Origin of the sequence: Priestia sp. BR_2 (assembly GCF_041954005.1) — a bacterium.
GTDB classification, from domain to species: domain Bacteria; phylum Bacillota; class Bacilli; order Paenibacillales; family Paenibacillaceae; genus Paenibacillus_AQ; species Paenibacillus_AQ lautus_A.
Genome location: NZ_JAVFHM010000165.1, coordinates 1 through 49,599 on the forward strand (window position 1 = coordinate 1; position 49,599 = coordinate 49,599).

The 49,599-nt window shown below is 52.2% G+C and carries 42 protein-coding genes, 2 tRNA genes, 2 pseudogenes and 1 riboswitch; of the genes and pseudogenes, 42 read left to right on the plus strand and 4 right to left on the minus strand.

Translation table 11 applies throughout. The annotated features are described in order from the left end of the window. From RB298_RS07175 to RB298_RS07235, 13 genes and pseudogenes are all read left to right on the plus strand, one after another. A pseudogene (locus RB298_RS07175) lies at nt 1–511 on the plus strand (hypothetical protein); the annotation flags it as partial. A 514-nt stretch (nt 512–1,025) separates the two neighbouring features. Then, nucleotides 1,026–2,102, plus strand: coding sequence for a 3-isopropylmalate dehydrogenase (gene leuB / locus RB298_RS07180; protein WP_486046584.1), 1,077 nt, complete (start codon nt 1,026–1,028; stop codon nt 2,100–2,102). Nucleotides 2,103–2,275: 173 nt separating this feature from the next. Further along, complete coding sequence (locus tag RB298_RS07185) at nt 2,276–2,815, plus strand: peroxiredoxin (RefSeq protein ID WP_009593058.1); 540 nt, start codon at nt 2,276–2,278, stop codon at nt 2,813–2,815. Between the two features lie 276 nt (nt 2,816–3,091). Further along, nucleotides 3,092–3,499 carry a hypothetical protein gene (locus RB298_RS07190; protein WP_015737147.1) on the plus strand — a complete coding sequence of 136 codons (408 nt, stop codon included), beginning with the start codon at nt 3,092–3,094 and terminating at the stop codon, nt 3,497–3,499. Between the two features lie 326 nt (nt 3,500–3,825). Beyond that, nucleotides 3,826–4,950, plus strand: coding sequence for an ATP-binding protein (locus RB298_RS07195; protein WP_192570746.1), 1,125 nt, complete (start codon nt 3,826–3,828; stop codon nt 4,948–4,950). 78 nt (nt 4,951–5,028) lie between these two features. Further along, complete coding sequence (locus tag RB298_RS07200) at nt 5,029–6,546, plus strand: leucyl aminopeptidase (protein ID WP_486046586.1); 1,518 nt, start codon at nt 5,029–5,031, stop codon at nt 6,544–6,546. A 78-nt stretch (nt 6,547–6,624) separates the two neighbouring features. Continuing rightward, entirely contained in the window at nt 6,625–7,590 is a 966-nt protein-coding gene (locus RB298_RS07205) for an aldolase catalytic domain-containing protein (RefSeq protein ID WP_486046588.1), read from the plus strand. A gap of 181 nt (nt 7,591–7,771) precedes the next feature. Continuing rightward, nucleotides 7,772–7,845: transfer RNA gene (locus RB298_RS07210), tRNA-Pro, on the plus strand. Between the two features lie 78 nt (nt 7,846–7,923). Continuing rightward, nucleotides 7,924–7,994: transfer RNA gene (locus tag RB298_RS07215), tRNA-Gly, on the plus strand. 604 nt (nt 7,995–8,598) lie between these two features. Beyond that, nucleotides 8,599–10,467 (plus strand): ribosomal protection-like ABC-F family protein, encoded by a 1,869-nt coding sequence (gene abc-f, locus RB298_RS07220; RefSeq protein WP_486046590.1) that lies wholly within the window; start codon nt 8,599–8,601, stop codon nt 10,465–10,467. 451 nt (nt 10,468–10,918) lie between these two features. Continuing rightward, complete coding sequence (gene pheS / locus RB298_RS07225; protein ID WP_009593059.1) at nt 10,919–11,953, plus strand: phenylalanine--tRNA ligase subunit alpha; 1,035 nt, start codon at nt 10,919–10,921, stop codon at nt 11,951–11,953. Nucleotides 11,954–11,982: 29 nt separating this feature from the next. Continuing rightward, nucleotides 11,983–14,433: a phenylalanine--tRNA ligase subunit beta gene (gene pheT, locus RB298_RS07230; protein ID WP_486046592.1), complete on the plus strand. Its 2,451-nt coding sequence runs from the start codon at nt 11,983–11,985 to the stop codon at nt 14,431–14,433. A gap of 259 nt (nt 14,434–14,692) precedes the next feature. After that, the gene (locus RB298_RS07235) at nt 14,693–16,723 is read left to right on the plus strand and encodes a cell division protein ZapA (protein ID WP_486046594.1); all 2,031 of its coding nucleotides are present in this window, start codon (nt 14,693–14,695) and stop codon (nt 16,721–16,723) included. Between the two features lie 93 nt (nt 16,724–16,816). Here RB298_RS07235 and RB298_RS07240 read toward each other — a convergent pair whose 3' ends face one another. Together RB298_RS07240 and RB298_RS07245 are read right to left on the minus strand one after the other, a co-directional pair. Further along, on the minus strand, nt 16,817–17,203 hold the full coding sequence (locus tag RB298_RS07240; RefSeq protein WP_009593061.1) for a cupredoxin domain-containing protein: 387 nt from the start codon (nt 17,201–17,203) through the stop codon (nt 16,817–16,819). 320 nt (nt 17,204–17,523) lie between these two features. Further along, a complete protein-coding gene (locus RB298_RS07245) occupies nt 17,524–17,883 on the minus strand; it encodes a phage holin family protein (RefSeq protein WP_015737141.1) in 360 nt (119 codons plus the stop codon). A 156-nt stretch (nt 17,884–18,039) separates the two neighbouring features. Here RB298_RS07245 and RB298_RS07250 point away from each other — a divergent pair, with 156 nt between their 5' ends. From RB298_RS07250 to RB298_RS07265, 4 genes are all read left to right on the plus strand, one after another. Continuing rightward, on the plus strand, nt 18,040–20,409 hold the full coding sequence (locus RB298_RS07250) for an endonuclease MutS2 (protein WP_096776424.1): 2,370 nt from the start codon (nt 18,040–18,042) through the stop codon (nt 20,407–20,409). Nucleotides 20,410–20,519: 110 nt separating this feature from the next. Next, complete coding sequence (locus RB298_RS07255) at nt 20,520–20,939, plus strand: DUF350 domain-containing protein (protein WP_009590305.1); 420 nt, start codon at nt 20,520–20,522, stop codon at nt 20,937–20,939. Between the two features lie 161 nt (nt 20,940–21,100). Further along, complete coding sequence (locus tag RB298_RS07260) at nt 21,101–21,658, plus strand: hypothetical protein (protein WP_096776423.1); 558 nt, start codon at nt 21,101–21,103, stop codon at nt 21,656–21,658. Between the two features lie 138 nt (nt 21,659–21,796). Continuing rightward, nucleotides 21,797–23,005 (plus strand): MFS transporter, encoded by a 1,209-nt coding sequence (locus RB298_RS07265; protein WP_347177563.1) that lies wholly within the window; start codon nt 21,797–21,799, stop codon nt 23,003–23,005. Nucleotides 23,006–23,175: 170 nt separating this feature from the next. On the opposite strand, the gene RB298_RS07270 is transcribed toward RB298_RS07265, so the two are convergent. Then, nucleotides 23,176–24,402: an NAD(P)/FAD-dependent oxidoreductase gene (locus tag RB298_RS07270; RefSeq protein WP_486046598.1), complete on the minus strand. Its 1,227-nt coding sequence runs from the start codon at nt 24,400–24,402 to the stop codon at nt 23,176–23,178. Nucleotides 24,403–24,541: 139 nt separating this feature from the next. Here RB298_RS07270 and RB298_RS07275 point away from each other — a divergent pair, with 139 nt between their 5' ends. The 13 genes and pseudogenes from RB298_RS07275 to RB298_RS07335 all read left to right on the plus strand — a co-directional run bounded on the left by RB298_RS07275 (nt 24,542) and on the right by RB298_RS07335 (nt 33,720). Continuing rightward, entirely contained in the window at nt 24,542–24,778 is a 237-nt protein-coding gene (locus RB298_RS07275) for a hypothetical protein (protein WP_009590298.1), read from the plus strand. Nucleotides 24,779–24,818: 40 nt separating this feature from the next. Next, entirely contained in the window at nt 24,819–25,205 is a 387-nt protein-coding gene (locus RB298_RS07280; RefSeq protein ID WP_015737135.1) for a spore coat protein, read from the plus strand. 190 nt (nt 25,206–25,395) lie between these two features. Continuing rightward, nucleotides 25,396–25,896, plus strand: coding sequence for an Lrp/AsnC family transcriptional regulator (locus RB298_RS07285; protein WP_009590307.1), 501 nt, complete (start codon nt 25,396–25,398; stop codon nt 25,894–25,896). Nucleotides 25,897–25,910: 14 nt separating this feature from the next. Further along, the gene (locus RB298_RS07290) at nt 25,911–27,116 is read left to right on the plus strand and encodes an aminotransferase class I/II-fold pyridoxal phosphate-dependent enzyme (RefSeq protein WP_015737134.1); all 1,206 of its coding nucleotides are present in this window, start codon (nt 25,911–25,913) and stop codon (nt 27,114–27,116) included. A 118-nt stretch (nt 27,117–27,234) separates the two neighbouring features. Further along, complete coding sequence (locus RB298_RS07295) at nt 27,235–27,498, plus strand: aspartyl-phosphate phosphatase Spo0E family protein (RefSeq protein WP_009590300.1); 264 nt, start codon at nt 27,235–27,237, stop codon at nt 27,496–27,498. Between the two features lie 224 nt (nt 27,499–27,722). Continuing rightward, nucleotides 27,723–28,283, plus strand: coding sequence for a cob(I)yrinic acid a,c-diamide adenosyltransferase (locus RB298_RS07300; RefSeq protein WP_036659974.1), 561 nt, complete (start codon nt 27,723–27,725; stop codon nt 28,281–28,283). Nucleotides 28,284–28,286: 3 nt separating this feature from the next. Continuing rightward, nucleotides 28,287–29,351, plus strand: a complete 1,065-nt coding sequence (locus RB298_RS07305; RefSeq protein ID WP_486046603.1) for an RluA family pseudouridine synthase — start codon at nt 28,287–28,289, stop codon at nt 29,349–29,351. Beyond that, nucleotides 29,348–29,710 (plus strand): arsenate reductase family protein, encoded by a 363-nt coding sequence (locus tag RB298_RS07310; protein ID WP_015737131.1) that lies wholly within the window; start codon nt 29,348–29,350, stop codon nt 29,708–29,710. Before RB298_RS07305 ends, RB298_RS07310 begins: the two co-directional genes overlap by 4 nt. Nucleotides 29,711–30,007: 297 nt before the next feature. After that, nucleotides 30,008–30,904 carry a 5'-3' exonuclease gene (locus RB298_RS07315; protein ID WP_015737130.1) on the plus strand — a complete coding sequence of 299 codons (897 nt, stop codon included), beginning with the start codon at nt 30,008–30,010 and terminating at the stop codon, nt 30,902–30,904. A gap of 15 nt (nt 30,905–30,919) precedes the next feature. Beyond that, entirely contained in the window at nt 30,920–31,318 is a 399-nt protein-coding gene (locus tag RB298_RS07320) for a hypothetical protein (protein WP_486046606.1), read from the plus strand. Further along, nucleotides 31,294–31,435: pseudogene (locus tag RB298_RS07325) on the plus strand (molybdate ABC transporter permease subunit); the annotation flags it as partial. The gene RB298_RS07320 and the pseudogene RB298_RS07325, both read left to right, overlap by 25 nt. A 177-nt stretch (nt 31,436–31,612) precedes the next feature. After that, entirely contained in the window at nt 31,613–32,509 is an 897-nt protein-coding gene (locus tag RB298_RS07330) for an ROK family protein (protein ID WP_096776417.1), read from the plus strand. Between the two features lie 185 nt (nt 32,510–32,694). Next, nucleotides 32,695–33,720 (plus strand): HRDC domain-containing protein, encoded by a 1,026-nt coding sequence (locus RB298_RS07335; RefSeq protein ID WP_486046608.1) that lies wholly within the window; start codon nt 32,695–32,697, stop codon nt 33,718–33,720. A 151-nt stretch (nt 33,721–33,871) separates the two neighbouring features. On the opposite strand, the gene corA is transcribed toward RB298_RS07335, so the two are convergent. Beyond that, nucleotides 33,872–34,807: a magnesium/cobalt transporter CorA gene (gene corA, locus RB298_RS07340; protein WP_009594304.1), complete on the minus strand. Its 936-nt coding sequence runs from the start codon at nt 34,805–34,807 to the stop codon at nt 33,872–33,874. Between the two features lie 442 nt (nt 34,808–35,249). After that, nucleotides 35,250–35,378: riboswitch (SAM riboswitch) on the plus strand. Between the two features lie 131 nt (nt 35,379–35,509). On the opposite strand from corA, the gene metA reads away from it, so the two are divergent. The 12 genes from metA to RB298_RS07400 all read left to right on the plus strand — a co-directional run. Next, nucleotides 35,510–36,427 carry a homoserine O-acetyltransferase MetA gene (gene metA / locus RB298_RS07345; RefSeq protein ID WP_015737127.1) on the plus strand — a complete coding sequence of 306 codons (918 nt, stop codon included), beginning with the start codon at nt 35,510–35,512 and terminating at the stop codon, nt 36,425–36,427. A 24-nt stretch (nt 36,428–36,451) separates the two neighbouring features. Next, nucleotides 36,452–37,636, plus strand: coding sequence for a PLP-dependent transferase (locus tag RB298_RS07350; RefSeq protein ID WP_486046611.1), 1,185 nt, complete (start codon nt 36,452–36,454; stop codon nt 37,634–37,636). Beyond that, nucleotides 37,633–38,853 (plus strand): aminotransferase class V-fold PLP-dependent enzyme, encoded by a 1,221-nt coding sequence (locus tag RB298_RS07355; RefSeq protein WP_486046613.1) that lies wholly within the window; start codon nt 37,633–37,635, stop codon nt 38,851–38,853. The genes RB298_RS07350 and RB298_RS07355 overlap by 4 nt, the downstream gene beginning before the upstream one ends. Nucleotides 38,854–39,018: 165 nt before the next feature. Next, the gene (gene mqnC, locus RB298_RS07360; protein WP_486046615.1) at nt 39,019–40,152 is read left to right on the plus strand and encodes a cyclic dehypoxanthinyl futalosine synthase; all 1,134 of its coding nucleotides are present in this window, start codon (nt 39,019–39,021) and stop codon (nt 40,150–40,152) included. A 264-nt stretch (nt 40,153–40,416) separates the two neighbouring features. Then, entirely contained in the window at nt 40,417–41,322 is a 906-nt protein-coding gene (locus RB298_RS07365; protein ID WP_096776413.1) for a putative sporulation protein YtxC, read from the plus strand. Nucleotides 41,323–41,785: 463 nt separating this feature from the next. Further along, nucleotides 41,786–43,723: a threonine--tRNA ligase gene (thrS, locus tag RB298_RS07370; RefSeq protein WP_036659961.1), complete on the plus strand. Its 1,938-nt coding sequence runs from the start codon at nt 41,786–41,788 to the stop codon at nt 43,721–43,723. Between the two features lie 105 nt (nt 43,724–43,828). Next, nucleotides 43,829–44,575, plus strand: coding sequence for a 3D domain-containing protein (locus RB298_RS07375; RefSeq protein ID WP_486046617.1), 747 nt, complete (start codon nt 43,829–43,831; stop codon nt 44,573–44,575). Between the two features lie 132 nt (nt 44,576–44,707). Next, nucleotides 44,708–44,908 (plus strand): hypothetical protein, encoded by a 201-nt coding sequence (locus tag RB298_RS07380; RefSeq protein WP_486046618.1) that lies wholly within the window; start codon nt 44,708–44,710, stop codon nt 44,906–44,908. Nucleotides 44,909–45,107: 199 nt separating this feature from the next. Beyond that, nucleotides 45,108–46,214 (plus strand): cell wall-active antibiotics response protein LiaF, encoded by a 1,107-nt coding sequence (gene liaF, locus RB298_RS07385; RefSeq protein ID WP_486046620.1) that lies wholly within the window; start codon nt 45,108–45,110, stop codon nt 46,212–46,214. A 5-nt stretch (nt 46,215–46,219) separates the two neighbouring features. Continuing rightward, the gene (locus RB298_RS07390) at nt 46,220–47,302 is read left to right on the plus strand and encodes a sensor histidine kinase (protein WP_009594296.1); all 1,083 of its coding nucleotides are present in this window, start codon (nt 46,220–46,222) and stop codon (nt 47,300–47,302) included. A gap of 19 nt (nt 47,303–47,321) precedes the next feature. Further along, entirely contained in the window at nt 47,322–47,975 is a 654-nt protein-coding gene (locus RB298_RS07395) for a response regulator (protein WP_009594299.1), read from the plus strand. Between the two features lie 162 nt (nt 47,976–48,137). Continuing rightward, the coding region (locus RB298_RS07400) for a S1C family serine protease (protein ID WP_486046623.1) at nt 48,138–49,599 on the plus strand (1,462 nt) is incomplete at its 3' end.

Here is a 49,599-nt window from a genome sequence, read left to right on the forward strand (position 1 = left end):
TCAGCAGTCGTATCTGTGGCTCAGAAACTGGGATGGTGATGAGTATGAAGTGACAGAAGAGGGTGTTGGGAACTACGAAGTAATAAGCGAAGGTAGGAGGATGCAGCAGGAAGCGAAAAAGGCGAAGCATGAAGAAGACGAAGAAGAAGGAAGAAGAAGGAAGAGGACGAAAGGAGAGAAGAAGCGGAAGCAGAAAGAGAAAGCAAAAAGCAGAAGCAAGAAGCAAGAAGCAGAAGCCGAAGCAAGAAGCAGAAGCAGAAGCAGAAGCAAGAAGCAGAAGCAGAAGCAAGAAGCAGAAGCAGAAGCAGAAGCAGAAGCAGAAGCAGGGAGCCGAAGCAAGAAGCCGAAGCAAGAAGCAAAAAGCGCAAGACCAGGAACAACCAAGAATCTCTTCAAGTCGTTACATTCAAGTGTTATCTACAAAAGCAAGAGCCGCCCTATTTTTATGCATAGGGCGGCTCTTCATCTCCCATCACCCTTGTGGTCAGGGAGATGTGCTCTTCTCCGGTGACCTGGCAATTCATTAGCATCGAAGCAGCGGAGAGGACGAATCGATTCCGGAAAAGCGGAGCGGTCGCCTTTGGAGCCGAATTTCATCCCCTGACATACAATCCAGAAATTCGGCGACAACAGCGATTGGAGGAACGACACGTACTCGGAGCTTCCCACATTAACTCTTCGAAGCCCTCGCATAAACTGCTCTCGCATAAACTGCTCTCGCATGAACTGCTCTCGCATAAAACTGCTCTCGCTAAAGCCGCTCCAGTACAAGTAGCCCACGCATAAAGCGCCCACGATTAAGCTTTACTCGCCTTGTGCATTAAGTCGCCCTCGCGAAATTAGCTCTTCGAGCTTCTGCACAACTTCTTTGACGCCGTCTCCCTGATCACATTCCCCCTACTTATAGGCAAAACGAATTAAGTTCATAGTTTCTATATCTTGGTCAATCGAGGGGGAAGTATGTTACAACAGTAACTAGATGATTAAATACGACCAGTGTATATATAAATAAGGAGTGACGAAGGATGGCAGAAACGAAAAAAATCGCGGTAATCGCGGGAGACGGCATCGGTCCTGAGGTAGTGGCGGAAGCGGAGAAAATCATTAAACGTACCGAAGAGGTATTCGGACTTTCATTCACGACGGAACATGCGTTGTTTGGCGGCATTGCGATCGACGAGAAAGGAACGCCGCTCCCGGAAGAAACGCTGAGCGTATGCAAAAGCGCCGATGCGGTATTGCTTGGTGCGGTAGGCGGACCGAAATGGGACAACAACGCGAAGGAGCTTCGCCCGGAAACCGGATTGCTCGGCATCCGCAAAGAGCTTGGCCTGTTCTCGAACCTGCGTCCGGCCGTCATTTTTGACTGCTTGAAGGATGCATCCACACTGAAGCCCGAGGTTCTGGAAGGAACCGACTTGATGGTTGTTCGTGAACTGACGGGAGGCATATACTTCGGCGAGAAGTTCAGACGCGAAGGTGCAGGCGGAGAAGAAGCGGTAGATACCTGCGTATACAATACCGCCGAGGTAGAGCGCATCGTGCATCAAGCCTTCGAGATTGCACAGAAGCGCCGGAAGAAGCTGGCTTCCGTCGATAAAGCGAACGTGCTGGAAACGTCCCGCTTGTGGCGCGAAACCGTAAACCGCATCGCCCCTGAATACCCGGACGTCGAGCTGGAGCACGTGCTGGTAGACAACTGCGCGATGCAGCTTCTGCGCCGCCCGTCCAGCTTTGATGTCATCGTAACCGAGAATATGTTCGGTGACATTCTGAGCGACGAAGCAGCCATGCTGACAGGATCCATCGGCATGCTGGCATCCGCATCCATGGGCGAAGGAGCTTTCGGTCTGTACGAGCCGGTACACGGTTCGGCTCCGGACATTGCCGGCCAAGGCTTGGCGAACCCGATCGCAACGATTCTTTCCGTAGCGCTTATGTATCGCCTCACGTTCGGATACCAGGATGCGGCTGACGCCATTGAACGCGCAGTTGCCGAGGTGCTTGATGCCGGACACCGGACGGCAGACATTGCCGTTGATAAGAGCAAGGCGCTCAGCACCACGGAGATGGGCGATTTGATTGCCGCGGCTATCCGTTAATAGAAGAAGCGTACGTTCAAGAAAACTTCTTATTTATAATAATTATAATAAAGTAACGTCTACAATCTTGACTTTGATTAGCCTCGATGATAACATTTCTATTAAATGTTCATAGAACATACCATGTAGAAAATACACGTATTTTCTTACATATGTTAAGGAGGAATTCAATCATGGCAGAACGTTTGGTTGGTAAAGCGGCTCCTGATTTCACAATGGAAACTGTATCAGGTGACGGTAAAGATTTTGGCAAAGTCAGCCTGTCCGACTACCGCGGCAAATGGCTCGTATTCTTCTTCTATCCGCTGGATTTCACTTTTGTATGCCCAACTGAAATCACGGCTCTCAGCGATGCTTACGATCAATTCAAAGCATTGGATACGGAAATCCTGGGTGTGAGCGTTGACTCGATTCACAGCCACAAAGCTTGGATCAACACAGCTAAAGAAGCTAACGGTCTGGGAGCATTGAACTTCCCGCTGGCTTCCGACATCACCAAGAACGTAGCTAGAGACTACGGCGTTCTGATCGAAGAAGAAGGCGTTGCTCTGCGCGGCCTGTACATCATCGATCCAGAAGGCGAATTGAAATATCAAGTTGTTAACCATAACGACGTTGGCCGCAGCGTAGAAGAAACGCTTCGCGTTCTTCAAGCACTGCAATCCGGCGGATTGTGCGCAATGAACTGGAAGCCAGGCGATAGCAACCTGTAATTCCATTTCATGAATAGCAACCCTCATTACCTGACGTTACGTCCAGGTAATGGGGGTTTTTTCACTCTTGATTTTATTGGATGAAATAGGGGAAGACTTTTGTTTAGGAAACCGCGCTTGCGTTAATATATAATTAAATAAATAGGTTGGCCGGCTTATGATTAGGAAATCATGCCAAAATTTTAAATCAAGGTTTTTTTCATGAAGGAATTAGCCTGCCTGAAAGCGAATACAATATTGAAACGATTGAGAATCCACACAAGGAGGGTGAACGATATGAGTTTTTGCTGTGGGGCTAGTATGATGGGTACAAAGGGTACACTGAAGCATTATCGCACTCAAGTACATAATGTTCCCCTACTGTCTTGTCCGGTCTGCCATCGCGTCGAGGTTCATCATCGGGTTGAGAATGAGTATGAGATATTGGCTGAATATGCCCATGGTGACGGTGCATCCCAGGTGGATTTTCAGGATTACGTGATGGAAGATGAGGATGCCATTTTTGAGAATGTGGTCAATCGGGAGTCGGAGGATCCGCTCACGGTTGTTCAGAGTCAGATTGATATGTCGCTGGATCTCCTGGTGGTTGCCAAATGGATGGAGGACGAGAAGTGGCAGGGCGAACTGAAAAGACGGCTTGCCGTGATGAGCCAGCGCAGGCTCCGACTCCAGAAGCAGCCTTAATTAGGGATTAATAAAGCCTCGTGAATGCCCGGGGCTTTTTTAATGTTTCAAATCAAGCGGGTTTGGGTAATCATTTGCATTAGCTGTGCAATGACGGGTGTCATATCAATTACATAAACCCCAATACATAAGTAATGACAATGGTATTTTTATGCAATTATCCATTTTTCGACAGGATTTCTGATTGACGTTTCTTTGTTTCGATGACTATCATGGAAGGAAGCAGATTCGGGCTGCTTCTGATTCAGAGGCGGACAAGCTCATTTTTTTCGCATGTTTTTTGTCGGTTTGGTGAGTTCAACTTTTCAAGAAAAGGGGGAGCCATCTTGTTGAGTCAAATCCGTGAATCTGAGCTGCAGGCAATTCGTTCATTTCATTCCAGTCAGCTTATTAGAAACAAGTATGAGAACATACTGGAGAATCTCGACAGCGGGATTATCCTCTTTGATAGTGATGGAGTGTTGGCATTTGTTAACGTGCAGATGGCAAAACTGTTAGGCGTATCCCGTAAATCGCTGACAGGCTGTACGCTGACCCAGCTATTGCGTCATCCCCAGCTCTCCAGATTCAAGAAGAAAAAAATACTTCGCATTTTTCGGGAAACGGTATTCCATCGCCGAAGATTCCATGAATTGGTTGATGAATTCGGCAGATCGTGGCTGATTACGATGACGTATGGGGACCAAATGGAAGGCGACTTCCTGATCAGCGTGAAGGATGTATCGGATTTCAAACGAATTGAGCAAACCGCTTATCAGAACGATAAACTGGCCATGCTGGGAAAAATCTCGGCTTCCATTGCCCATGAAATCCGAAACCCGCTGACATCCATTCGAGGCTTTATCCAGCTGCTGCGTCCGCATCTCGTAAGTTTGGGAAAGGACGAGTATGCCAGAATCATACTAACGGAGATCGATCGCGCAAACGATATTATATACGAATTTCTCAATTCCTCCAAACCCTCGGCTCCAGAGACCAAGATTGTATCCGTATCCTCATTATTGAAGGAAGTTGTTCTATTAACAGAGAGCGAAGCCTTGATGAAGGGATGCCAGATCAATCTGCATACCGATAAGACCCCACCTGCGTTTATTTCCGTTGATGTCAAGCAGATCAAACAGGTGATTCTGAATATTATTAAAAATGCCCTCGACGCCATAAATGAGCATCATGACGAGAACATTACCGGGATGATTGATATTTCAGCCCGTGACACGGGGAAACATATTAACATTTGCATTTCGGATAACGGGGGCGGCATGGATCAGAATACGCTGAACCACCTCTTTAATCCCTTTTTTACAACGAAAGAGAGCGGGACGGGACTTGGTTTGTCCGTGAGCTACAGCATCATCCGAAACCATGGCGGCACCATTGCCGTGGATAGCCAGATTGGGGCCGGGACCGAGTTTGTGATCACGTTTCCCAAGCTGGACGTGTCGGAAGTCTAAGAGGATATGCAACCGATTTGAATACAAGAGCAGCTGTTCCAATGGAATGGCTTTTTCTTTTTTAGGAGGAGAAGAGACATGAAATGGACATTTGAAAGCAATTTAACAGCCGGGCAAGTACAAGCGGATGCCATCATCGTTCCCGTTACTAAAAAACAAGCGAAGGAGGGCGGCATTTCCGCGGCCTGGGACCCGTTATTAAAGCAGTTAGCGGAGAACCGGCTGTTCGACGGCACCGCCAACCGGTCATTCGTATGGCCGGAGAGCATTTCGAGCGGATCGCGCCTGTTAATGTGGGTAGGCCGTCCCGAAGGTATCCTGACATCCGAGCAGCTGCGTTTGGTTGCAGCTCAAGCGGCGAAGGCGGCCGTAAAATCGGGAATACGCAGCGCGGCCATTCAAATTCCGCGTACGATGGTCAGCTTCACCGCCGAACAGACGCCCCGCGACGCGGCTCAGGCTTTAACCGAAGGTTTTATCCTGGGAAGCTACCGGAAACCGCATTATAAACGAGATGCTTCCGAACATACGGATTTAGAAGAAATCCTCTATTATATAGAAGGAAATGCGGAAGCGGAATTTGAAGCCGCGTGGAAGGAAGGCATGTCGCTGGGCCAAGCGATTGGAGAAGCAACCTGCCTGGCACGAGATTTGACGAACCTTCCCGGCAATAAACTGTTACCGGAAGACTTGGCCCAGAAGGCGCTTCAGCTGGCGAAGCGGTACGGCTTCGAAGCACAGGTCCTGGATGAGGAAGCCATGGTCGAGAAAGGAATGGGCGGTCTCTTGGCCGTAGGGAAAGGCAGCATACATCCGCCGCGCATGATTACGATCCGTTATCAGGGACGGGAGACATGGGACGATGTGATCGGCCTGGTCGGCAAGGGAATCACGTTTGATACCGGCGGCGTTTCGCTGAAGAGGGCAGCCGGGATGGAGGATATGATCAGCGATATGGGCGGGGCGGCTACAGTGCTGGGCGTTATGGAGGCTCTCGGACGTATTCGTCCCAAGGCAAATGTCGTGATGGTGATCCCGTCTGCGGAGAACGTGATGAGCGGCGGCGCCTTTAAACCAGGCGATATCGTGACGACGCTGAGCGGCCGTACCGTCGAAGTGCTGAACACGGATGCCGAGGGCCGCATCGTGCTCGCGGATGGAGTAACCCATGCCAAACAGCTCGGCGCTTCGCGCCTGATTGATGTGGCCACGTTGACCGGGGCCGTCGTTTCGGCGCTTGGGGATATCGCCACCGGGGCCGTAACCAATGACGAAACCTTTTTGCAGGAGCTTATCGCTTCTTCCCGTAGGGCCGGCGAAAAAATATGGCCGCTCCCATCCTATCCGGAGTTTTGGGATAAATTGAAGAGCGAGGTGGCGGATTTGCGAAATCAAACCGGGCGAGAAGGCGGGACGATCACGGGCGGTCTTTTTGTGGGCACGTTTGCTGACGGGCTGCCTTGGGTTCATTTCGACATTGCAGGTACGGCTTACTTGCCCAAGGAGCGGGGCGTGGATCCCAGAGGGGCAACCGGCGTGCTCGTCCGAACCATCAGCGACTGGATACTCCGAGAGGCCGAGGCCGTCAAGGATTGATGCACATGTTATGCTTTACTTTTCAACCGGCATTCAAGTATGATGAAGAGAAAATTGCCGAGAGGAGTTTAGCTTAGAATGATTAAGAGTAGTCAGACAAAGATTGTAGACTGTACCATTCGCGATGGCGGACTGGTGAACAACTGGGATTTTAGCGTAGAATTCGTGCAAAATTTATATGCAGGCCTGAATGAGGCTGGCGTGGACTATATGGAAATCGGTTATAAAAATTCGCCTAAGCTGCTAAAAGGCGCTGATCAAGCCGGCCCTTGGCGTTTTTTGGATGATGAATTCCTTCGAGAAATTATTCCCCATAAAGGTAAAACCAAACTGTCCGCACTGGTCGATATCGGCCGGGTGGATGAGGATGATATTTTGCCGCGCGAGGAGAGCCTGCTGGATCTCATCCGCGTTGCATGTTACATCAAAGACGTGGATAAGGCGCTTGCGCTGGTTCAGACCTTCCATGATCGCGGTTACGAGACGACGCTGAACATTATGGCCCTCTCCAACGTGATGGAGAATGAGCTGCTGGAAGCCTTTGAGATGATCAGGGAGAGCGTCGTGGATGTGGTATACATCGTCGATTCTTACGGAAGCCTGGATCATAAAGACATGGAATACCTGGTAAATAAGTTCAAGACGCATCTGCCGAACAAACGTCTTGGCGTTCATACCCATAACAATATGCAGCTGGCGTTCTCCAACACGCTGGTAGCCGCCGACCTCGGCGTTGAGCTTCTGGATGCGTCCGTGTACGGCATGGGCCGCGCGGCCGGCAACTGTCCGACCGAGCTTTTGGTTACCCACTTGAAAGGCACGAAGTACGAGCTGCGCCCGGTACTGGACATTATTGAGCGCTTCATGATCCCTCTTCGCGAAAAAGAGGAGTGGGGTTACATCATGCCCTACATGATTACAGGCACCCTGGACGAACATCCGCGCTCCGCAATGGCACTTCGCGCTTCGGACGATAAAGACAAAATAGTGGATTTTTACGATAAATTGACGACGCCGGAAGTGACGTTCGACAAAAAGAAGTAAGGATGGCTAGGGCGTCCTTGCATCTTATATCAGTGTATGAAAGAGCAGCATCTTTCCCCATTCGGAAGGGTGCTGCTTGCTTTCTAGTGCCTATGATACATTTTCCATAAAATACATGTTGAAATTGCGTGTCACGCATGGTATATTTATTTTTGTCTTCAAAAGACAATATGTTGATTATCGGGACGTAGCTCAGCTTGGTAGAGCACCTGGTTTGGGACCAGGGGGTCGCATGTTCAAATCGTGTCGTCCCGATTCGCTTATGATTTAGGACCTCGCAAATAGTAATCGGCATATGCTCCAAAGCATAGCGTCACTTTTGTAGGTGGATATGCGGGTGTAGTTCAATGGTAGAACTCCAGCCTTCCAAGCTGGTAGCGTGGGTTCGATTCCCATCACCCGCTTATAGTTAGACGGGAACCCTTGGTACCAAGGGTTTTTTTGTTGCTTCATTGCATAACTGGCTGCAGAAGCTGCTTGTTATCTTAGACGGGGCAAAGTAGTAAATCCTTGAGATATCAAGGATCTCTGGCTGTTATAGGATGCAGGCTCCGCAGATAGTCCTTTTACATTTTAGAAATATCTGTTATAATGGCCATAATTTCATTCCAAGAATGCGAGGTAACCTAGTCCAATGAAGTAAGACACCCTTTTCTCTAAAACAACTGCATGTAGTTTTGCAGGCGTTTCTCTACGGCGGTAGAGGGAGAGATTTGGCGTGTCTGAACAATGTGACTGGGGTGCCTCTTTTTGTTATGTCTGAAACGGTACTCTGAACCAATACCAATCACATATACGGAACGGATTGCTGCTTTTGTTGACGGGCGAAGGTAAGGACCTTTCATCTCAATACCCGTCAGGGCTGGCCTGGAATGAACAGCCGAAGAATTGAGCAGTGGCGCGCATTCGTCCCGTTATTCAGATCCAAGCGAATCCTCTCTCATAACAACCGCCGCAGGCCATCGCCTGCGGTTTTTGATGTTTTTCACAGAGAGAGGATGAGGCGATATGACAATGATTCTAAAAGCGAAGGATATAAGCATGGAACTTCAAGGAAAGCCGCTGTTTGAAGGCATTCAGCTGGAAGTGGCCGAAGGAGAGCGGATCGCGCTGTATGGGCGTAACGGTACCGGCAAAACAACGCTCCTCTCCATCCTGGCCGGTGAGCTTGAACCGACCTCCGGCGTTGTGGAGGCGATCCTTCCAAGAGAGCGCTGGGGCTGGTTGAGACAGCAGGATGAACCGGAGGAGGGCGATATGAGTGCGATCGATACGGTGCGCAGCCGCAGTCATCCAACGTTATGGGAGCTGAAGCTTCGGCTTGCGGGAGTCGAGCAGCGGATGAACGGCGCCAGCGCTGCGGAAATGGAGCAGCTGCTTGAGTTATATGGCAATCTGCTGGAGCATTATGAATCCCGGAACGGTTTCCAGTGGGAGACCGAGGTGGAGAAAGCGATGACGATGCTGGGCATCGGGCAGGAGGTGTGGCCGGTGTCCTATCGCGAGCTGAGCGGAGGCCAGAAGACGAAGGTGATGCTGTCTGCGCTCCTGGTGTCGGCCCCGAAATTTCTGCTGCTTGACGAGCCGACGAACCATCTGGACAGTGAAAGCCTGGTCTGGCTGGAGCAGTGGCTGGTGTCGACCTATAAAGGAACGGTGCTGTTTGTATCCCATGATCGGGAATTCATTGATCGGGTGGCGACCGCCGTCTGTGAGCTGACGTCGGAGGAACTCCGGCGTTACCGGGGAGGATACACGGATTACCGGCGCGAAAAGGAACGCGAGCTGCGCGAGCAGGAGACGCTTTATCGCAAGCAGGAGCTGGCCCGCAAGGCGCTTGAGGAGTCGATCCGAAGATACGAGGAATGGTTCCATAAAGCGCATAACGCGGCCGGGGACGTGAATGAAGTCAAGATCACCGCCAGTTTCTACAAGGCCAAAGCGAAGAAGAACATCTCCAGATACCATGCCAAGGAAAAAGCGCTGGAACGGCTGGAAGCCGAGCGGGTGGATAAGCCGCGCAGCGGGCCCAAGCTGAACATGGAGCTGGAAGGGGAGGCATTCGGCGGCCGAACCCTGGTCCAAGTGAAGGACATCTGTTTTGGATACGGAGATCAACAGCTTTTTAATAAGCTCACCTTCTATTTGAACCGCGGCGACCGGCTGGCCGTAAGAGGCCCCAACGGAAGCGGAAAAACGACGCTGCTCAAGCTGCTGCTGGGGGAGATCGTTCCGCAGGAGGGCCGGATTACCCGGAATCCTTCCGTCAAGATCGGCTATTTTTCGCAGGAGCTTGAGGGGCTTGAACCGGAAACCACGCTGCTGGACAGCCTTCTTGTCATTCCCGGCATGACGGAGAGCCGTGCGCGTACCCTGCTGGGCTCGTTTCTCTTCAGGAGAGACGACGTGTTTAAGAAGATGGGACAGCTCAGCATGGGGGAGAAGTGCAGAACGGCTTTTCTCAAGCTGTATTTCAGCGGGGCGCATCTCCTTGTACTGGATGAACCCTCGAATTACCTGGACGTGGATACCCGAGAGGTGATTGAACAGGTGCTCGTAAGCTTTCCGGGCGCAATCGCGCTTGTATCGCATGACCGGTATCTGGTGCGCAAAATCGCGAACCGGCTGCTTACGCTGAAGCCCGGGGAAGCTCCCGCATGGTTCGAGGGAAGCGTTGGCGAGGAGGAGGAACAGGCTGCGCGAACCGGGGTGATCAAGGGAGATACCGAGAAGGACAATCGCCGAATGGCGCTTGAGTACCGGATTCAGGAATTGCTGGGGTTATCCGCTGATGGACTTGAGGCCGGGGACGAGGCGAGCTGGCTTGCCGAAATTAGGGAGCTGCGGGCCGAGCTTGCCGGGCTTTTGTCGGATTGAGCCCAAGGATCCCGATTAAAATCGGTCCGATGAGGTTAAAATGGGGAAATGAAACTTGCCATATGCCGAAAGGTTGCATATAATAAACCCTATATATTTGCATAAGTTCTAAATGCATGGATGGAGAAAAGTAGCCAGTGCCTCTTTACAGGGAAGGGATGCCGTGGATTGAGAGTGTCCCTCAAAGAATCAGGCTGGTGAAGTTCGCTCCGGAGCAGTTCCCTGAACACGGCAGCCCGCCGGTTGAGTAGGGGATAACGGGTCCGATTCGTTACGTCGGTCAAGTGAGCATGATGAGGCATACTTGTGCCCAAGGCTTTTACCGTCTTGGTTAGGGTATGAAACATGTTAACAAGGGTGGTACCACGGTCTCTTCGTCCCTTTTCGGGAGGAGAGGCCTTTTTTGTTTTCAGAACAATGATGGAGTTTACAAAGGGGTGTGCGAATAGCCATGAAGGAAAAATTGGAAGCTTTAAAGCAGGAAGCATTGGCGCAATTGCAGGATGTTACCGATCCGCAGCAGCTGAATGATTTGCGGGTGAAATACCTTGGCAAAAAAGGGGCCCTGACGGAAATCCTGCGCGGCATGGGAGCACTCAGCGCAGAGGAGCGTCCCGTGATCGGCCAGGTGGCCAATGACGTTCGCGGCGCGATCGAGGAAGTCATTTCCGGCAAGCAGGAAGCGTTCCTGCAGCAGGAAACCGAAGAGCGTCTGCGCGCAGAGAAAGTGGACGTGACCCTTCCGGGTCGCAAGCTCAGCCAAGGTGCGGTGCATCCGCTCAGCAAGGTGATCCAGGATATCGAGGATATTTTCATCGGGATGGGATACCGCGTAGCGGAAGGACCCGAGGTGGAGACGGACTATTTCAATTTCGAGGCGCTCAATCTGCCGAAGAACCACCCGGCACGCGACATGCAGGATTCCTTCTATTTGACGGAAGATCTGCTGATGCGGACCCAGACTTCCCCGGTGCAAGCCCGGACGATGCTGTCGATGCAAGGAAAAGCTCCGGTCAAAATCATCTGTCCCGGACGCGTATTCCGTCGGGACGACGACGACGCGACCCATTCGTTCCAGTTCCATCAAATCGAGGGCCTCGTGATCGGCGAGAACATTCGCATGAGCGATTTGAAAGGGACGCTGCTGCAATTCGTTCAGGAAATGTTCGGCGATAACACGCAGATCCGTCTGCGTCCAAGCTTCTTCCCATTCACGGAGCCCAGCGCGGAAGTGGACGTATCCTGCGTCAAATGCGGCGGCAGCGGCTGCCGCGTATGCAAGCAAACGGGCTGGCTGGAGATTTTAGGTTGCGGCATGGTTCATCCGAAGGTGCTCGAAATGGGCGGCTATGACCCTGAGAAGTACAGCGGATTTGCTTTCGGTATGGGGGTTGAGCGGATTGCCATGCTGAAATACGGCGTGGATGACATCCGCCACTTCTTCAACAACGATACGGCATTCTTGAATCAGTTCACGCGGATCTAATTTTAACGATAAAGGGAAGTGAATAGACAATGAGAGTTTCAACCGATTGGTTGTCCGATTATATTTCGCTCGAAGGCGTAACCTCAGAGGATTTGGCTAGCCGCATTACATCGGCCGGCATTGAAATCGATGTGATCGAGAAACGGAATCAAGGCATTAACAACGTGGTCGTAGGCTACGTCAAGAGCAAGGAGAAGCATCCCGATGCCGATAAGCTGAACGTGTGCGTCGTCGATGCAGGCCAGGAAGAAGATCTCCAGATCGTATGCGGAGCAAAAAACGTGGATGCTGGCCAGAAGGTGCCGGTAGCGCTTGTGGGCGCGAAGCTGCCGGGCGGGCTGGATATCAAGAAAGCCAAGCTGCGCGGCGTGCTGTCCCAAGGCATGATTTGCTCAGCCAAGGAACTGGGCATGAATGACAAACTGCTGCCCAAAGAACTGCAGGAGGGGATTTTGGTGCTCCCGGCTGACACGGAGATCGGTAAACCGATTGTGGATGTGCTGGGCCTGAACGATGAAATTCTGGAGCTGGACCTGACGCCGAACCGTTCCGACTGCCTCAGCATGCTGGGCACGGCTTACGAAGTGAGCGCCATCCTCGGCCGCGAGCTGAGCCTGCCGAACCCGGAGAAGGAAATGCTGGAGGTTCATGATGCAGCAGCCGATCATATCTCGGTTACGATCGGCGCGGATGAGCAGTGCAGCCATTATGCTGCACGCTATATCACGGGGGTAACGATCGCTCCTTCCCCGCTGTGGATGCAGAACCGATTGATGGCAGCCGGCGTGCGTCCGATCAATAACATTGTGGATATTACCAATTATGTGATGCTGGAATACGGCCAGCCGCTGCATGCTTTTGATGCGGATCAGCTGAAAGACGGGGCGGTTCACGTACGCTTGGCTGAGGCCGGCGAGACGATGGTGACGCTGGATGGCGCGGAGCGGCGTCTGGAGCCGCATATGCTGGTAATTACGGCAGGCGGCAAGCCGGTGGCCTTGGCTGGCGTTATGGGCGGCCTGGACTCCGAAGTAACGGACGGAACGGTGAATATTTTCCTGGAGTCGGCTAAATTCGATGGCGGCACCGTCCGCAAAACCTCCCGTCAGCTGGGACTTCGCTCAGAGGCAAGCTCCCGCTTCGAGAAGGAAGTGGATCCGGCCGCAGTAATCCCTGCTTTGAACCGAGCGGCTGCACTGATGGCGAAATATGCCGGCGGGTCCGTGCATCAAGGAATCGTCGAAGCAGGAAGTGCGCAAACCGAGCCGTCCGTGATTACGTTGTCGCTGGAGAAGCTCAATCGTTATCTGGGCACGGAGCTGTCTTTGCTTGAGGTCAAAACGATCTTCTCCCGACTGCATTTCCCTAGCGGGGATGCGGGCCAGGGATTGGTGGATATCCAAGTGCCTTCCCGCCGCGGCGATATTACGCTCGATGTAGACCTGATCGAAGAGGTTGCCCGCCTGTATGGCTATGACAACATTCCGACCACGGCGATTGAAGGACCGACGACGCCGGGTTCGTTGACGGAAGCGCAGGCCATCCGCCGCTCGCTTCGCCGTCTGTTGACGCACAGCGGATTCCAGGAGGTTCTGGGTTACTCTTTCATTCATCCGCAGCAAGCGGAAGTGTTCACTTCCCTATCGGAAGGCGGGAAGGCGGTTAAGCTGGCGATGCCGATGAGCGAGGACCGCAGCGTGCTGCGTACCAGCTTGCTGCCGCAGCTGTTGGATATCGCGGTGTATAACCATAACCGCAAGCAGCCGGACCTGGCCCTGTTTGAAATAGGGAACCTGTTCCACACGCAGGAGGAGACGTTGACAAAGCAGCCGCAGGAGCGTCCGGTTCTCGGTCTGCTGCTGTCAGGACGCAAAGGCAGCAAGCAGTGGAACGTCCAGCCGGCCAAAGTGGATTTCTTCGATTTGAAAGGTGCGCTTGAAACGGTGCTCGATTATCTCGGCGTTCGCGCTGACGACATTTCTTACGAAGCGAACGGGCCGGCAGGCTTCCATCCGGGACGTTCCGCTTCCGTTTACGTAGGTCAGGGCGAGAACAAACATCTGCTCGGCGTGCTCGGACAAATTCATCCAAAGACGCAGCATGAGCTGGATTTGGAAGATACCTATGCCGCCGAGATCCTGCTTGAGCCGCTCTATGATCTGACCAATGCCCGCGTCGCTTACCGCGATCTGCCTAGATTCCCGGGCATGGAGCGCGATCTTGCCATCGTGGTGAATGAGGAAGTAGAAGCCGGTTCCCTGATGCAAGTCATCAGAGAGAACGCCGGAGAGCTTCTGCAGCAGATTCAGGTGTTTGACGTCTTCACGGGCAGCAAGCTGGGAGAAGGCAAGAAGAGTGTTGCGATCTCCTTGACGTACCGCCATCAGGAGCGGACGCTGACCGATGAAGAGGTTGCCGGGGTTACGGAAAAAGCAGTCGCCGCCCTTCAGCAAACTTTTGGCGCAGAATTAAGAAAATAGCAGGAATTGTGAACGTCCGCATCGAATCCATTACATCAGAGATTCGATGCGGGCTTTTTTGCTCTAAATTGAACTGGGATTTGCATCCGAAGGCCCGCAGGGTTCATAATTATAAGCACAAAACTGTGTTATCATATACCACACTTCGGTCTGTACTCTAGAGGTTCGTCTGTAGATGTTATCTCATATATAATGGATGCAGAGGATAGACCATTTCAGACATCATAGAATTTACACATAATAGAAGGAGGGCACAATTTTGACTACATCTGACCGTAAAAGCGTTACCGTAGACATCTACGGAACTTCCTATAAACTCGTTGGAAACAGCAGTGATTATACCAGACAGGTAGCCAATTACGTGGATGATCGCATGCGTACCATCTCCAAGGCGCACTCCCGATTGGATACCCCGCGCATTGCCGTCCTTGCCGCGGTACATATGGCTGAAGAAGCTTTGCAGAAGCTGGAGTATCAGAACGAGGCCAAGCAGATGACGGCCGAGCGGAATGAGCTGAGAACGGAACTGGCCAAGGTGCAGGGACTTCAAATCGAGCAGCAGGAGAGACATCGTCAGCAGCTGGAGCAGCTGGAACGCAAGCTGGCGGAGCAGACAACGCTGGCTGAAGAATACAGGAAATCCAAGGAGAACCTGACGGCGGAGTCGGAGCGTACGAAGGAGCTGCTCCAGAAGGAATCGGACCGCGTGGCGGAACTTCTGAAGGAGAAGCAGCAGCTTGAGGTGCGTCTTAAGGAGCAGCGCGAGAAGCTGGAGAGCGGCCACAAGCAGGCGATGGAAGATATGAAACGCCGTTATGAAGGGCAGATTTCACAGTCGGCGCTCACGCATAAGCAGGCCGTCGAGAAGCTGGAACAGAGTTTGCGGACTTCAGCGAAGCAGGCTGAAGAGAAGCTGGCGGAGCAGTTGAAGAAACAGGAGAGCACTTATAAACAAGAGGCGCTTCTGAAAGAACAGCAGCACTCGAAGACCGTGCAGGATCTGAAGCAGCAGAATTCGAAGACGGTGCAGGATCTGGAGCAGAAGTACACGAAGACGGTGCAAGATCTGGAGCAGAAGTACACGAAGACGGTGCAGGATCTGAAGCTGGAGCACTCGAAAACCTTGCAGGATTTGGAGCAGCAGAACTCGAAGACCGTGCAGGATCTGGAGAAACAGCTCGCCGAGCAGCGCAATCGCGGCGGCCAGCTGCACTCGCGGTTAACGACCGCGGAGAAGGAACTGAACACGGTAAAAGCGGAATCGGACAAGCTGAAGGAAGAGCTCCATTCGTCCAAGCAGCAAGCTGAAGCTTCCTCGCAGGAATTGCGTTCCTTCCGTACGAAGGCGGAAGGGCTGGCGAAGGAACTCGAGGCCCTGAAGCAGGAATCCGGCAAGTCGGAGGAAGAGCGCAGACGTCTGCAGAAGCTTGTGGTGGATGCGAATCAGACCTCCCGCAAGCAGCAGGAAGAGCTGCAGCGTCTAAGCAGCGAGCTGCAATCCTGGCGGACGCTGGCGGATCAGCGCAAGGAGGAGACCGGCGAGCTCGAGATGAGAATCGTCGAGCTGATGGAATTGAACGAAAGCCTGGAAGAGGGAATGAAGGGGCTTCAGGATGAAATCCATGTGATGAAAGACGAAGCGGACCGGATCCTTTCCGAGCGGCGAAGCGCCCAGGAGGAATTGAAGGAGCTCCAGCTCCGCAACGAAGAGCTGGAGAAACTCACCCAGGACGCGGGAATCCGCGAGGAAGAGACCGGCAAACTCTACGCCATGCTGGAAGAAGAATACGATACGGTGTCGAATCAGCTCGATGAGCTTCGCAAGAAGGCGACCGCCAGCGAAGAGCGTGCAAGCGAACTTGCCGAGCAGCTGAGGGAGTCCGAAGAGCGCGCCGTTCATTGGCAGGGCCAATACCAGCAATGGATGGCGGAACGGGAACAACTGGCTGCAGACAGCGAGAAGCTCGCGGCAGAGCGCGATGAGTGGAAACGAACCAAGCTTGCGCTGGAAGAAGAGCTTCAGTCCTGGCAGCAGGAGATTGCATCCGCGCGTCAGGTCTGCGACCGTCTGGAAGGCGAGAAAAGCCAAGCGGCACAGCAGTATTCCGAGCTTGGCGAACAGTACGAGCTGGTTATGCACCAGTATCGGCTGCTGCAGGCAGAACAGGAATTGAAGGCGGAACAAGCCGCGCAGCTTGAAGAAGAACACCGCAAGCTGAAGGAAGAGTATGCGAAGCTCCAAGTTGAATATAATGAATGGATCGAGTTGATTGAGCAGGATCAGCGTTAGGCCATGACGAAGATGTGAACCTGAAAAAACCTCCGGATCAGAGAGAGGAAACTCTGGCGATCCGGAGGTTTTCATTTTGCATAGCAGGCCCTGCTATTCTTCGACGATCAGTTTGGATATCATTTTGCTGTGACCGGCTCCGCACATAATGGAACACGAAACCTCGAATTCTCCTGCCTTGTCAGGCGTAACGACGGTTGAGTTGTTCTTTCGGTCCAGCTGCAGGCCAAGCGCAGGAATCATAACGCCGTGGTTGCCGTCTTCGTTCTCGTAAGTAATCTTGACGGGCACCCCTTTTTTGAGGTGATATTCGGCTTGGTCAAATTGGAAGTTGGAGCCTTTAATCACGAGTTCTGCTTCCGGTGCCACGCCGGTATCCGTGATCCCCGAATTGCCCTCGGACTCTTGTTGGTTTCCGCCGCAGGCCGCCAATACAAAAAGGAGCATACATGAAACAAGTAGTGCTATGCCTTTTTTCACTATAATCTCTCCTGACTATGAAATAATTGTGAAAATTAATTTCCAATCTTTATGATAGCTCAGAACGGGAGTCGACGCACATGCCTGTTATGAAAAATTGGTGAACGTGAAGCGTTTGCAACGAATTTTATGGATTTACGTTATAATGTAGGGGAAACATAGTCAAAGAGGACGGGAACTTGCTCGAACACGGACAACCCCCTGTCATATAGCAACAGGGGGCAGTTGTGGGGAATGCATCGATGGATTTAACCGCGAACCGGGATCGTTCAGGAAGAGCTCCGTCAGGATCCTTTGACAGAAGCGGGCGGCCTTCTATCTTATTCTTTGCGGTTTTTGCCTGCTTCAAACGGGGTGGAGATCGGAATGAACAGATCGATGATCCCGATGACCAGTGCAGCAAGCAGAGCACCCAGAATGGAGACGCTAACGCCTCCGACGATGAACTGGGCCAGGTAAATGACAAGCGCGCTCACAATGAAGCCCACGATGCCGCGTCCAAACGGCGTGACTTTTTTGCCGAAGATGCCCTCGATAGCCCAGCCAAACAGGGCGATGACGAGTGCAAGCAGCAGGGCGCTTCCGAATCCGCCGACGGAGAATTGAGGGACGATCCATCCGACGACCATAAGGACGAGAGCCGCTACGATAAATCGAACGACATGCCCGAGAAATTGCATGGTACCTGCCTCCTTAGAATAAGACTGGAATGTTACGCAGAATTTATTTTGTTCAATCGGACGTTAGGTTATGTGTGGAAGGATTTTGGATTCCATGGCGATTTCGCATGGCGTTCGATATAATATAGGCATTGATTGAGAGGAGTTGTGAACTTCTTGAACGACAAGATTTTGCACACTTTAGAATACCGGAAAATTTTAAATACATTGACGCAATATACCCAAACCTCCATGGGAAGTTTGAGGGCTGAAAGGTTAATGCCAGAGACCGACCTCGAAGCCGTGAAGGATCTGCTCGCGGCCACCGACCAGGCTTACACCGTAGACAGGCTTAAGGGCAACCCGTCCTTCCGCGGCATTACCGACATCAACGATGCTTTGAAGCGGGCTCGAATCGGAGGCACGCTGAATCCGCATGAATTGCTTGCCACGTCGAACACGATTCACGGGTCGCGACGAATCAAACGGTTTATCGCTGCGATTCATGAGGATGAGAAGATTGATATTCTCTTTAATTTAAGCGATCTTATTTCGGAGCAGAAGCCGCTGGAGGATGCCATTCGGCTCTGCATCGATGAAACGGCCGAGGTGCTGGACTCCGCAAGCGCGGAGCTGTCGCAAATTCGGAGGGAGCTGCGAGGCGGAGAGGTACGCATCCGCGAGAAGCTGGAATCCATGATCCGTTCGCAATCGGTGGCGAAGATGCTGCAGGACCAGCTGATTACGATTCGCGGCGACCGATTCGTCATTCCCGTCAAAGCGGAGTATCGCTCCCACTTTGGCGGTATCGTACACGACCAGTCCGGCTCGGGCGCGACACTGTTCATCGAACCGGAGTCCATCGTGGCGATGAACAACAAGCTGCGCGAGACCCGGATGCGGGAAGAACGGGAGATCGAAGTGATTCTGCAGAAGCTGACCGCCCAGGTCGGCGAACAGGCTGAACTGCTGTCCATCGACGTCGATCTGATCGGGCAGCTCGATTTTATTTTTGCCAAAGCCCGTTTAGCTCATGTGATGAAGGCTTCGCTCCCGCGGATGAACGACAGAGGATATATTAAGCTGCGCAGAGGCAGACATCCGCTCATACCGACGGACCAGGTCGTGCCGCTGGACGTGGAATTGGGCAATTCCTATACCTCCATCATCGTCACGGGCCCGAATACCGGCGGTAAGACGGTTACGCTCAAAACGATCGGTTTATTAAACCTGATGGCGATGTCCGGACTGTTTATTCCGGCCGAAGAAGGCAGCCAGATGTGCGTGTTCGATGCGATCTACGCGGATATTGGCGATGAGCAAAGCATTGAGCAGAGCCTGAGTACCTTCTCCAGCCATATGACCAACATCATTCGCATTTTAAGCCAGATGACGCCGAAGAGCCTGGTCCTGCTCGATGAAGTGGGGGCGGGGACCGACCCGGCGGAAGGTTCGGCTCTGGCGATTTCCATTCTGGAGCATATCCACCGCATGGGCTGCCGCATGATCGCGACGACGCACTATTCCGAATTGAAGGCGTACGCCTATGAACGCAAAGGCGTGATCAATGCCAGCATGGAGTTCGATATCAATACCCTAAGTCCGACTTATCGGCTGCTGGTGGGCGTTCCTGGACGAAGTAACGCGTTTGCTATTGCAGAACGTCTGGGATTGCCGGGATCCATTCTGGAATTCGCCCGCGGGGAAGTGAAGGAAGAGGATCAGCGGGTGGAGCATATGATTGCGTCCCTCGAGGAGAACCGGCATACCGCTGAAGTGGAGCGTGAGAAGGCGGAACAGGTCCGGAAGGAAATGGAGGAACTGCGTCAACGTCACCAGCAGGAGCTTCAGAAGCTCGAGGAGCAGAAAGACAAACTCGTTGATAAGGCTAGGGCGGAAGCAAGACAGATCGTGGACAAGGCGCGGAGCGAAGCCGAGGAGATCATTGCGGACCTGCGCAAGATTGCCCAGGAGGAAGGGGCTTCCGTTAAGGAGCACAAGCTGATCGCGGCCAGAAAGCGCCTGGATGACGCCGAGCCGCAGCAGGGCAAGAAAACGGGCGGCCAGCGTTCTGCGAAGCAGCAGCGCAGCATCGAGCCCGGGGATGAGGTTCGGGTATACAGCCTGAATCAGAAGGGGCATGTCGTGGAGATGTCCGGCTCGAAGGAAGCCGTCGTTCAGCTTGGCATTATGAAGATGAAGGTCGCGCTGGACGATTTGGAGCTGCTGTCGAATCAAGCCGCCAATGCCAAGCAGGCACCGAAACAGCATGCCACCGTCCTGAAGCGGACCCGCGATGCCAACATCCGGAATGAGCTGGATTTAAGGGGAGCGAACCTGGAAGAAGCGTTGATCGAGGTGGACCGGTTCATTGATGAGGCGTTTTTGGGGAATCTGGGACAGATCTACATCATTCACGGCAAGGGAACCGGCATTTTGCGAACCGGCATTCAGGATTATTTGCGCAAGCACAAACATGTCAAGAGCCATCGTTTAGGCAATTACGGCGAAGGCGGCAATGGCGTTACGATTGCCGAGTTGAAATAAGAAATCAGGAACCGTTTTCTCCTTCAATCGTATAACATATCATCAATAGGGTTCAGAACGACGGGATGCGAAAGGTGCCGCATCCCGTTTATCAGGGAGGAAATAAGGGAATGACGGAAGCGATTGATCATTTGCTGACCCATCCGCTTGGGGTGCTCGTCGGCTATTTCTCGGTTGCGATACTTGCACTTATTGTTTACTTGTATTGCTTTGAATTGGTTACCAAGTACAATTGCTGGGATGAAATACGCAAAGGAAATGTTGCCGCGGCCATGGCGACCGGCGGCAAGGTCTTCGGCATTTGTAACGTGATGCGGTATAGCATCACGGCGAATACGTCCATTTACGGCATGATTAAATGGTCGTTTTTCGGGTTTATACTGCTTTTATTGGCTTATTGGCTGCTTGAATTCTTGACGCCTGTGTTTTCGGTCGATGAAGAGATTGGCAAGGATAATCGGGCAGTGGGCCTGATCGTGCTTCTTATCACCGTATCTTTGTCTTACATTATTGGAGCGAGCATTACTTAAGGGCTTCGGGAGGAAAAGAACGATGAAATATTTACCGCGGATATTGTTTGCGGCAGCCATGATTTTTTTCGTGGCAGGTATTGTATACTTAATGTCTCAATAAAAATAACGTAAACAGGGCCATTCATGGCCGTTTGAATAAAGAAAGGGATGAATGACCGATGGAACCGACGGTTTGCCCATGGTGCCAAAGTGAGATTGTATGGGATGAGGAGATAGGTCCCGAGGATACCTGTCCTCACTGCGCGAATGAGCTTAAAGGCTACCGCACACTGAATATCGCATTGCAAGATGAAGATGAAGAGGACGGCGGGGAGGAATATGAAGAGGCTTACGAGCCTTCCGACGAGGAGGCGCGCGATCTTCATCGCATCTGGGGCTCCGACCATGAATCGCTGTCATCGCTTCGCACCGTGGATAAGTACGGGGAAGATCACGATCTTTTTGCATTCGAGGAGACGGTGGAGGGGATCCTGGACCAACAAGAGGAAGTGCCCGAGTGTCTGCATTGCCGAGAGTATATGCTCCATGCAGGAACGCAGCGCGTGAGCGGAGAAGGCTTCCAGCCGGTTCACGCACCCTTGATCCAAGCTCCCATTCTGCAGCCTCCGTATGATCTGAACGTTTATGTATGTCCCGGATGCTTCCATGTGCAGTACAATTTGGCAGAGAACGACCGGCTTCGGATGATCAAGAGTTTTATCCATAAAAAGGAATAGAGTTGCGGAGCGGCGCTGTTGCCGATCCCGCGGATGACTTAAGGAAACTGCCGGCGGCGGTTTCCTTTTTTTTGTTCATGAAGTGGAGCGCGAAGGGGTAAAATACCTTGGACTTCAAGTGAAAGGGCAAGGGAGGAACTGTATATGAAGTTGACAAAGGACCCCCAGGCTATGCTTCTGTTATCGGTTCATGGGTTGTTTATTCTATCGAGCGCATTGTCGGGTACGTTCCTCAACGTATACTTATGGAAAAGCCGCCAGGATTACACCATGCTCGGCTGGTTCACGATTGCGCAGCAGGTGGCGCTTGGCCTGACGTTCTGGGCCGCCGGCAAATGGGTGAAGGAGCATAACAAAATGAATGCGCTTCGCCTGGGAATTGCCGTGTCCGGCTTGTTTTATCTATGCGTGCTGTGGGCAGGGAGGGACGCCGTCCATTACATTTGGCCGCTCGGCCTGCTGTTCGGTGTGTCTTTAGGATTGTTCTGGTTGGCCTTTAATGTGGTTTACTTCGAGGTGTCGAGTGCGGAGAACCGGGACTGGTTTAATGGCTGGATCGGGCTCTTGGGCTCCATAACGGGGATTATCGGTCCATGGCTGGCAGGCTGGATCATTACGCTGATGCATGGGGATCAGGGCTATCGGTTTATTTTTACCGTGTCGATGGCCATCTTCGCCGTAACGGTGGTCATGAGCTTTTTTCTGCGCAAAAGACCGGTTCAAAGCGATTATCACTGGCTGGAAGGGGTAAGCCGCCTCAAGGAGGGCGGCGTTTGGAAATACGCGGTATTAGGCTTGGCTGTTCAGGGAATCCGGGAGGGCGTGTTCTCCTTTCTCATCACGCTGCTTGTTTTCGTGGCGACGGATCAGGAGTCCAAGCTGGGGCAATTCGCGTTGATTACTTCGGCCGTTTCACTGGTCAGCTACTGGGCCTGCGGGAAATGGTTCAAGCCCAAATTCCGTAAAACCGGCATGCTGGTTGGTTCCGTATTGATGCTGCTTGTCATCATGCCGCTGTTATTTACGGTCAACTACACTACGCTGCTGGTGCTGGGAATCGGGACGTCGCTCTTCATTCCGCTGTACATGATGCCGGCTATATCGGCCAGCTTCGATCTCATGGGCGTGAATCAGGAAAACGTGGAGAAGCGGGTGGAGCTGGTCGTGCTCCGGGAACTCAGTCTGACGATAGGCCGAATTACGGGCTTGCTTGTTTTCATTCTTGTACTGTCATTCAGGCAGGATACGTTAACGATAACATTGCTGCTGCTGTTTCTGGGGGCATCCCCCATCGGATCTTGGCTGTTCATACGAAAGCTGTTTCCTAGCAAAGGACAAGCCGCCTGAGCCTGATGGCATCGATGTGAGACATGGAGATCATGCAATGAGCGAAAGTTGGATAACGCAGGTCAGCGACGTTTTTTTAAAAATAGAAGGCCGCGACGCGGAGGCAAATCGTACAAACGCAAAGAAGGTATCTCCAAGGCCGCAGGGCCTGTTAGGGGATACCTTCTTAATTATGTGAAGTTCAGGTCGATCGGACGCCTCAGCGAGAACCATTTCAGTTCTTCGGGCTCTCTGCCGGCAATCGTCTCGGCCAGGAGGTCGGCGGCGATCATGCTGTAAACCATACCGTTTCCGCCATAAACCTCGATGAAGTAGCTGTGCGGATACTGCGGATGTCTGCCGATCAGCGGGATGCCGTCTTTGGTGGAGGCAAACACGCCAGCCCAGCTGCACGCCATTTTCACGTCCGTCATCGTAGGGAACAGCTTATGAATTTCATTCAGCAGTCTCTGACTTCTTGGCTCGGCGTATTCCTCCGGTTTGCCTGAAGGAGGCAGCGGCTCATCCAGTCCACCGGCCATGATCCGCCGGTCCGGCGTTGTCCGGAAATAGAGATATGGACGGTCGGTCTCCCATATGAGAGCCCGCTCATACCACGAAGACAGATCGTGAACAGGCTCGGTCATAATGGCATAGGTATTGAGGAGATCCACTTGATAATCCGGCTTCCATTCTTGGGTGCTGTACCCGGTAGCCCAGATCACGTGTTTGGCTGAAACGCTTCCCTGATCCGTCATGACGGTGACATCGTTGTGTGTATACCTGGTTTCTTTCACTTCGCTGTTTTCATAAATTCGCAGCCCCTGATCGCCGGCATCTTGAAGAAGATGATGTCCGAGACGGTAGGGATTGACTTCGGCATCGCCGCGGGTATAGATGGCGGCTTCCTTTGAGAACGGAAATTTAGCCTTCACATCATCGCGGTTCCAGTACTGCACGTCGAAGCCCTTGCGTTTGAGGAGGTCATACTCATGACGAATCAAGCCGATATCTTGAGGGTTGCTGGCATAGTAGAGGCTGCTTCGAGAGATCAACCCGGAATCCCTTGACAACGTATTCGCGATTTCAGTGAGCCGACGTATGGCCTTTCTACACATCATATAGAAGGCGGTACCCCGGTCCTCGCCAAAATGTTGAATCAAATCCGAAAGGGGACAGTCGTTGGAGATTTGCAGCAGTCCCGTATTGGCGGAAGTGCTGCCCTCGCATACTCGACTTTTCTCCAGGAGAATGGCGTCGACGCCTTGCACGCTCAGGACATAGGCCATCAGGGCACCGCTGATACCGCCTCCGACGACCAGCACGTCGCAGCTAAGCCGGTCCGAGAGCACGGGATATTTTTTTACCGGTTCGGTGTTTAAATATTTCCAGGGCGTTGTTCCGCCGGTCAGTAACATGATCCATCCCCTCCCATCGTCACATCGCAATTAGTTTGGTCGTTCCTTCCGCATTTCATGACATCTTGCGACATAGATTTGTACAACGGTGGCATACTAGGTCCTGTCAACCTAAATGGAAAGGGGAACAACGAACCGTATGACACCCAATCAGCAATTACAGCCTCTCACTTCAAAAGAGCTGGATTATATCGTGGACTGCATCTCCAACGAGACCATGCTGGCCAAGCATTGCGCCGCCACGGCTGCAGCCAGTCAGAACCCTGCCATTCAGCAGGCACTGCTCGGATTCGTGAAGCGACATGAGCAGCATCTTGATATGTTGGTGAACTCCCTTCAGACCCACAGCAGCGTTGCGCCCAACCAGCCGCAGTAAGCAGACAGTGCATAACCAACAACCCAAAGGAGGAACTACGATGGCAACCCCTAACGGATCTTCATTCCTGCCCGAAGAGGATTTGCTCAGCCCGATACTGGGAGAGCTGAAACGGGCCGTTCGAGAATATACGACAGCCACGACGGAAGCCACTTGCCCTGACGTGCGTCAAATGTTTACCAATTTGACCACGGATACGCTGAGTCTGCAAGGCGAATTCTTTAATATGATGAAGCAGCAGAACATGTACACCGCAGGCACGCATGCGCTGAAATACGACGTGGACAAGCAGCATAAACAAGCGCAGCAGTCCGTACAAAAAACTCGGGAAACGATAAATCAAAAAACTTCAAGCATGGGCGCGTATGCGCACAATCCGAACGTTGAGCCCCATGCAACCAATGTATCCCCTGCTTCTTATATGTAATGTAACCCAACCATCTATGGTTAACGCAACGATTTCGCCGATGACACCTCCAGCATTCGCTGCGGGCATGCATCGGTTTTTTTCTTTTGCACATCCCGTGTAAGTTATTGTAATATAAGTATTAATCTCTGTTCCGACAAAACCGTGTGTCACGAGCGGTTATTCGGAATAAGTGCTGGAGGATACGTACATGGAAGAGCTAAGCGAATTGAAACTGAAGGTGCTTGACCTGCTGAAAGAGGACGCGAGAAGATCGCCGGCTCTACTCTCTACTCTACTCGGTGTAGAAGAGGAAGAAGTAAAGACCTCCATTGCGGAGCTTGAACGAGATCACGTCATTGTCAAGTACGCCACCGTTGTCAATTGGGGCAAGGTGGAGGACGAGAAGGTTACGGCGCTGATCGAGGTTCAGATAACGCCTGAGCGCGGAAGAGGCTTTGAAGGAATCGCGGAACGGATTTATTTGTTCCCGCAGGTGAAGTCGGTTTATTTGATGTCAGGCGCCTACGACCTGCTGGTCGAAGTGGAAGGCGGTAACCTGCGTGAGGTGGCCAATTTTGTTTCCGAGAAACTGTCGCCTATTGATTCTGTATTATCGACCAAAACGAATTTCATTTTGAAAAAATATAAACAAGACGGGATTATTTTTGAAGAACGTCAAGAAGACAATCGTCTCCTGATCTCGCCGTAAAGGAAGCGTGTGCTATGATTTTGAACGAACAGCAGCTTGCAGAAAATAACAGGAAATCGATGAGCTCCTATTTGGCGCCTAGAGTCAGGGATATTCAACCCTCCGGAATCCGGAAATTTTTCGATCTCGTCAGCGGAAACAAGGATATTATCACGCTAGGCGTCGGGGAGCCTGATTTCGTTACGCCGTGGCATGTACGAGAAGCGTGCGTATATTCATTGGAACGCGGGTTTACGGGCTATACGTCCAATGCCGGCATGCCGGAGCTGAGGGAAGCGATCGCGGAATATTTGAACGACAGCTTCCATGTGACCTATAATCCTGCGAATGAAATCATCGTAACCGTGGGCGGCAGTGAAGCGATTGATCTGGCGCTGCGGGCCTTGATTGTTCCCGGAGATGAAATTCTGATTCCGGAACCGTGTTACATTTCGTACTCGCCGATCGCTTCAATCGGCGGCGGCGTGCCCGTCGGCATCGAAACGACGGCGGAGCATCATTTCAAACTGACGGCCGAGGCGCTGGAAGCGCAAATCACGCCCAAATCAAAGATTCTGATTCTCTGCTATCCGAGCAATCCGACAGGGGCGATCATGACCTACGAGGATTGGCTTCCGATTGCGGAAGTGGTGGAAAAGCACGATCTGATTGTGATTTCCGATGAAATTTATGCCGAGCTCACGTATGAAGGCAAGCATGTCAGCTTTGCCTCGATGCCCGGCATGATGGACCGCACCATACTGGTGAGCGGCTTTTCGAAGGCGTTTGCTATGACCGGCTGGCGTATGGGATATGTGTGCGCCCATACGGATCTCATTGCCGCCATGCTGAAAATTCATCAGTATACGGTCATGTGTGCACCGGCCATGGGGCAAGTCGCAGCGCTTGAAGCATTGCGTAACGGCATGGGGGAGAAGGACCGAATGGTTGAATCCTATAACCAACGGCGCAGACTCGTTGTGCAGGGGCTGCGGGAGATCGGTCTGGATTGCCACGAACCCCAGGGAGCGTTTTACGCCTTCCCAAGCATCAAGGGAACGGGACTCGGCTCGGAAGAATTCGCTCAGCGATTGCTGACCGAAGCCAAAGTGGCCGCAGTGCCGGGCACTGCCTTCGGGCTTGGCGGGGAAGGTTTCATTCGCTGTTCTTATGCTACATCCATTGCTCAACTGAATGAGGCATTGGAGCGAATGGGCAATTTTGTTGAAAAAATAAAGTAGGCAAGGAATTCGTTGAACTTTTTCCTTGAATTAACAAAAGATTCACTTTTCATTGACGAAAATTATGTTATAATTTTATTTTGGGGGCAGAATTTTACTTTCCAAGGAGGGATCACCAGTGTTTTGTGATTATGAATTGTCAAACTACCGTGGTGATTATACGGCTGAAGACAATAATCACGGTAAATGGTCAATTAAATCAGCCAAATCCACTCCTCAGGAAATTACCTTGGAAGACGAAATTCACATGCTCCGCCGGAAGATGGAGCAAATATTTCTGGAAGAGCAGTCCTTCACGTCGGAAATTGTGATCGAGATCAGCAGTTTGCTGGATCTGAAGATCAACGAATATATGAAGGCCCATCCCAAAAAGAAACTCTAAAATATTTCACCATTAAATAATACAAGGCTGTTCCTAGAGTGAGAATACTCGTGGTTCAGCCTTGTTTGTGTTTAAAACCAAACGCAACCTAAAGCACTTCCCTCTAGGCGTTATCGGCCTTGGGTTTATTCGGCCGCAGCGGGAACGTGATCCGAAATTATGCTATAGTGAGCATAATAAGATGTTATGGTGTTCGTTCTAGATATGAAATGGAGGAAGATGTGATGAAGGTATATACAAGAACGGGAGATGCGGGGGAGACTTCGATTATTGGCGGTCGCGTGCCCAAGGATGATCCGCGCATCGAAGCGTACGGCACGATCGATGAATTGAACAGCTTTGTCGGTCAGGCCGTGTGCTTGGCCAAGGAAGCCGATTTTGAGGAGCTGTATCTTCAGCTCGTTCAAATCCAGCATGAACTGTTCGATTGCGGCTCGGATCTGGCTTATGCGAGGCCGCGGGAGGATAAACTCAAGGTCGGTGCCGAGCTTGTGGATCGTCTGGAGGCGTGGCTGGATGCATTCGAAGAGAAGAACCCTCCGCTTGAGCGCTTTATTCTGCCGGGCGGAAGCGCCTTGTCTTCTTCGCTGCATGTATGCCGGACCGTATGCCGCCGCGCAGAAAGGTTGACCGTTACGCTGCAGCGAACCACCGAGATCAATCCGGAGGTCCGCCGGTACTTGAACCGGTTGTCCGATTATTTCTTTGTTGCCGCACGGGCAGCCAATGTGCATGCCGGGATACCTGATGTTGAATATGAGCGAAGCGGAAAGGTGTTCCGGTAATAGATGAGTCTGTACTATCCGCCAATCCGCTATGTCGTGCCTTCACACGAAGACGGCATGCTGCTTAAGACCATTTTGCAAAAAAGAATGGGGGTATCCCGCAAGCTGCTCTCCCGCCTCAAATTGACGGAGCAGGGCATTATGCTGAACGGGACCCGCGTATATATTAGCGTTAAAGTGCAAGCGGGCGATTTGGTCGAAATTCGGATGGAGCAGGAACGTTCCAACGATATGCTGCCCCAGCCCATGGAACTTCATATTCTGTACGAGGATGAGCATCTGCTTGTCTTGAACAAGCCGGCAGGGGTCATCGTGCATCCCACGCATGGGCATTTCACCGACACGCTGGCCAACGGCGTCGTTCATTATTGGCAGGAGAAGGGCTGGAATTACCGGTTCAGAGCGGTTCACCGGCTCGATCAGGAGACTTCCGGCGTACTGGTAATCGCGAAGAATGCGTATATTCATCAGCATGTTTCCGAACAAATGATTGCCGGCACCGTCGATAAGAGGTATGTCGCTTTTGTGCATGGAAGACCTTCTTCGCAGACAGGCGATATTGACGGTCCGATTGATCGGGATCCGTTGGAGCCCCACCGGCGCATCGTAACCCCGGAAGGATATCCTTCGCTTACGCGGTATAGGGTATGCGAAACATACCCCTCCGCATCCTTGGTTGAATTGAAGCTCGAAACAGGCCGGACGCATCAAATTCGGGTGCATATGCTAAGCATCGGTTGTCCATTGATCGGAGATCAGATGTACAGGCATCCCGTATACAGCGATCAGGAATTGTTATCGAATGCGCCGGAGAGGGATGAGGATTCCCATGGGGCCGTCGGGTCATTGGATCCGTTAGCCGCAACGATCATGAGGCTGGACGGCTATATGGACAGGCAGGCGCTGCATGCGGCAAGCCTGACGCTGATGCATCCGATAGAGGGGAAGACGATGGTATTCACGGCCCCGCTACCTGAGGACATGAAATCATTGAGATTAGCGCTCGCGCAAGAAGCTGTCACTTCATTATGTAACACTACAACATTAGAGGGAGAACCTATTGAATGAGCAAACTGAAAGTATATCAATATCCGAAATGCGGGACTTGCCGTAACGCCGTGAAATGGCTGCAGAACGAAGGACATGAGCTGGAGCTTCAACATATTTTCGAACAACCGCCAAAGAAGGATGAGTTAGCCGACCTGATCGCCAAGAGCGGACTGGAGCTAAAGAAATTTTTCAATACGAGCGGCGAGGTATACAAGGAAATGAACCTGAAAGACAAGCTGCCCGGCCTTTCCGATGAGGAGAAGATCGAACTGTTGTCTTCCAACGGAAGATTGATCAAGCGTCCGATCGTGACCGACGGCAGCAAAGTAACCGTCGGCTTCAAAGCGGAGCAATATCAGGAGGCATGGCAGAAGTAACGGTCGTTTTTGGGATATGACAGACATAAAAGACAAACTGCGGCAGTGATTGATTACGAGAGTCGCGGAATCGGTTTGCCGAAGGGCAGCCATTCGCCGGTAACGATGTCGTCCTGCTGATGAAGGCAGAGCATTCCATGGTCTTTCGACCATCGGAATGTTCTTTTTTTTGTGAGCAGCCCGCGATAGGAAATTCAAAGAAATACCCTGTGACAAGCCCAAGTCCATATAAGGATATGGTATAATGACAAGGTATATTTTAAGGTTATACCAGAGAAGTTAAAGTTAGGAGCGATCATGACCGTGATACCCAATCCACAACCATCCTTAATGCTCGTCGACGGGATGGCTTTATTATTTCGTGCTTATTATGCAACCGCGTCCAGCGGTTATATCCGTCGTACCAAAGCGGGTGTGCCGACCAACGCGATTTACGGTTTCCTGCGGTATATGTGGGATGCCATCGATAAATTTCAGCCTACCCATGTGGCTTGCTGCTGGGATATGGGCTCAAAAACATTCCGTACGGAGCAATTCGCCTCGTATAAAGGCAATCGTCCGGAAGCGCCGGATGACTTGGTTCCGCAGTTCTCGCTGGTTCGCGACGTGACGGAATGCCTCGGGATCCCGAATCTGGGCGTTGTGGGTTATGAGGCCGATGACTGCATCGGTACGCTTGCCAGACGGTTCGGAGATAGCATGAACGTCATGATCCTGTCGGGCGACCACGATTTGCTTCAGCTCGTGAACGATTCGACTTCGGTCATCATTATGAAAAAGGGGCATGGCAATTATATGCACTATACACCGGAGACGCTTTATGCCGAAAAGGGTCTTTCTCCAAGACAGGTGATCGATGTAAAAGGCCTGATGGGAGATACGAGCGACAATTATCCGGGCGTACGCGGGATCGGCGAGAAGACGGCTGTCAAGCTGATCCAGGAATATGAATCCGTGGAAGGCATCCTTGCCAATCTTGATTCATTGACCAAAGGGGTTCGCACCAAGATCGAAGCGGATTTGGAGATGCTGCATCTGTCCCGGGCCCTGGCCGAAATTCATTGCGAGGTTCCAATGGAATGCGAGCTCGATTTGTGCCGCCTGAGCGTGGATCACGAACGTGCGTTAACCAAACTGGAGGAGCTGGAAATGAAGAGCCTTGGCCATCTTTTTGGGGTGGCGGTGGTTTCCTAGCCGCTTCGGTCGAAGGTGTCGTACCGGAGACATCCGCAGCAGGCCGAGGCACTTCTTCAATTCACCAGGAAGCCTGAAATCAGCGGCGTCTTCATGGTGGCTGGATCGTGTTTGTGGAGCCGTCGTCGTGACCATGGCGAAAATGCTCGGCTCGGGTTGCCGGAATGGCTGTCGATAAAAACATCACTGCGGTCCAGCATCAGTGCCTTTATACTGGGATCAGCGGCGGCACGCTGGATGTCCCGGCGCGGATTTGTCGGCAGAACGGCCGGCGAAACGCAGCTGATGCTTCTGCCAATGGTGGTAGGCTTTCCGTCCGCTAGTGGTACTGAGCAGAAACAGCTGGATCCGCGCTGCTGCAGGTCCGCGAGGCAGGCGTATCGGCGTTCATTCTGGCTTTTGCCGGAGGTTTAGGCGAATTTGAGGCAACCTGGATGGGTTGCAGGCAATATACCGTGCGTCACGCAAACGCTGCCCACGGCGATTTACGTTGCGGTTAGCAATGGCCAAAGCGGGCAGGCATGGGCGTGGCGACGGTTATTATTTTGTTTTCATGGCTGTTACTCCCGCGGCTCGGAACGGGCAGAGGCAGAGAAAGAGGCAGGCAGACTTGACGGGAGCACAATGTTTACATATGCTTCGAATAGAGCTTGTTAGCAACCATATAGAGAACAAGGCACAGCACATCGTGGAGAGGATGGAAGAAGCATGAGTTTACTTGGAGCAATTGAAGCAGGAGGAACCAAGTTCGTTTGCGGCGTGGGTACGGAGGATGGAACGGTTGTGGAGCGAGTGAGCTTTCCGACGACAACCCCTGAAGAAACCATGGCAAACGTCTTTAACTTTTTTGCGGATAAGGATATAGAGGCGATCGGAGTCGGTTCGTTCGGACCGATTGACCCGGTGAAAGGCAGCCCGACCTACGGCTGCATTACAACGACGCCGAAGCCGCATTGGAGCAATTACAATATCGTCAAAGCATTGGAAGAGCGTTTTGACGTTCCGATCGGATTTGATACGGATGTAAACGGAGCTGCTCTTGGAGAATATACGTGGGGGGCGGCCCAGGGACTGGACAGCTGTCTTTATATCACCATCGGAACGGGAGTGGGAGCAGGCGCCGTGGTATCCGGCGAACTGATTCACGGCCTGTCCCATCCGGAGATGGGGCATATTTACGTTCGCCGTCATCCGGAAGACAAATATGAAGGGACCTGTCCTTATCATGCAGACTGTTTGGAGGGGCTTGCTGCGGGACCGTCTCTTGGCAAACGCTGGGGTGTTCCCGGCGTGGAATTGACGCCGGATCATCCGGCTTGGGAGATGGAAGCTTATTATCTCGCTCAAGCGCTGATGAATTATGTCCTCATCTTGTCCCCTCAGCGGATCGTGATGGGTGGAGGCGTGATGAAGCAGGAGCAGCTGTTCCCGCTGATCCGCACGAAGCTTCAAGAGCTGCTGGCAGGATATGTTCAGCATCCAAGCCTTCATGACGGGATCGATCAATTCATCGTTCCGCCGATGCTCGGCGATAATGCGGGTCTCTGCGGCGCATTGGCATTGGCCAAGCTGGCAGTGGATGAAGCCAAAAGCATTCAAGCTTAGCCTGATTTCTTATATAGGGCAAGTTCAAAATGGATTGGATTCTATTACAGATTATGGTATTATAGTTTCAACAGTATAATGTATGGAACGAAGGAAGCACCTTTCTTGCCGCTGCGCGGAGGAGAGGTGCTTTTTTGCGTTGTTCCGCCATTATGCTGATTGCGTAAACGGGAGGTTATCGAGGGATGCAAATTGTGTTCATGAATCGGATGAGCGGAGCGGATGAGTCAGGTCATCTCCGTTCGGCCCAAGTATGGATCGGCGAGGAAGAAGGAGGATGGCGACTCGGCTGGCGGAATATGGAACCGGACGGTGAAGTTTCCGATGACGAATGGTATGAAGGCAACTCATGGAATGAGCTGCTATGCGTGTATCGGCACCAGCTTGCGAAGAAGCTCGGAGAAGGCTTCCGCCCGCTAATCGAAGGGGTATTCCATGAACCTGGGGAGACCAGGAGCAAGAATCTCGGCACTCAGAAGCTGCAGTGTTACAGCGAGCTGTACGGATCGGAGGAGCTGTACACGGAGCTGTGCGCCTGGCGCAGGAGAAAGGCAGCATCCGGAAGAAAAGCGCCCTATTTCATTGCCAGCAACCGGGTGCTGCGCATGATCAGCGCTTTTGTTCCCCAGAGTGAGGAAGAGCTGCTGCAGCTTCCGGGAATCGGGGTTAGCAAGGCTTCGGAGCACGGGGTGGAATGGCTGGAGATTACGACGAAAACCGAGCGAACCACCACGTTTCCACTGGATTGGGTGTATACGCAGCTGCCGGAAGAGGAGTTCTTGTCCTGGCTGTATAAACAAAAGGAACAGAGATATCAGCAGGAGCTTGAACGCTTCCGAACCCGCCGTGCGATGCTGATTGGCATAGCCGAGGGCGCTTCGCTGACCGAGCTTGAAGCGCGTACCTCGCTGTCGCGCCGGGATTTGGTCGAGGAATTGGAAGGGCTTGAGAAGGAAGGCTATGATACGGAGCAGCTGCTCCAGGTCGAATTGAACACGATGACGGCTGCGGAGCAGGAAAACGTATGGAAGGCGTTTGAAGAGTTGGGCGATACGTTTCTTAAACCTGTGTTACAGCGGGTATACGGACAGGGACAAGCGGAGAACGCAGAAGCAGAAGAGCTGGGCGGAACGGAGAGGCTGTATGAGCGGCTTCGTCTCATACGCATCCGCTTTCGGCGGGATCAGCCCGGCAAAGCGAATGCCGGTTAATCTGCCTTAAACGAAGTCAGGACGGATTCCCCGGTTGCAGGGAGATCCGTCCTGATGCTAATTCGCCGTGCTTGTAGATTGAGTTGTAGTTGCGGCGGTTCGTATGAACCGTTGTGATCCGGCCAGTACTCTCCCCTTTGACCAGGGTGCCTCATATCCAATCTTTTTTACGGAACAGGTAAAACATGAGTGCGCCGGCAAAAACCATGATGCCGATAACCACATAATAGGAATATCTCCAATGAAGTTCCGGCATATACTCAAAGTTCATGCCGTAGATGCCCGTAATCAGCGTCAATGGAATAAAGATCGTTGTAATAGCGGTAAACACGCGCATGATTTCATTGGCCCGATTGGCGATACTGGATTGGTAAGCTTCCCGAAGGTTCCCCATGAGATCCCGATAGGTCTCGAACGTTTCGGAAATTTTAACGGCATTTTCATAGATATCGCTGAAGTATTTCTGCAGCTGGTCATCGATCAGCCGAAGATCTTTTTTGTTGAGCGTATTGATAACTTCCTTCTGAGGTCCAAGCACCTTTTTCAACCAAAGAATCTCGCTTCGCAGACCGATGATCTCGCTGAGATGGGATTTTTTGGTATGCATCAGAATGTCTTCCTCCAGCTTTTCAATCCGCGCTTCAATTCGGTCCCCTACGGAGAAGTAGTTGTCCGTGACGAGGTCGATCAATAGATAGAGGAAGCGGTCGGGCGTGCTGACTTCATCCTCCCAGAGAAGCGGTTTGACGGTGCGGAGCTCATGGATCTTTTGCTTGGTCACCGTAATAATAAAATGCCTGCCCAGGAAAACATTCAATGCCCGAAGGAAAATCTCTTCGTCGTCAAACCGGATGCTGTTCACGACGATAAAATAGTGGTTCTCGTATATTTCAATTTTGGGACGCTGCTCCTCTTCGCTGAGGCAATCCTCAACGGCAAGATCATGCAGGGAGAAGAGGGGCTGCAGTTCGGCTAAATCATCCACGTCCGCATCCAGCCAGTAGAAGCCGCTGGCCGGAGCTGTCAGCGTCATTTCGATGTCATCAACAGGGGTAAATACGCCCGAATCGACCAACCGGATTTTCATCTGATATCACTCCTTTGTCTAATCCAAGCTGCTTAAGTCAAGCAGTTAAGGCACAGGATATCAGCCCACCGGTGTACGGGCATAAATCGAGGAAGGTTAGAATACGATAAAAAGCGCATGAAAAATAACGCTGCCCTCTGCCGGTAAGCTGATCTTGATCCTATGCGGTTGTGCGTCTTGTGCATCCAGTTTCTGGCTCGGGTCACCGTCCATCTTCCATGTCACCTCTTTCATACTCGGTTTTAAACAGCACTTGTCTAGTATAACGCCGGGTGTAGGACCTTTCAAGTGAAATCCGGAGCAGTCCAAGGGCCATGATATAGGGTATGGAAACCTTTGGTGAAGTGTGACAAACTCATGAAAAGGTTCTTGACGAAAAATTGAGGATGATTTAAAGTAGGTATCAATTACGAAACAATTCCAAACAACTGAATAAAGCGAAATCTTATCAAGAGCAGGTGGAGGGACTAGCCCTATGAAACCCGGCAACCGGCGGCAACATCGCACGGTGCTAATTCTTGCAGGAGATACGACGATTGTATAAGCCGTTGTATAGCCTGACAGATGAGAGAGGCGCATTGTGATACGTATATGATGACCTTTCTCTACTTCGAGAAAGGTCTTCTTGCGTTTATACAGTCTAACGCTCTTTCTCACAGCTTTATGGATGTATCATTTCATATTTCGAAGGAGTGAGCCGAGATGCCAATTAAAATTCCGGATGCCCTGCCGGCAAAGGAAGTTCTGGCTGGAGAAAACATTTTTGTCATGGATGAGAGTCACGCGTTTCATCAGGATATCCGCCCGCTGCGGATTGCGATCCTGAATTTGATGCCAACCAAGGAAACGACGGAGACCCAGCTGCTGCGATTGATCGGCAACTCCCCGCTCCAGGTGGATGTCGTCCTTCTTCACCCGAGTTCCCACGTATCGAAGAATACGTCGGCCGAGCATTTGAAATCATTTTACAAAACCTTTGAAGAAGTGAAGAACCGTCGTTTTGACGGCATGATCATTACAGGAGCTCCGGTCGAGCAGCTGGAGTTCGAAGAAGTGAATTACTGGGATGAGCTTACTGAAATTTTTGAATGGACCAAGACCCATGTAACCTCCACGCTCCATATCTGCTGGGCGTCGCAAGCCGGGCTTTATTATCATTACGGCGTGCCGAAATACAGCCTCGAGGAAAAGTGCTTTGGCGTATTTCCGCATACGATCAATGAAGCGTGTACCAAGCTGCTCCGCGGATTTGACGAAATGTTCTTTGTTCCGCATTCCCGTCATACGGAAGTTCGGCGCGAAGACATAACAGGCGTGGATGATTTGGTCATCCTGTCCGAGTCCGAGGAAGCAGGGATTTATTTGGTATCCAGCCGTGACGGCAAGCAGATTTTTGCCACAGGGCATTCCGAGTATGATGCGGACTCCCTGAAATGGGAGTATGACCGGGACGTTGCCAAAGGCATGGACATCGCGCTGCCGCGCAACTATTACCCGAACGACGATCCAACAAGAACCCCTCCGTCCATATGGCGCGCGCATGCAAACTTATTATTCACTAATTGGCTCAATTACTATGTATATCAGGAAACGCCATATGATATCGGTCCGCAAATTTAACAGCGTACGGGAGGAGAGTTTGTGATGGAGAAGAAACCTTTGAATATAGAGAGCCGGCTGGCACAGATCGGATCGGTGCAGGAACCGGTAACGGGAGCAGTGAATTTTCCGATTTATCAGGCTACGGCATACCGCCATCCTAAATTAGGCCAGAGCACGGGGTTTGATTATGCCCGCACCAAGAATCCGACCCGTTCGGTACTCGAGGATGCTTGCGCCGAGCTGGAATCCGGTGACGCCGGCTTTGCCTGCAGCTCGGGCATGGCGGCCCTTCAGACGATTTTTGCGCTGTTCGGTCAAGGCGATCACCTGATTGTGTCGCTCGATCTGTACGGAGGGACGTATCGGCTGCTGGAGCGGATCATGTCCAAGTTCGGGGTAACGGCAACCTACGTGGATACGAACGACTTGGATGCGCTGGAAGGATCCAGACGACCGAACACGAAGGCCGTATTTATCGAAACGCCGACCAATCCGCTCATGATGGTTACGGATATCGAAGCCGTCTGTACGTGGGCAAGACGCCATCAATTGATCAGCATCGTGGATAATACGCTGCTAACCCCGTATTTCCAGAGACCCATCGAGCTTGGGGCGGATATCGTCATACATAGCGCCACCAAGTATCTGGGAGGGCATAACGATGTGCTGGCAGGCATCATCGTGACGAAGGGCAAGGAATTATCCGAGGAGATGGCCTTCCTTCATAACTCCATCGGGGCGGTGCTTAGTCCTTCCGATTCCTATCAGTTAATGAGGGGAATGAAGACACTCGCGCTCCGCATGGACCGGCACGAATCGAATGCAACCGCGGTGGCAACTTTTTTGACAACCCACCCGGCGATCGGCGAGGTGTATTATCCTGCTCTGCCGGATCATCCGGGGCATGAGATCCAGAATCGCCAATCCAGCGGCAACACGGGCATCTTCTCCTTCAAGGTGAAGGACGCCCGCTATGTCGAGCCGGTGCTGCGGCACATCAAACTGATTGCATTCGCAGAAAGCCTCGGAGGCGTCGAGTCCCTGATGACATACCCGGCGGTCCAGACCCATGCGGACATCCCGCTTGAGATTCGGGAAGCGATCGGCGTGGACGACCGCTTGCTTCGGTTCTCGGTCGGCATCGAGCATGCGGATGACCTGATCGCGGATTTGGATGCTGCGCTGGGCGCGGCTATGGCAGAAGTGGAAGGGAGCAAAGGAGCATGAGCATCGATAAAGGTCTATCCGGCTTGGGAACGGAAACCAAGCAGGTATCAGTAAAACAGGGACACAAAGAAGAACTTCGTTTCGAGACGAAACTATTGCATTTCGGCGGGGAAATCGACCGGGCAACCGGCGCCTCAAGCGTTCCGATCTATCAAGCATCGACGTTTCATCATGAAGACGTCTTTAACCCGCCGCTGCACGATTACAGCCGTTCCGGCAATCCGACGCGGCAGGCGCTGGAAGATTATATCGCCCTCTTGGAAGGAGGCGTGCGCGGCTTCGCTTATGCATCCGGCATGGCGGCGATCTCCAGCTCGTTCATGCTGCTGTCCGCGGGCGATCACATGATCGTGACGGAGGACGTATACGGCGGAACCTACCGCCTGCTGACCAGCATACTGAGCCGTATGGGCATCGAGAGCACCTTCGTCGACATGACCGATCTGGATCAGGTGAAGGCGGCCCTCAAACCGAATACAAAAGCGGTTTATATGGAAACCCCTTCGAACCCGACCTTGAAAATTACCGACATCGGCGCCGTCACGGATTGGGCGAAGGAGCAAGGTCTGCTCACCCTGCTGGACAATACGTTCATGACGCCGTTCTATCAGCGCCCGATCGAGTTCGGCGTGGATATCGTCATCCACAGCGCAACCAAATTCCTTGGCGGACACAGCGATGTGCTGGCAGGTCTCGCCGTAGCCAGAACCCAGGAGCTGGGAGACCAGTTGAAACAGCTGCAAAATGGTTTGGGCACGGTGCTTGGAGTGCAGGATTCCTGGCTCCTTATGCGGGGCATGAAGACGCTCGGCACTCGGATGGCCCACTCCGAGCAAAGCGCGGCCAAGCTGGCGGCCTGGCTGCAGGGAAGAAGCGACATTGAGCAAGTGTATTATCCCGGCCTCTTGAATCATCCGGGACGGGAAGTCCATGAGAAGCAGTCGAGCGGTTACGGCGCGGTCATCTCCTTTGACGTCGGCTCAGGCGAGCGTGCGAAGCAGGTGCTGAACCGCGTGAAGCTGCCGCTGGTAGCCGTCAGCCTGGGAGCAGTGGAAAGCATCCTGTCGTATCCGGCGATGATGTCCCATGCGGCCATGGGCGAGAAGGTTCGGCATGAGCGCGGCATTACCGACGGTTTGCTCCGCTTCTCGGTCGGACTGGAGGATGTGGATGACCTGATTGCCGATTTGGACCAGGCCTTTTCTGCCAGCAGCTAAAGATTTTTTAGAAGCAATGAACCTCATTTGAAGATTTGCCAAATCATAGAATTCGGCATCCTGTCACGGACGGGATGTCGTTTTTAATGGCGGAATGTGGTAGGATGGGATAGACGAAGTTTTACTGGCGATTTGTATTTTGTTTTAAGTAGGGAGGCTGCAAGAATGAGTGCGGTAAACCGTATATTGGATAAAGCTTTACGCGGTGAGCGTTTAAATTTGGAAGATACCGTGACCCTTTTTGAGAGTGATGAGATCGAGAAGATTGGCCATGCGGCGGATGTGATGACCAAGCGCCTGCATCCGGATCCCATCACGACGTTTGTTATCGGCCGGAATATCAACTATACCAACATATGTGATGTATTCTGCCGTTTCTGTGCTTTTTATCGCAGACCCGGCTCTTCCGAGGGCTATGTTCTGCCGGATGAGACGATCTTCCAGAAGATTCAGGAAACCGAGGACGTTAACGGCACTGAAATTTTGATGCAGGGCGGAGTCAATCCGGATTTGCCTTTCAATTATTATACGGATCTGCTTCGCAATATTAAGAAGCGGTTCCCTAACATTACGATGCATTCCTTCTCCCCGGCGGAAATCATGAAGATGGTGGAGATCTCCGGGCTCACACTCGAAGAGGTGATGCGCGAGCTTCACAGCGCCGGTCTGGATTCGCTGCCTGGCGGCGGCGCGGAGATTCTGGATGATCGCATCCGCAAAAAAGTCAGCCGTTTGAAAGGTACATGGCGGCAATGGATGGATGTCATGAAGACGGCCCATAAGGTCGGCATGAACACGACGGCTACCATGGTGATCGGTCTGGGCGAAACGATGGAAGAGCGTGCGCTACATATGCTTCGCGTGCGTGATGCGCAGGATGAATGCATCCAGAACGGTTATGATTCCAAAGGCTTCCTTGCCTTCATTCCGTTTACCTTCCAGCCGGACAACACGAACCTCAAGCGCGAGCGCGAAACGCCGGAAGCGTACCTGAAGACGGTAGCCATCGGCCGGCTTGCGATCGACAACGTGCCGAACCTGCAATCGTCCTGGGTAACGATGGGGCCTGAGATCGGCAAGCTGTCGCTCAGTTACGGCTGCAACGACTTCGGCAGCACGATGATGGAGGAGAACGTGGTGTCTTCCGCAGGCGCCGTGTACAAGGTCAACATTGAATCGATTATTCAATTAATCCGCGAGACCGGCAACATTCCGGCTCAGCGCAACACCCGGTATGATATCCTTCGCGTGTTCGAGGATAACAGCACCGTGGAGCGCGACTTCGTAATGCAGAACTAATCGCATAACTTATAATCCGTAAGACGGGCCGACTCGGCCCGTTTTTTTATTTAGATATCAAAAAGTATACATTCAAAAAGCATGAACCTTCCTGATATCGCATTAAAAAATTACTATTCAGAGGGGCAGGCCCTTCATGGAACGTGCGTTGATAAACATTTTTAATATGCGCGCCGGGACTTGCTTGTTTTTCCAAGCAGGAGTTCCGTATATACCCGAGCGGGTCCCCATATACTGAAAAGGGAACTCGAAAGGAGTGATTCCATGGAACTGTTCAGCATTTCTGTCGGTACGCGGACGGAAGACGAGAAAAAGGCGTTCCACCGCATATTGTCAGACAAGCAGAAAGAGCTACATAAACAGTGCAAGCCGCTCAAATTCACATTCAGCGCTTCGAATGACCGCGTGATTTGGACGTGCTCCGGCAAGCTTCCGCTGTCTTCGTGGACCGCATCGGCCGACACGCTGCGCCGGCTTGCTGCCGAAGCGGTCACGGCTTACATTCTGGAGGAGAAGGAGCAGGAGATTGCTGCACGGTTAATGTTCTCGGAATTCGAGTTTGATGATGAGGAAGAAGCAGGGCGGATTTTGCAGTGGTTTTTGATGCTCCTGCAAAAAGAAGAAGGCCCGTCCGGGGATTTCTGGCAGAGCCGCAAGCGTAAGCTGTCCGAAGGCATATATCAATGCCTTAACGAGGCGCCGGAGCTCAATCTGGACGGTTTCATGACCTTCAGGCTCCAGTCCTATGAACAGGAGCTTCGCGAGATGGCCGAGTACGCGGTGGATGAGTTCATGCTTGATCAGCAGTATGAGGAGTTCGTAAGCCTGCTGAAATATTTCGTTTATTTTCAGGAGCCCAAAATGCCGCTGGTTCACGTCATTCATAAAGGGGAAGAGGACTTTTTGCTGCTGGACGGCAATCTTCGCCCGATCGAACGCCCTCGTGACGACGGACTGGTTATGGAAAGGCTGGACCAGGAGATGGAGATTGAGGATATGGTCGTCAGCACGCTGATTTCGGTATCTCCGGCCCGCATGATTATCCACACGAGACAGCCGGAGCTTCCCGTCATCGCAACATTGGCCCATATCTTTGATAACCGAGCCGAAGTATGCTGCAGCTGTCCGGAATGCAGCGCGCTTCTGGGAAGCGGACGAATGATGACTTGACGCACCGAAGCGGTCAGGATTATAATTACTGATAAATTCACGTAAAAGCTCTGACAAAGACATGAATCAATCCGGATCCGACCGCTCAGAGAGAGGAAACCTTGGCTGCAATTTCCTCCGGTTCGCCATTGATTTACCCCTTTGTAGCTGTGTCGTCGAACCCGCAAGTCATCAAGAATGCGGATGAGTAGGCTTCACCGGTTCATGACCGTTACTCAATGCTGATGAAGGATCTTAATCGATTATGTACCGGGTACATAAGAGGATGGAGAGATCGAATTAGGGTGGAACCACGGGTATAACACTCGTCCCTTCGCGGGACGGGTGTTTTTTGCATGTTCCGGTATCCTTCGCTGAAGTCCAGGCGGGCTTGTGAACAGCCCAAGGCCTTGCTTCACGGGGAGACTAACGCGTCCTTCATATATGGAAGAAACGTGAAAACTTTTTTGGGGAGGAATACAAGGTGGCTATTAGCATTAAACTGCCTGACGGCTCCGTACGGGAGTATGAGGCCGGCAGCAATATCGAGGATGTGGCTGCGTCGATCAGCAGCGGACTGAGAAAGAATGCCGTTGCGGGAAAAATGGACGGGATCGTCGTGGATTTATCCACTCCGCTTCAGGACGGAGCGCTGATCGAAATCGTTACGCAGGATACGCCCGAAGGGCTTGAGGTGATGCGCCACAGTACAGCGCATTTGCTGGCTCAGGCAACCAAGCGTTTGTATGGACAGAAAGAAGTCAAGCTTGGCGTGGGGCCGGTCATCGAAGACGGCTTCTATTACGACATGGACCTGGAAGAGCCTTTGAATCCGGAGGATCTGCAGAAGATCGAGAAGGAAATGGAACGCATCATCGGCGAGAATCTGCCGATCGTCCGCAAGGAAGTGAGCCGTGCGGAAGCGCTGCGCATTTTCGGCGAGCTTGGCGATCCATACAAACTGGAGCTGATCAACGCCCTGCCGGAGGACAGCATCATTACGATTTACGAGCAGGGCGAATTCTTCGACCTTTGCCGTGGACCGCACGTCCCTTCAACCGGCAAAATCAAGGTGTTCAAGTTGATGAACGTGGCAGGCGCATACTGGCGCGGCGACAGCAAGAACAAAATGCTTCAGCGTGTTTACGGTACGGCGTTTGTGAAAAAAGCGCAGCTCGACGAGCATCTTCGCCTGCTGGAGGAAGCCAAAAAGCGCGACCATCGCAAACTGGGCAAGGAATTGCAAATGTTTACGTTCTCTCAGCTCGTTGGACAAGGCTTGCCGATCTGGCTGCCTAACGGAGCGAAGCTGCGCCGTACCCTGGAGCGTTATATCGTGGACATGGAGGAACGCCTGGGTTACCAGCACGTGTACACCCCTGTACTCGGAAACGTGGAGCTGTACAAAACCTCCGGTCACTGGGAGCACTATCAGGAGGACATGTTCCCGAAAATGGAAATGGACAACGAGGAGCTTGTTCTGCGTCCGATGAACTGCCCTCACCATATGATGGTGTATAAGAGCGATATGCACAGCTACCGGGATCTGCCGATCCGCATTGCGGAGCTTGGCATGCAGCACCGCTACGAGATGTCCGGCGCGCTGACCGGCCTGCATCGCGTGCGCGCGATGACGCTGAACGACTCGCATATTTTCTGCCGTCCGGATCAGATCAAGGAAGAGTTTGCCCGGGTCATTCAGCTGATCATGACGGTCTACAAGGACTTCGGCATTCACGACTATCGCTTCCGTCTGTCTTACCGGGATCCGCAGGATACCGAGAAGTACTTCCAGAACGACGAAATGTGGGAAATGTCCCAGCGCATGCTGCGTGAAGTAGTGGAGAGCCTGGACATGCCGTTCTATGAAGCGGAAGGCGAAGCTGCCTTCTACGGACCGAAGCTTGACGTTCAGATCCGCACGGCACTGGGCAAGGAAGAAACGCTGTCCACGGTCCAGCTCGACTTCCTGCTGCCTGAGCGCTTTGAGCTGGAATATGTCGGCGACGATGGCCAGAAGCACCGTCCTGTCGTAATCCACCGCGGGATTCTGGGCACCATGGAACGCTTTACGGCATTCTTGCTTGAGAATTTTGCAGGGGCGCTGCCGTTGTGGCTTTCCCCGGTACAGGTCAAAGTCATTCCGGTATCCAACGCCTTTGAAGACTACGCGAAGGAAGTGGCCGAGAAGCTTCAATTCGCCGGTATTTCCGTAGAGCCGGATCTTCGCAACGAGAAGCTGGGCTACAAGATTCGCGAAGCACAGCTCGAGAAGATTCCATACATGTTCATCGTTGGCGAGAACGAGAAAAATGCCGGAGCGGTTTCCGTCCGCAAGCGCGGCGAAGGGGACATCGGGGCCCAGCCGCTGGACGAAATCATCCTCAAGCTGCGTGAAGAAATTAACACCCATGTGGTTTAGTTTAGCCGTAAAAGATAAGTAACCGAGGAAACATGCAGACCTCTGCCATGACGTATATTCTATTCGGGAAGTGGGAACCCTCGCTAGTAAGGGGGAGGTATTCACATGATCCAATGGAAAACATGGCAGAGGTTTTTTGCTGGTTTTATTTTATCAGCCATCTTGTTCAGCGCAGGCTCTACGGCAGTAGAGGCCCGCAATTTGATTCTAAGCGAATCCTACGAATCGACGGACACCCGAAATGTGTATGATCCATCAGAGGAAATACATGGCTCCGATTACGTTGAAATGTCTCGCTTCTATGCGCTGCGCGTGGTAGGTTTTAGTGATATGAATAGATATTTGGAGGTTCCAAGTACGGGGCCGAAGACCGGCGAGCCCGGCAAGAAACGCGAGTCCATGCCGGTGCTTGCCCCGAGGGAGGACCAGGTGCTGCATACGGTGAAGGTAACCGCTACGGGATACACGGCAGGTTACGAGTCGACCGGGAAGAAGCCGGGACATCCCCAGTATGGAATCACCTACTCCGGGGTGAAGGTCAAGCGGGATCGAAATACGCTGTCTACGATTGCCGCGGATCCTGATGTATTTCCGCTCGGCAGTATTCTCTATATCCCCGGCTATGGTTATGGAATCGTAGCGGATATCGGGTCAGCCATCAAGGGCCAGAAGATTGACCTCTATTTCTCCACCACCAAGCAGGTGTTTAAGGAGTGGGGGAAAAAGGACGTTGAGGTGCAGGTCATTAAAACCGGAAGCGGCAAATGCACGGAAGCCATGCTGAGAACCTTGGAGGACGCGATTGAGACCTATCGTTTCCTGCCTTCATCCGTGCTGGAGGAAGCCATTTAGGGTAATTTTGCTGCGCGTCTTTGACAGTAAACATTTAAGAATAATGACACCCTGTTCATCACATACTATTTTTCGGGGGCCAAACCCCTGAAGAGGATGATGGTATCGCATATGAACAGGGAGGTGAATACTGTGGCTAAAAAGAACAAGGTGCAAGAGAACTACCAAACACCTAACGAAAAATTCAACGCTGAGTTTGCTGAAGACACCAGCATTGCCAGCAACCCAAAAGGCAACTCCAAAGTTCAGGAGAACTACAAAAAACCGAACGAGAAGTTTGACGCTGAGTTTGGCGATCTGAACACACCAGGGGACCATTCTGCAAACCGTTAAGGTGTAGATGTCAACGCCCGTTCGTGCAGCAATAAGACCTCCGCTTAAAGCGGAGGTCTTTTATTATGGAAACATATCCATTTATATCCAGGGACTCGGTCTCGAGACCGAGATCAACTTCATTCCACCGCCGCTAACCCGTTCATCGCAATATGTTGTACACTGTAATTAAGAAAAAATAGAACTGGAAGGCTAGGGGATGACCATGAGTAGAAAAGGATGGAGCCAGCTTAGCAACGGATTGCTGCTCATCGGCATTGGTGTGGTGTTTCTTCTCAATCAGCTCGATATTATACATGTGGACCTTGGTTATATATTCTCGACGTTTTGGCCGGTGTTCATCATCTGGTTCGGGCTGCAAAGCTTGATTTATGCCCGTGGCGGAGCATTGTGGGGGTCGATCGTACCGATCGTGATCGGATCGTACTTTCTCGGAAGAAATCTGGACATGGTCCACTTCTCTTTCGGCGATTTGATCAAATACGCGATTCCGATCGTCCTGATCGGGTACGGATTGCAGGTTATTTTCAAACCGAAGGATCATACGCCGCCGCCGTCACCGCCAAGTCCGGATGATTTCGGCTCGCATCGTCGGGACGATTACGATATCCCGGAGCCGCCTGAAGCGCGTCCGCTGGAATCCTCCCTGGACGAAGAATTCGAGCGAAGATTCGGCAAGCCAGACAAGGCTGACAAGGCTTATGAAGAGCCGGAATTCGAATCAAGAGACTCGCACGATTCAAGCAAAGGGTACCGCTGGCAGGGACAGCAGCATGAGCGCCCGCGCCAGGAACGTCCGGATCGCAGCAAGTTCAGAGTTCATGTGGATTTTGACGATAACGGCAAAAGCTACGGCGACGGATCGGAATATAAGGATGAACACCACCATCATCAACATCATCATCACCAATCTTGGCATAGCCATGATACGGTGAACAAGTCCTCTTTTATCGGGGACGTGCACATGGGGAAGGATTATTTCCAGCTGAAGCCGACGAATATTTCGCAGTTCATCGGTGATACGGTACTGGACCTGACCAAAGCTCAAATTCCTTACGGCGAAACGAAAATCAACATCTCGGCGTTTATCGGGGATGTCAAGGTGTTCGTTCCGAACGATTCGGACGTCGGCATTCATGTCACGACCAATTCCTTCATCGGCGATATGAAGGTGCTGGAGGAGTCCCGAAGCGGCTTTATGAGCAATGCCGGCCTGGAAAGCCCGCATTACAGGGAAGCGGGCAAGAAAATTCGAATTACCGTGAGCGTATTTATCGGTGACGTCAAAGTGAATAGGGTAGGTTAATCGTTATGATGGGGATATTGAAAAATACCAAATGGGTGATATTGTTTTATTTTCTGTTGATCGGAGCCGGAGTTGCTGTTTTCCTGTACACAGCAAACCAATCCGGCTACATACATATTGAAGATAACCGGCTGTGGGTGTATTACACGGTCGGTGTACTTCTGTTTACGGGGATTGCGGGATACATCGCGGGACAGCGCATCCAGCGGCCGCTGGATCTGCTTCATCTGAACATGCTGCAGGTTGCCAAAGGAAATCTGAACGTGCGGCTGCCTGCCATGGAAGACGGGTCTTTTGCCAGAGTATACGATGAGTTTAACGGGATGACGGAAGCGCTGGAGAAGAAAATGAAGCTGCTGCAGCGCCTCGGCGAGCAGGATGTCATTGAGAAGGAGATTGCCGCGGAAGCCGCGGTCCTCGAGGAACGGCGCCGGATGGCAAGGGATCTGCACGATACGGTCAGTCAGCAGCTGTTCGCGATCCACATGTCGGCTTCATCCCTCCCGGCGGTACTGAAGCGGAATCCGGAGCATGGGGACAAAGTGCTCGGCCAGTTGATCGAAATGTCCCATGTGGCGCAGAAGCAGATGCGGGCGCTGATTGCGCAGCTTCGGCCCGTGGAGCTGGAAGGCAGAACCCTTGAAGAAGCACTGGAACGGTGGTTTCCGGATTACTGCCGCCAAAACGGCCTGAAGGGCATGAAGGATGTCGAGCTCTACGGCGGGGTGTCGGATGCCATTGAGCATCAGCTCTTCCTGATCATCCAGGAAGCGGTGGCTAATATCGTGAAGCATGCCGGTGCAGGCCTTGTCAGCATGTCGCTTCGCGAGGACCAGAAACGCGTGATTTTAAGCATCAGCGACGACGGTGTCGGCTTTGACGAGGTGGCAGGCAAGCAGGGATCGTACGGGCTGTCGACGATGCGCGAACGGGCCGAAAAGCTTGGCGGACAGGTCGATATTATAAGCAAGAAGGGCGCGGGAACGACGGTGCGAGTAAATATCCCGTTATTTGAGGCCGAGGGCAATACCGGAGCGGCGGAGGAAGAGAACAAGGATGAGGAAGTGCTGGCTGAGCCAGTGGAATAGAGAGGGGACAACAATCATTATGGGTACGATTCGGATATTGCTGGCTGATGATCATGATATGGTTCGCATGGGGTTAAAAACATATTTATCGTTGGATCCGGGGTTTGAAGTGATCGGAGAAGCAGCGAATGGCCAAGAGGTCGTCGATATGCTGAGAAACGGGGAGGAGGCCGACCGGCCGGATCTCATTCTAATGGACCTGATGATGCCGGTGATGAACGGGGCGGAGACCACTCGCGCGGTTATGTCCGAATTCCCGGATCAGAAGATCGTGATTCTGACCAGCTTTCTCGAAGACGAGCTTGTGGTCGAGTGCATTGAAGCGGGGGCAGTCAGCTACGTGCTTAAGACGGTTTCGGCTGACGAGCTCATTTACGCCCTTCAGGGAGCGTTCCGGGGCATGCCGGTCATGACCAAAGACGTCTCGGAAGCACTCACCAGGGGAATCCGCCGGCATATGGTGAACGGGGATGAATCCGGGCTTACCGAGCGGGAGAAGGAAGTGCTGCTCCTGATTGCCGAAGGCAAGAGCAACAAAGAGATCGGCGAAGAGCTGCATATCAGCATCAAGACGGTCAAAACCCATGTCAGCAATCTGCTGATGAAGTGCGAGCTGGAGGACCGTACGCAATTGGCGATTTATGCCCACCGGAAGGGCTGGGTCAAAATATAGCAATATGTTCTTTTGGTGAGGTATGACCGGGAAGCGTCCCGGTTTTCTTTTTATCTGCCTTTTAATTGTTTTTAAGGTACTATTAAGGTTTATAGTACACAATAAGAACAGTTAATCAATTAGACCACTTGGAAGCAAGTGATTTTAATAGGAGGTAGACCAATGGACGACCAAAGAAAGCGTTACGGGTATCCGGATGATGAGGGAATGAACAGCGAAGCGAATAACAATGAAGCAACGAGACGTGAGGAAGCATCCACGGAGAATTCTTCTTATTACTATTCTTACGGACCGTTCCAGTCCATATCGAATAACCGCGACGACGAGAAAACGGAACGGCCTTACCAGAGCCGGGAACCCCAGGAAGTGGAGGTTACCGCTCCGCAGCCGGTTAAACCGATTCCATCTTCCGGCTTCTCGCAGGCCCATTCCTCCGGAAGCCAGGGTGGCGGCGGGCCTGTGGATTCCATGAAAAGAAACAAAGAGTGGAACTACAGCCAGAAGCCCAAAAATTCCGTCAAGACCGTACTGTTGTCTTTCTTGGCAGGCGTCCTCGTCATTTCGAGCCTGATGTTTGCCGCTGACCGAACGAATCTGTTTACGCCGGATGCGGCGTACTCATCGGAGCCAGCCCAAGAAACTTCGGCTAACGTCCAGGATAACGGCGGAGCTACTACCGCATCAGCGATGATCCCATCAGGCCAAGGCGACGTATCGGCAGTGGTGGATCAGGCGAGTCCGGCGGTCGTGCTGATCGAGACGCTTGTAAACAGCAGCAATAGACAAAGCACGAATCCGAACATGAACGACCCGTTCTGGTACTTCTTCGGCGGCGGTCAATCCAGTCAGGAAGGCAATGGCGGAAACAGCGGAAACGGTGGAAGCAGCAACAACGGAGGTCAGGAATCCCAGCTTCAGCCTTCAGGCATCGGCTCGGGTTTCATCTTTGAGAAGTCGGGATACATCTTGACGAATGAGCATGTAATCCATGGCGCAGATGTGATCCAAGTGACGGTACAGGGTACCAAAAAGCCTTATGAAGCGAAGCTGCTCGGTTCCAGCTATGAGCTCGATTTAGCCGTTTTGAAAATCGAAGGGGCGGATTTCCCATCAGTACAGCTAGGTGACTCCGACTCGCTGAAGGTTGGTGAATGGCTTGTTGCCATCGGCAACCCGCACGGTTTTGAACACACGGTAACCGCTGGTGTACTTAGCTCGAAGGAACGCGTGATCGATATTCAAGGCACGAACGGCGAAGCTGAGCGTAATTACGAGCATCTTCTGCAAACCGATGCTTCGATTAATCCGGGCAACTCCGGCGGACCGCTCCTCAATCTGAAAGGCGAGGTTATCGGGATGAACGTAGCCGTCAGCGCGGAAGCGCAAGGGATCGGGTTTGCGATTCCATCCAGCACGATCAAGGAAGTCGTGGAATACCTGAAAAATAACGAGGAAGTGCCGAAAGAGCCGGTTCCGTTCATCGGGGCCAGCCTGGGAACGGTCACTCCGCAAATAGCCCAATCCTTGGGTACGGACGTGAAGGAAGGTTCTTACGTTGACAGCGTCGTGTTCCGTTCGCCGGCTTATGAAGCGGACCTGCGCCAATATGACATCATTGTGGGTG

What these genes read in the sequence shown, in the direction of transcription:
- leuB (WP_486046584.1), top strand. Translation starts at nt 1,026, where the DNA reads ATGGCAGAAACGAAAAAAATCGCGGTAATCGCGGGAGACGGCATCGGT.
- RB298_RS07185 (WP_009593058.1), top strand. Translation starts at nt 2,276, where the DNA reads ATGGCAGAACGTTTGGTTGGTAAAGCGGCTCCTGATTTCACAATGGAA.
- RB298_RS07190 (WP_015737147.1), top strand. Translation starts at nt 3,092, where the DNA reads ATGAGTTTTTGCTGTGGGGCTAGTATGATGGGTACAAAGGGTACACTG.
- RB298_RS07200 (WP_486046586.1), top strand. Translation starts at nt 5,029, where the DNA reads ATGAAATGGACATTTGAAAGCAATTTAACAGCCGGGCAAGTACAAGCG.
- RB298_RS07205 (WP_486046588.1), top strand. Translation starts at nt 6,625, where the DNA reads ATGATTAAGAGTAGTCAGACAAAGATTGTAGACTGTACCATTCGCGAT.
- abc-f (WP_486046590.1), top strand. Translation starts at nt 8,599, where the DNA reads ATGACAATGATTCTAAAAGCGAAGGATATAAGCATGGAACTTCAAGGA.
- pheS (WP_009593059.1), top strand. Translation starts at nt 10,919, where the DNA reads ATGAAGGAAAAATTGGAAGCTTTAAAGCAGGAAGCATTGGCGCAATTG.
- pheT (WP_486046592.1), top strand. Translation starts at nt 11,983, where the DNA reads ATGAGAGTTTCAACCGATTGGTTGTCCGATTATATTTCGCTCGAAGGC.
- RB298_RS07245 (WP_015737141.1), bottom strand. Translation starts at nt 17,883, where the DNA reads ATGCAATTTCTCGGGCATGTCGTTCGATTTATCGTAGCGGCTCTCGTC.
- RB298_RS07255 (WP_009590305.1), top strand. Translation starts at nt 20,520, where the DNA reads ATGACGGAAGCGATTGATCATTTGCTGACCCATCCGCTTGGGGTGCTC.
- RB298_RS07260 (WP_096776423.1), top strand. Translation starts at nt 21,101, where the DNA reads ATGGAACCGACGGTTTGCCCATGGTGCCAAAGTGAGATTGTATGGGAT.
- RB298_RS07270 (WP_486046598.1), bottom strand. Translation starts at nt 24,402, where the DNA reads ATGTTACTGACCGGCGGAACAACGCCCTGGAAATATTTAAACACCGAA.
- RB298_RS07275 (WP_009590298.1), top strand. Translation starts at nt 24,542, where the DNA reads ATGACACCCAATCAGCAATTACAGCCTCTCACTTCAAAAGAGCTGGAT.
- RB298_RS07280 (WP_015737135.1), top strand. Translation starts at nt 24,819, where the DNA reads ATGGCAACCCCTAACGGATCTTCATTCCTGCCCGAAGAGGATTTGCTC.
- RB298_RS07285 (WP_009590307.1), top strand. Translation starts at nt 25,396, where the DNA reads ATGGAAGAGCTAAGCGAATTGAAACTGAAGGTGCTTGACCTGCTGAAA.
- RB298_RS07290 (WP_015737134.1), top strand. Translation starts at nt 25,911, where the DNA reads ATGATTTTGAACGAACAGCAGCTTGCAGAAAATAACAGGAAATCGATG.
- RB298_RS07300 (WP_036659974.1), top strand. Translation starts at nt 27,723, where the DNA reads ATGAAGGTATATACAAGAACGGGAGATGCGGGGGAGACTTCGATTATT.
- RB298_RS07305 (WP_486046603.1), top strand. Translation starts at nt 28,287, where the DNA reads ATGAGTCTGTACTATCCGCCAATCCGCTATGTCGTGCCTTCACACGAA.
- RB298_RS07310 (WP_015737131.1), top strand. Translation starts at nt 29,348, where the DNA reads ATGAGCAAACTGAAAGTATATCAATATCCGAAATGCGGGACTTGCCGT.
- RB298_RS07315 (WP_015737130.1), top strand. Translation starts at nt 30,008, where the DNA reads ATGACCGTGATACCCAATCCACAACCATCCTTAATGCTCGTCGACGGG.
- RB298_RS07330 (WP_096776417.1), top strand. Translation starts at nt 31,613, where the DNA reads ATGAGTTTACTTGGAGCAATTGAAGCAGGAGGAACCAAGTTCGTTTGC.
- RB298_RS07335 (WP_486046608.1), top strand. Translation starts at nt 32,695, where the DNA reads ATGCAAATTGTGTTCATGAATCGGATGAGCGGAGCGGATGAGTCAGGT.
- corA (WP_009594304.1), bottom strand. Translation starts at nt 34,807, where the DNA reads ATGAAAATCCGGTTGGTCGATTCGGGCGTATTTACCCCTGTTGATGAC.
- metA (WP_015737127.1), top strand. Translation starts at nt 35,510, where the DNA reads ATGCCAATTAAAATTCCGGATGCCCTGCCGGCAAAGGAAGTTCTGGCT.
- RB298_RS07350 (WP_486046611.1), top strand. Translation starts at nt 36,452, where the DNA reads ATGGAGAAGAAACCTTTGAATATAGAGAGCCGGCTGGCACAGATCGGA.
- RB298_RS07355 (WP_486046613.1), top strand. Translation starts at nt 37,633, where the DNA reads ATGAGCATCGATAAAGGTCTATCCGGCTTGGGAACGGAAACCAAGCAG.
- mqnC (WP_486046615.1), top strand. Translation starts at nt 39,019, where the DNA reads ATGAGTGCGGTAAACCGTATATTGGATAAAGCTTTACGCGGTGAGCGT.
- RB298_RS07365 (WP_096776413.1), top strand. Translation starts at nt 40,417, where the DNA reads ATGGAACTGTTCAGCATTTCTGTCGGTACGCGGACGGAAGACGAGAAA.
- RB298_RS07375 (WP_486046617.1), top strand. Translation starts at nt 43,829, where the DNA reads ATGATCCAATGGAAAACATGGCAGAGGTTTTTTGCTGGTTTTATTTTA.
- liaF (WP_486046620.1), top strand. Translation starts at nt 45,108, where the DNA reads ATGACCATGAGTAGAAAAGGATGGAGCCAGCTTAGCAACGGATTGCTG.
- RB298_RS07390 (WP_009594296.1), top strand. Translation starts at nt 46,220, where the DNA reads ATGATGGGGATATTGAAAAATACCAAATGGGTGATATTGTTTTATTTT.
- RB298_RS07395 (WP_009594299.1), top strand. Translation starts at nt 47,322, where the DNA reads ATGGGTACGATTCGGATATTGCTGGCTGATGATCATGATATGGTTCGC.